We start from the raw sequence: 57,671 nt of genomic DNA, 5'->3' as shown, positions 1-57,671 counted from the left end.
TAGAAATGACTTTATAGTCATTTTTTAAATAATCATAAAGTCCAATTTGCTGATTTAAACTGTTGTAAACCCATAATTGGTTTTGAGAAGCTATTCCTATAGCGTTCACAACTATTGGAATTGGGTTTTCTGAGAAGTTTATTTTTTGAGTCTCGTTCAGTTGGTTGTCAAGTAAAATAGCGGTATTAAAATTTTCGTAGAACAAAACAATTTTTAAAGAATTTAGTAAATCTATTTTCGTGATTTTCCCCAAAGTAATGTTTTTGTATTCTAAAGATTCTTTGTCTTTTATTTTAGAAAAGACATTGTTCTTAATCGTATAATAGTAGCCAAATTGATCGTATCCTAAAAATTGATCGGCGTCAATAATTATGTGATTTATCTTCGAAGAAAGTAGTTTTTGGTTTTGTCCGAATGCAATCGAGATTGTAGTGAAGAAGAAGAATAGAATCAGGTTTCTCATAATTCAAGCAAATTACAAAAAAAGCGCAAAACTATTAATTTTTGACTGTTAAGTTAAATTTTTTTTCTGCTTACTATGTTTTTGGATAGTTATTATTACTAAAATTAAAAACCAGCTCAATTGAGCTGGTTTTTAGTATAAATAGAATTATAATTCTTACAATCCGAAAGCCGTTTTTACTTGGTCAACAAAGTCTAATTTTTCCCAAGTAAATAATTCAACAGTAACTGTTTTTTCGTTTCCACCTGGAGCAGAAAAAGTTTTAGTTACCGTTTCTGGAGTACGTCCCATGTGTCCGTAAGCAGCAGTTTCACTGTAAATAGGATTTCTTAATTTCAAACGTTGCTCAATAAAGTAAGGACGCATATCAAAAATGGCTTCTACTTTTTTGGCAATTTCACCATTGGTTAAATTCACTTTTGATGTTCCGTAAGTATCGATAAAAATACCCATCGGTTTTGCAACACCAATTGCATAAGAAACCTGTACTAAAATCTCGTCAGCAACACCTGCTGCAACTAAATTTTTAGCAATATGACGGGTTGCATACGCAGCACTTCTGTCCACTTTACTCGGATCTTTTCCAGAGAATGCACCACCACCGTGAGCACCTTTTCCACCGTAAGTATCTACAATAATTTTTCTTCCTGTAAGCCCAGTATCTCCGTGTGGTCCTCCAATTACGAATTTCCCGGTTGGATTGATATGGTATTGGATTTTATCATTGAATAAATGAGCATGTGCAGGATTTTCAGCAATAATCCTTGGAATTAAAATTTCAACGATGTCTTTTTTGATTTTTGTTAACATTGTAGCTTCTTCGTCAAAATCATCGTGTTGTGTTGAGATTACAATAGCGTCAATACGAGTTGGCTTATTGTCATCGCTATATTCTAAAGTTACTTGAGATTTTGCATCAGGACGCAAATAAGTAATTTCGTTATTTTCACGTCTTAAAATAGCTAATTCCTGCAATAATTTATGAGATAAATCAAGAGCCAATGGCATATAATTTTCTGTTTCATTCGTAGCATAACCAAACATCATTCCTTGGTCACCAGCACCTTGTTCTTCAGGATTTTTTCTGTCAACCCCTTGATTGATATCGGCAGATTGTTCGTGAATGGCAGAAAGGATTCCACAAGAATTGGCTTCAAACATGTATTCGCTTTTAGTGTAACCAATTTTTCTGATTACATCACGAGCGATTTGTTGTACGTCTAAATAGGTGTTTGATTTTACTTCACCAGCCAAAATTACTTGACCAGTAGTTACTAAAGTTTCGCAAGCTACTTTTGAGTCAGCATCAAATGCTAAAAAGTTATCGATTAACGCATCCGAAATTTGATCTGCAATTTTGTCTGGATGTCCTTCGCTTACAGATTCTGACGTAAATAAATAGGCCATAATAATTATTAGTTTAAAATTAAGCGAGAAAAAATAATTGCTGAAAAGGACTAAAGAAGAGTTTCTGCTTTAGCATTTTTCTGCTGAAAAATTTTCAGCATCCATAATGAATTCGTTTCATTATGAAGAGGTTGCAATCAGTTCAAATTTTTCCTCTTGTATTCGGGTGCAAATGTATGAAACCATTTTGAATTGCAAATTAATCTTAACTTTTTTTTGCTGTTAAAATAGTTCCTGCTTTTTTGATCCATAAAAAAGAAAAAAGGGTTCTTCGCCAAAATTAGTGGAAAACCAAATTAGGTTGATTAGAGATGGAAATTAAAGTTTAAATAAGCACCTGTTTTTAAAGGATATTTTGCGACAATTACGAAATCTATTCATTGATTAATAGATGTCTTTTTTTTGAATTCCACTAATTTAGGCGAAGAACCAAGAAAAGATTTGATTGAATTTTTTTAAATTTTATTTGGAAAATTCAAAAACAATTAGCATATTTGCTATAAGAAAAAAACAAAGATGAAATTTAATGTGTGCAATATGTCAAAAGCCATTCAGGAAGTATCCTGCGGGTCGCTTGTTGCTTAAATTTAAATTAAAAATTTATATAGCAAAAGCCTCCCGGATAACGGGAGGCTTTTTTTTTGAAATGCATCGGTTGTAATTTTTTAAACATAAAAAAACAAGAATAAAATGAATACGTTAAATCAACAGAAAACAAATAATTCCAAGGTCAAAAATAGGTTTTGCGCCAATGCCATTATGTGTATTCATGTCTGTTGATTCCAAAAGTATAAGTTTATAACACAACTTAAAACCCTTTTGGATACCTATCTAAAAGGGTTTTTTCATTTATTCTGAATTTGTTTCAGAACCTAATTCACAAAAAGAAAAATAATAATAGCTAATATCTTAAAATTATGAGAGCATTAAAATATTTCCCAAGGACCTTTCGGTTGCTAAAAAACTTTAGTTTCAGGAACAAAACAGAAAACAGTAACGATTCAAAAAACGAATTGATTCATCCAAGATTTGAAGTGTCAAAAAACGATCCTTTAGCGCAAAAGATGGTGCCAAATTCTTTGCTTTTTCTAATGTATTCAAAGGAAAATGAAGAACTTTTTATTTAAAAAATCGAATTGTAATATCGGTTTTGATTCCGTGAGACTGTTGGTCGACGTTGTTATTTCGGCGAAGGATAAAATCCACATAATGGGGGCATTCCTTCGTCGTAAAAACAATTGCGAGTTGTTTTTTAGATTGTTTTTCAATGAAACAATTAGAATCAATTCTCATAAAATTTGGTTGTTAAAAAAAATAGTAGTTAATTTGTGCCTTTAAGTTCAAAAACGTATTGAAATGTTATAAAGAAAGGCAGAGGGATTAGACCCGATGAAGCCTTAGCAACCCTTCGGTAAATCGAAGAAGGTGCTGCATTCTACCTTTGTTCTGAATTTGTTTCAGAAACTAAAGGAAAGATAACACTAAGAATTCTTCTAGTTTACTTCTAGCTTTCTTTCTAATATTTCCAGACACAAATCAAAAATCATAAAAGATTTGAAATTGGAAAATAAACCAACACCTATTACATTACAAAATTTCACCACCGAAAGTGGGGCTTTTTATGCTGCCTTAAACTTAAGTTTTCAAGTTTTTGGACCAGCTTTACATACGGCTCCAATAGTTTTGGTAAATCACGCATTGACCGGAAATTCCCAAGTTATTGGTGAAAATGGGTGGTGGAATAGTCTAATTGGCGAAAACAAAACAATCGACACCAATAAATACAGCATATTGGCTTTCAACGTTCCTGGAAATGGTTACGATGAAATCATAATAGAAAATTACTTGGATTTTAATGCAAGAGATATTGCCAGAATTTTTATTCAAGGCATTCATTTCCTTAAAATCAAACAACTGTACGCTATTATTGGCGGTTCAGTAGGTGGCGGAATTGCTTGGGAAATAGCGGCTTTGGAGCCCAAAATCACACAACATTTAATCCCTATCGCAACGGATTGGAAATCGACAGATTGGTTGATTGCCAATTGCTTTTTGCAGGAGCAAATTCTGAATAATTCTTCGAAACCTATTGAAGATGCAAGAATTCATGCGATGCTTTGTTATCGAACTCCAGAATCGTTGAAGGCAAAATTTCAGAGAACCACGAATGAGGAATTAGCTATTTTTAATATAGAAAGCTGGTTGTGTCATCACGGTGAAAAACTCCAAAAACGATTCCAACTTTCATCTTATAAAATGATGAATCAGTTGTTGAAAACCATAGATATTACCAGAAATAGTGGTTCATTTGAAGAAATTGCATCCAAAATTGAAGCCGATATTCACATCATTGGAATCGATTCAGACTTGTTTTTTACGGTAAATGAAAATAGAGCAACCTATCAGGAATTAAAAAAACATAAAAATAATGTCACCTATCAAGAAATTGTTTCCATTCACGGACACGATGCTTTTTTGATAGAATACAAACAATTAGACAATTTGCTTGCCTCCATTTTTTAGGGGCAACACCATATAAAAACATACACAATGAAAATATTAAAATTTGGAGGTAAATCTTTATCGAATGGCGAGGGAATAAACAAAGTAGTCGCTATTATTACGGATAAAGTAAATCAAGGAGAAAAAATTGCTATAGTAGTTTCGGCAAGAGGAAATGCTACAGATGAACTAGAAGAAATTTTAGGAGTTGCTTCTAAAAACGGGAATTATAAACCGCTATTTGATGACTTCAAAAAATACCAACAAGACGATTATCAGGACGTAGACTTGTCGGAAGAATTTAATGTTTTGGAAAAACTTTTTGAAGGCGTAAGTTTAATAGGTGATTACAGTAATAAAATTAAAGATCAAGTGCTGTCAAAAGGAGAGTTGCTTTCTGCAAAATTACTGACGGCTATTTTAATCAAAAATGGAGTAAATGCACGTTTTGCAGATACCAGAGAATTGATTAAAACCGATTCTAAATTTGGAGATGCACAACCTTTGGAACAAATTTCGAAGAAAAATGTCATCAATTATTTTAAACAAAATAACGGAACTACAGTAAATATTGTTACTGGTTTCATAGGTTCAAACAGTAAGAACGACACCACAACTTTAGGAAGAAACGGTAGTAATTACACCGCTTCATTGATTGCCAATTATATTGATGCGGAAGAGCTTCAGAATTATACGCATGTTGACGGAATTTATACCGCTAACCCGGATTTAGTTCCTGATGCTAAAAAAATAGACCATTTGACTTTTAATGAGGCGAATGAATTGGCTAATTTTGGAGCAACAATACTTCACGCCAAAACGATTATTCCTTTATTGGAAAAAAACATTCCGCTTCGTATTTTAAATACATTCAATCACGAAAATAAAGGGACATTAATCACTTCAAATTCAAATGCAGCTGGGATTAAAACGCTTTCAGTTCTTGAAAATGTGTCGTTGGTAAATCTGGAAGGAAGAGGATTACTTGGAAAAACTGGCGTTGATGCCCGTATTTTTAGAGTGATGGGTGATAATGATATTAGTGTTAGTATCATTTCTCAAGGTTCGTCAGAAAGAGGAATTGGATTGGTTGTTGATGCTGATAAAGCGACCAAAGCAATGATTGAATTAGAGAAAGAATTCGAGAATGATTTCTATTCAAAAGATGTGAATAAAATCACGGTAACTGATAATGTTTCGGTGATTTCTATCATTGGTCAGGATTTGAGTACGTTCCATAAGCCATACACGGCATTGATAAAAAATAAAATTGTCCCTATACTTTTCAATAATACCGTTACGGGTAAAAACGTGAGTTTGGTTGTGAAAAAATCGCAACTTCACAAAGCATTAAATGTGATTCACGGAGAGATTTTTGGAGTTTCTAAGAAAATTAATATTGCCATTTTTGGACATGGGTTAGTAGGTGGAACTTTGATTAACCAAATACTGGAATCAGCAGCAACTATTGAGAAAAGAAAAGATATAAAACTGAATGTTTTTGCCATCGCAAATTCTAAAAATGTGCTTTTAAATAAAAATAGCGTCACTCCAAATTGGAAAAATGAAATCCAGAATAATGGGTTTTCGTACAAAATTGATGATGTTATCGCTTACGCAAATGAGCATCACTTAGAGAATTTAATTGCTATTGATAACACGGCAAGTGCTGCATTTGTAGAAAATTATATTCCTTTGATAGAGAATGGTTTCGATTTGATTTCTTCTAATAAAGTAGCGAATACATTAAGCTATAGCTTTTATAAAAAATTGAGAAAAATATTGGCGGATAATCAAAAGAGTTATTTGTATGAAACCAATGTTGGAGCGGGATTACCACTGATTGATACGATAAAATTATTGCATCTTTCAGGAGAAAATATCACGAAGATTAAAGGAGTTTTTTCGGGGACATTGAGTTATTTGTTCAATAATTTTTCTGCAAAACAGGCTCCATTTAGTGAAATATTGAAAGAAGCAATTGATAATGGATATACCGAACCGGATCCAAGAGAAGATTTGTGTGGGAATGACGTCGGTAGAAAATTACTAATTTTGGCAAGAGAATTAGATTTACAAAATGAATTTGAAGAAATTAATATTCAGAATTTAATTCCGGAACATTTACGTGAAGGTGATGTTTCTGATTTTCTTAATAAATTGAAGGAATTTGATCCTATTTATGATAAAATCAAAAGCGAACAAAAACCAAATCACGTGTTGCGATACATAGGTGAATTATCAGGTGATTTGCAAAACGACAAAGGAAATCTAGAAGTGAAATTAGTTTCTGTACCTTCGGATACCGCTTTGGGTGGATTGAAAGGTTCGGATTCTTTCTTCGAAATTTACACCGAATCGTATGGTGACAGACCAATTGTAATTCAGGGTGCAGGTGCAGGTTCGGCAGTTACGGCGAGAGGTGTTTTTGGGGATATTTTGAGATTGTCGGATAAAGGGTAAAATAGTGTTTAGTATTCAGTCCCGACATTTCGGGATGAGTGTTCAGATAAAAAAATAAACAGTAACAATTCTCCAGTTTGGGCTCCCTCTCCTTTGGAGAGGGTCGGGGAGAGGAAAATAGATAACAATGAAAATAACATTAGAAAGAGTAAACGACAACTTCCACTTTGAATTAAAAAACGAGCGTGGTCACTTAGTAAATGTAGATAGCCGACCAGAATTTGGCGGAAATGATATGGGTGCTAGCCCAATGGAATTGGTATTGATGGGTGTTGCGGGTTGCAGCGCCATTGATATGATTTCGATACTTAAAAAACAAAGACAAGAAATAACATCTTTCAAAGCTGAGGTTGAAGGCGAGCGTCTACAAGTAGGAGAAGCAAAACCTTTCAAGGAAATTATGGTAGTTTTCTTTTTGGAAGGACCTATAAATGAAGAAAAAGCGGCAAGGGCGGCACAACTTTCTTTTGAAAAATACTGTTCGGTTTCAAAAACATTGGAACCAACAGCAACTGTACATTATAAAGTAGTTTTGAATGGTAATCAATTAGACAAATAGAATATTCTACTCTAACAGAAATAAAATAGAACACAGATTAGACAGATTAAACAGATCCACACGGATTGTTTAGTTTGTTTGTGAAATTTAAAACAATATGAATTCGTGTAAATTCGTGCAATTCGTGTTAAACTTTAGAAAATATGAACGAACAAGATTTTGGTTTTGAAACCCAAGCCATCCGTACGCAAATAGAAAGATCACAATATTTAGAGCATTCTGTGCCTTTGTATTTATCATCCAGTTTTGTATTTGAAGATGCCGAAGACATGCGTGCCTCTTTTACAGAAGAAAAAGAACGCAATATTTACAGTCGTTTCAGCAATCCTAACACAACTGAGTTTGTAGAGAAAATTTGTAAAATGGAAGGTGCCGAAGCCGGTTATGCTTTTGCAACAGGAATGGCTGCGGTATATTCTACTTTTGCAGCTTTGTTGAATTCAGGGGATCATATTGTTTCTGCAGGTAGCGTTTTTGGTTCTACACACGCTTTGTTTATGACTTATTTTCCAAAATGGAATATCGAAACCTCGTATTTTGATATTAATAAACCAGAAACTATTGAGAGTTTCATTAAACCAAATACAAAAATATTGTATGCCGAATCGCCTACGAATCCTGCGGTAGATATTATTGACTTGGAATTATTGGGAGCAATTGCCAAGAAATACAATTTGATTTTAATCATCGACAATTGTTTTGCAACACCTTATATTCAACAACCTATAAAATGGGGAGCGCATTTAGTGGTGCATTCAGCTACCAAATTAATTGATGGACAAGGAAGAGTTTTGGGCGGAGTTACAGTAGGAAGCGAAGATTTGATTCGTCAAATTTATTTATTCTCCAGAAATACCGGACCTGCGTTATCTCCATTTAACGCTTGGGTATTGTCTAAAAGTTTGGAAACATTGGCAGTTCGTGTCGAAAAACACTGCGAAAATGCCTTGAAAGTGGCTGAGTTTTTAGAAAGCCATCCAAATGTGAATAGTGTGAAATATCCATTCTTGAAATCCCATCCGAAATACGACATTGCCAAAAAACAAATGAGTTTGGGAGGTAATATTATTGCGTTTGAAATCAAAGGCGGTATAGATGCAGGGCGACAATTTTTGGATAAAATAAAACTCTGTTCGTTATCGGCAAACATTGGAGATACCAGGACCATCGTGACGCATCCGGCATCTACAACGCACAGTAAATTATCAGTTGATGAAAAATTATCAGTTGGAATCACTGAAGGATTGGTACGTGTTTCTGTTGGATTGGAAACTGTGAAAGATGTTATTGCTGATTTAGAGCAAGCGCTTTCGTAAATTTTTTGAATGAAGATTAACGATTTTAGATTGCAGATTTAAGATGCATCAAAAATCGTTAATCTCCATTCACTATTCTTAAATCAAAAAGTATATTTTTGTTGTTGTAAAAAAAGGTGTGATGATTTCAGATTTGTAAACCATCAAAAATCAACAATCGTTAATCAACAATCTTAAATCACTTCAACATGCTTTCAAAAAAGACTAAATACGGAATAAAAGCTTTATCATTTTTGGCGCGCCAGGAGAACCAAACCCCGGTTCCAATTGCGGATATAGCAAAAAGTGAAAATATTTCGATAAAATTTTTAGAAAGTATTTTACTGTTATTACGCTATTCTGGTTTTTTGGGGGCCAAAAAAGGAAAAGGTGGTGGTTATTATCTGATTAAAGAGCCAAAAGATATAAATATGGCTCATGTGTATCGCATTCTTGAAGGACCTATAGCGCTATTGCCTTGTGTGAGTCATAACTTTTATGAAAAATGTGATGACTGTATTGATGAGGCAAATTGTTCGGTTCATAAGCTAATGACTGAGGTACGGGACAATACACTCATGATATTGGAAAACAATTCATTAGCAGATATTACATTTTAACAAACATTTTTTTAAAATAAGTTTTGTAGTTAAACAAAATGTATTATTTTTGCACTTTAATCTACCATTCCGATAGGGTAATGGATTTAAAATAAATTAATAGTTGAATTATAAAAGACATGAGTAAACTGAAAGAAAATAATGTGGCTGTAAAAACCGAAGTAACATTCAAAGAACGTTTGTGGGTTGTTATTCCAGTTACTTTATTGATAGGATTGATATCTACATTAGTGTATAACCACCACGCTGAATTTTCCTGGAATGGTTTTGTGGGTGGGTTTAATCAGGAATTTTTAATCTTTTTCTCTATTGGAATCTTTGCACAATTGGTGGATGGAACTTTAGGAATGGGTTATGGAGCGACATCAACTTCTTTTTTATTGGCTTATGGAATTCCTCCTGCAATCAGTAGTACAGGGGTTCACGTTGCCGAAATGTTTACGACGGGAGCCTCTGCGATTTCTCATCATAGATTTGGAAATATTAATAAAAAACTGGTTAAACATCTATTAATTCCTGGTGTATTAGGTTCTATAGCTGGAGCTTATTTGTTGTCGGATGTGATTGATGGGGATGCGATAAAACCTTTTATTGCGGTTTATATGATCGCTTTGGCTGTTATAATTATCAGAAAAGCAATGCAAAAAAACATCATTAAAAAGAAAACGAAACGCCTCGGTATTTTGGCTTCTTTTGGAGGTTTTATGGATGCTGTTGGTGGTGGTGGCTGGGGGCCAATTGTCACTTCTACATTATTAGGACGTGGTCGAAATCCTAGATATACTATCGGTTCTGTGAACGCTGCCGAGTTTGCGGTTTCTTTTGCAAGTGGAATAACATTTATGATTTTTGGAGGAATACAAGGATGGCAAGTGATTATAGGTTTGATTTTAGGTGGTGTTATTGCTGCGCCAATTGCTGCTTTATTAGTCAATAAAATCAAAAGAAAACCCATGATGATTTTGGTAGGTGTCTTAATTATCATTTTGAGTTTAAGAACCTTGTCGAAATTATTATAAAAGATAAAAGGAATTATGAGCACAGAAATAGTACACGCTTTATTAGATAAAACAAAAGATTTTTCCATTGAGGAAACGCTTGCATTTTTAGCTAATGAATACAAGGATAAAGTTGTTTTTTCTACTTCTTTCGGTCAGGAAGATCAAGTGATAACGGCTTTAATTGCAAAAAATGATTTGCCGATTACCATTTTTACTTTGGACACCGGAAGATTGTTTCAGGAAACGTATGATGTTTTTCATAAGACATTGAAAAAGTATAAAATAGACATTAAAACCTATTTTCCTGAAGCTAGTGCGGTGGAAGAATTAGTAAATAAAAAAGGTCCAAACAGTTTCTACGAATCGGTTGAGAATAGAAAAGAATGTTGTTTTATTCGAAAAGTGGCGCCGTTGACTAAAGCATTAAAAGGAAATGAAATTTGGATTACCGGTTTACGTGCTGAGCAATCAGAAAATAGAAATGATTTGGCAGCCTTTGAATACGATGCCCATTTTAATATCATCAAATTTAATCCATTGTTGAAATGGACTTTGGCCGAAGTTCAAAAATATATTGATGATAATAATGTGCCACAAAATGCATTGCACAAAAAAGGATTTGTAAGCATTGGTTGCGCACCTTGTACGAGAGCCATAGCCGAAGGAGAAGATATCAGGGCGGGAAGATGGTCATGGGAATCGAGTCATAAAGAATGTGGTTTGCATCAGAAATAGAAGAAAGAGGTTAGAATAAAGAGAATAGAAAATAATAATAATAGTTGCAAGATTTTAGTTTAGGTCACAACAACCTTAAACTTTAAACTTTAAACTTTTAAACTAAAAAGATGAGTACGATATTAAAAACAAACGCTTTAGAAAGCGAAGCGATATACATTTTTAGAGAAGTAATTTCTCAATTTGACAAACCAGTTTTGCTTTTCTCTGGTGGAAAAGATTCAATTACATTGGTACGTTTAGCACAGAAAGCATTTTTTCCTGCAAAAATTCCTTTTCCATTGTTACACGTAGATACAGGACATAACTTTCCTGAAACTATTGAGTTTAGAGATAGATTGGTGGCTGAATTAGGATTGGAATTAATCGTTCGTAATGTTCAGGATGCTATTGACGAAGGGAAAGTGGTGGAAGAAACGGGTAAATATTCAAGCAGAAACAGTTTGCAAACGATAACGCTTCTAGATGCTATTGAAGAATTCAAATTTGATGCTTGTATTGGTGGTGCCCGTCGTGATGAAGAAAAAGCAAGAGCCAAAGAACGTATTTTCTCGGTTCGTGATGATTTTGGTCAATGGGACGAAAAAAATCAGCGTCCTGAATTATTTGATCTTCTTAATGGAAAAATTGAAAACGGTCAAAACGTTCGTGTTTTTCCAATTTCGAACTGGACCGAATTAGATGTTTGGAGTTATATTGAAGAAGAGCAAATCGAAATCCCATCTATTTACTTTTCACACAAGCGTAAAGTGTTCTTGAGAGATGGTATGATTTGGTCACATTCTCCATTTGTGTTTCAAGAAGAAGACGAAGAAATCGAAGAGAGAATTGTTCGTTTTAGAACTGTTGGGGATATGAGTTGTACTGCTGCTGTTGATTCTTATGCAGCAACTATTCAAGAAGTGGTTGGTGAAATTAGATCTTCAACTATTTCTGAAAGAGGAGCCAGAATTGATGACAAACGTTCTGAAGCTGCGATGGAAAAAAGAAAACAACAAGGATACTTTTAGGAGATTGTATAATGTAAAAATTGTATAATGTAAAAACTGTATTTTGTGATTGAATTTACAAAGTACATTATACAAAATGCAATTTTACAACAGCATACAGTTTACAAAATACAATTTTACAATATACATTATACAATTTCAGAATATGGAAGTTTTAAAAATAGCAACAGCAGGAAGTGTAGATGACGGAAAAAGTACGTTAATCGGGAGATTATTATACGATACAAAATCGTTGACTACAGATAAGATTGAAGCAATAGAAAAAAGCAGCAAACAAAAAGGATACGATTACTTAGATTTTTCATTGGCTACCGATGGTTTGGTTGCCGAAAGAGAACAAGGAATCACGATTGATGTGGCTCATATTTATTTTTCGACTGCAAAGAAAAGTTACATTATTGCCGATACTCCAGGTCACGTAGAATATACACGTAACATGGTTACCGGAGCTTCAACTTCACAAGTTTCAATTATATTAATTGATGCTCGTAAAGGAGTTATTGAGCAAACCTACCGTCACTTTTTTATCAATAATTTATTGAGAGTAAAAGATGTAATTGTTGCGGTAAACAAAATGGATTTAGTTGATTATTCAGAAGAAGTATACAACAAAATCAAAGCAGACTTTCAGGCATTAAATGCAAAAAGTGCTTTCAAAGAACAAAATGTAAGCTACATTCCGCTAAGTGCAATCAATGGTGGTAATGTTGCCGATAAATCGGAGAATATGCCTTGGTACACTGGACAGACGGTTTTGGAGCATTTGGAATCTTTGGAACCAAATGATATCTACGAAAACGGGATCGCACGTTTCCCTGTTCAAACAGTAATCCGACCAAAAACCGAGGAGTATCACGACTTTAGAGGATATGCCGGGAAATTATACGGGAACAATATTAAAGTAGGAGATGCCGTAACGGTACTTCCTTCTTTAACAGAATCTACAGTAACGAATATTCACTTTTTTGACAAGCAATTTGATGAAGCTACTGCAGGTTCGTCTATTACTATCGAATTAGATAATGACATCAATGTAACCAGAGGTGATATGATTGTAAAATCTAATGAACTTCCTAAAATTGAAAAAGACATCACAACAACTGTTTGTTGGATGGACAGTAAAAAATTAGTGGCAGGTGCAAAATATTATGTACAACACAATAGCAATAGAGTTTTGGCGAAAATTGATAGTGTAAAAAACGTAATCGCAACCGATTATTCTGGAACAACTCCAGCGACTCAATTAGCGATAAATGAAATTGGAGAAGTAACCATTAAATTGAGCAAAGCCATTTATTTTGATGCTTACACTGATAATAAATCTAACGGAGCTTTCATCTTAATAGATGCTGCAACCAACACAACAGCAGGAGTTGGTTTTATAAAATAATCCCCACCCCTCCCGAAGTTTCGGGACTCCCCGAAGGGGAGGGAGACATACAGGATAAAAAGTTTTCCAGTAGTAAGGGTTTTGCTTTTACAGTAAGAATATAATAATAATTGAGTTAATATAAAATGTAATAATATTTCCAGTTTCGGCTCCCCCTCCTTCGGAGGGGGCTGGGGGGAGGATAAACATAACTACAGATGCAAAGTTTTAGAAACGAAATAGAAGATCCGATTGTCCAAAAAGACATTATCGATTTAGAAAGAAAAATTGCTTTATTCCGTGATGGAAAAATTGACGACGAGCGTTTCCGCAGCCTTCGTTTGGCCAGAGGAGTTTACGGTCAGCGTCAGGAAGGCGTTCAAATGATTCGTATCAAATTACCTTTCGGGAAAGTGACAAGCGAACAATTGTTGCGTATTACCAAAGTTTCTGATGAATATTCAACAGGACGTTTACACATTACAACCCGTCAGGACATCCAAATTCACTATGTAAGTTTGGACAGAACTCCACAACTTTGGGCAGAATTGGAGAAAGATGATGTTACTTTGAGAGAAGCTTGTGGAAACACCGTGAGAAATATTACGGCTAGTGAAACAGCAGGAATCGATGCAGACGAACCTTTTGATGTGTCGCCTTATGCACACGCGTTGTTTCAATTTTTCTTGAGAAACCCAGTTTGTCAGGAAATGGGACGTAAATTCAAAATATCATTTTCATCTTCGGATAAAGATACCGCTTTGAGTTATTTACACGATTTAGGTTTTATTCCAAAAATTGTAAATGGAGAAAGAGGATTTAAAGTAATGCTAGGTGGTGGATTAGGTTCTCAACCAAGTCATGCTGAATTATTGTCTGAATTTATTCCGGTAAACCAAATTATCCCAACAACCGAAGGGGTTTTGAGAATATTTGACCGTTACGGGGAAAGAGCCAAACGATTGAAAGCACGTATGAAATTCTTAATCAAAGATTTAGGAAGAGACGCGTTTTTACGATTGGTTGAAGAAGAGAAAAAAGCATTGTCATACCAAACCGTTGAAATTGACACGACTGCTTTTGACGGTGGAATTCCAGCTCCTTTATTGGTAGCGCCAAAAGTGGTTATCGAAGACACAGCTGCTTTTGAAGCTTGGAAAAAATCGAATGTGATTCCTCAAAAACAAGCAGGATATGTAGCCATTGGTATCAAAGTGCTTTTAGGGGATTTTTATACGGACAAAGCAAGATTATTGGCGGATTTGATTAAAAATTATGCCGCTAATGAATTGCGTTTTTCTTTAAGACAAAACATTGTTATCCGTCACGTAAAGGAAGAAGATTTAGCATTTTTCTACCAGGAATTAGCTAAACTTGATTTTGTAGCCTTAGGATACGATAGCACTGCAGATATTACCGCCTGTCCGGGAACAGATACTTGTAATTTAGGAATTGCAAGCAGCACTGGAATTGCAGTAGAATTAGAAAGAGTTTTAGAAATAGAATATCCACAATACAGCAACAATCAGGAAATCACAATTAAAATTAGTGGTTGTATGAATGCTTGTGGACAACACAATATGGCTCAAATTGGTTTTCAGGGAATGTCAATCAATTCTGGAAAATTAGTGGCGCCAGCACTTCAAGTGTTATTGGGTGGGGGAAATTTAGGAAACGGAGCAGGAAGATTTTCTGATAAAGTAATCAAAATTCCAAGTAGAAGAGGACCAGATGCGCTGCGTTTTATCTTAAATGATTTTGATGCGAATGCCAACGGACAATCATTCTTGGATTATTATGATGCCAAAGGAGAGAAATATTTCTATGAATTCTTGAAGCCATTAGCAGATTTAACAAACCTTACCGAAGCTGATTTTGTCGATTGGGGAAATGCCGATAACTATGTGAAAGCAGTTGGAGTAGGTGAATGTGCCGGTGTAGTTATTGATTTAGTGGCTACATTACTATTGGAAGCCAAAGATAAATTAACTTTCGCGCAAGAAGCTTTTGAAGATAAAAAATGGGCAGATGCAATTTATTTAGCGTATGCGGGTTTTGTTAACGGTGCTAAAGCGTTATTGCTTGCTGAAAACCAAAAAACGAATCACCACGCTGGAATTATCGATTTATTTGATACTGTTTTTATCGAAAGCAATAAAATCAATTTGAATGCATCTTTCAAAGATTTAGTATATCAAATCAAAGGGAACGAACCTTCTGAAGGATTTGCAAAAAAATACATTCAAGAAGCAGTTTCGTTTTTTGCAAATATTGAGCACTATAGAGCAAAGGATTTAGCTGATGCATAATACAATAGAACCAAAGGTAACTTTAGTAGGTGCGGGTTCCGGCGACCCAGATTTGCTTACTCTGAAAGGAGTAAAAGCACTTGCTGAAGCGAATGTGGTTTTGTATGATGCTTTGGCCAATGAAGAAATAATGAATCACGCCCCAAAAAATGCCCTAAAAATATTTGTGGGTAAAAGAATTGGAGCCCATGAATATTCGCAAGACCAAATCAATCAGTTGATTGTAGATAATGCGCTTACGTATGGAAATGTGGTTCGATTAAAAGGGGGAGATCCATTTATTTTTGGTCGTGGAAGCGAAGAAATAGATTACGCAGAAAGTTTTGGAATCCCTACATTTGTGGTTCCCGGAATTTCATCGGCAATTGCAGTTCCCGCGTATCAAGGAATTTCTTTGACAAAAAGAGGAGTTTCCGAAAGTTTTTGGGTCATAACAGGCACAACATCAGACAGGAATTTGTCGAATGATGTGGCGCTTGCAGCACAATCCTCGGCAACAGTTGTGATTTTGATGGGAATGAGTAAATTATCGCAAATTGTGTCTTTGTTTCAAAAAGAGTCTAAAGGAAAAACTCCGGTTGCGATTATTCAAAACGGGACTACTCCACAAGAAAAAGTGGGAGTTGGAACAATAAATACTATCCAACAAGTTGTGGCGGAGAACAAGTTAAGTTCACCAGCGATTATTGTCATTGGAGAAGTGGTAAAAGAAAGCAATAAATTGAATGGATTTTACGAAGAGTTCTTATCAAAAGAAAGTGTTTAACATAGGACAGTTCCGTAGGAACGACCGATATTGTAAAATCGGATTTTAATCCGATGAAAATAAAAATAAAATGGGAAATAGTAACGAAAGAAGCTCCGCAAAGTCTCCCCTTCCTTTGGAGGGGGCTGGGGGGAGGAACGAATTATATCCAGTATTTTTAAAATTACACAACCTCAATGTGCTTATTGTAGGCGGAGGAAATGTGGGTTTGGAAAAGTTATCGTTTATGCTAAAATCCAGTCCAAATGCAAATGTTGAGGTGGTTGCACCAAAGTTTTTGCCTGAACTGGAAGCGTTGGTTGAAAAGCATCCTTCGGTGAAATTGACTAAAGCCAAGTTCAAGAAAAAAATGTTGAAGAAACGGCACATGGTCATTGCCTGTACTGGTGATTTGAAAGTAAATAAAAGGGTGTATGATTTGTCCAGAAAAAGGTATTTGATATGCAATATTGCAGACACACCGGATTTATGCGATTATTATTTGGGTGGCATTGTAACCAAAGGAAATGTAAAAATAGCCATTTCAACAAACGGTAAATCGCCAACAACAGCCAAAAGATTACGCGAATTTTTTGAAGAAATTATTCCGGACGATATCAATAAAATGGTCGAAAACCTAAATGAATATCGCAAAACGCTGAAAGGAAATTTCGAGGAAAAAGTTAAAAAAATGAATGAAATCACCGAAGCATTGAAGAAGTGATCAGTGTTCGGATAGGGAAAAGTGAATAAAGAGCATAGAATAAAGAGCATAAATAAACAGAAATAACGAACGAAACTCTATCCAGTCTCCCCCTCCTTCGGAGGGGGCTGGGGGGAGGAAAAAATTAAACACAATGGTTAAAACAGACATATTAATTATAGGAGCCGGACCAACAGGTTTATTTGCAGTTTTTGAAGCAGGATTGTTAAAGCTAAAATGTCATATTTTAGATGCGCTGCCACAAGCAGGCGGACAACTTTCAGAATTGTATCCAAAAAAACCTATTTATGATATTCCAGGATTTCCTGAAGTATTAGCGGGTGATTTAGTTGATAATTTGATGGAACAAATCAAACAATTTGAGCCTGGTTTTACGCTGGGCGAACGTGCAGAAACTATAGCAAAACAAGAAGACGGAAGTTTTATCGTAACCTCAAATAAAGGAAAGAAATTTCATGCTTCAGTTGTTGCGATTGCTGGTGGATTAGGAAGTTTTGAACCAAGAAAACCACTTATCGAAGACATCGAATTTTATGAAAATAAAGGAATTAAATACTTTATCAAGAACCCCGAAAAATTCAGGGACAAAAGAGTTGTAATTGCCGGAGGTGGCGATTCTGCTTTAGACTGGAGTATTTTCTTGTCTAATGTAGCTTCTGAAGTAACTTTGATTCACCGTAGAAATGAATTTAGAGGCGCGTTGGATTCTGTAGAAAAAGTGCAGGAATTGAAGAATTTAGGAAAAATAAAAATGATCACGCCAGCAGAAGTAGTAGGATTAAACGGTTACGAACATTTGGAATCTATAGATATTGAGGAGGATGGTGCACACAGAACGATTCCTACTGATTACTTCATTCCGCTTTTTGGATTAACTCCAAAATTAGGTCCTATTGGACATTGGGGATTGGAAATTGAAAAAAATGCAATTAAAGTAAATAATGCATTGGATTATCAAACGAACATTCCGGGAATTTTTGCCATTGGAGACGTAAATACATACCCAGGAAAATTAAAATTGATTCTTTGTGGATTCCACGAAGCGACTTTAATGTGTCAGGCAGCGTACCAAATCATCAATCCAGGAAAGAAATATGTATTGAAATATACTACAGTTTCCGGTGTTGACGGATTTGACGGAAGCCGTAAAGAGGCTCCAAAAGCAGTGGTAAAAGCCATTGTTTAATAATTTAAGATTGTAGATTAACGATTTTTGATTTCAGAATTTGAAAAAAAGACGAAACTATTTTATTTGTCGAGAAAATTGATTTTTAGAATTTATGATGTCATATAAATCTGAAATCAAAAATCGTTAATCATCATTCAAAAATCCTTTTTCAAAAAAACAGCGTTAATACTTGCAATTATTAACGCTATGTCTTTACTTTGCAGTGTTCATATATTTATTGAAAGTTATCACGAAAGGCGGAGGGAAAGACCCGATGAAACCTTAGCAACCCTTTATCTTTAAAGAAGGTGCTACATTCTACTTTATACTGAAATTATTCAGTATTTAAGATAGATAACACAAGAATACTTCTATAGTATTTCTCAAACCTTTTCTTGACAACATTTTAATATTTTTTAGAGCGGATAATTTGGCGCATTTTTTGTGGTTAATGTTCCCGCTTTCCGTTGCAATCTTTTATTTTTTTAAATAAAAAGTAAAAGGATTTATACTGCAATCGGGGCTATAAATTAAAAAATAGTGAACTTTTGTAAATATTAATCAGAAGAACAAATCCCGATAAGTATCGCGATTTTCAAGAAAAAAAAGATATGTCAAGCATTTCAAAAGATATTTTAGGAGTTCCCCCTTCGGGGGTTAGGGGGACAATTCAAGAAGCCATTAAAAAAAACATACTCATACTCGATGGAGCTATGGGAACCATGTTACAACGTTACAATTTTTCGGAAGAAGATTTTCGTGGAGAACGTTTCAAAGATTTTCCACATTCCTTAAAAGGAAACAACGATTTATTATCACTCACGCAGCCACAAGCTATTCGTGCTGTTCACGCAGCCTATTTTGAAGCGGGAGCTGATATCGTAGAAACCAATACTTTTTCTGGAACCACCATCGGAATGGCGGATTACCACCTCGAAGATTTGGTTTACGAATTAAACTATGAATCGGCAAGAATCGCCCGTGAAGTAGCCGATGAGTTTACAGCAAAAAATCCGGATAAACCCCGTTTTGTAGCGGGTTCAATAGGACCAACAAACAGAACGGCGAGTATGTCACCAGATGTAAATGATCCAGGTTACAGAGCCGTAACTTTTGATGATTTACGTATTGCTTACAAACAACAAGTCGAAGCCTTGATGGATGGTGGTTGCGACTTGCTTTTGGTAGAAACGATATTCGATACTTTAAATGCTAAAGCCGCGCTTTTCGCCATCGAAGAAGTCAAAGACGAACGGAATATCGATATTCCAATCATGGTTTCCGGAACAATTACGGATGCATCAGGAAGAACACTTTCGGGTCAAACCGTTGAAGCTTTTTTGGTTTCGGTTTCGCATATTCCTTTGTTGAGTGTTGGTTTTAATTGTGCTTTAGGAGCTGATTTGCTTAAACCCTATCTACAAACGTTAGCGCATAATACTTCGTTCAATGTTTCGGCACATCCTAATGCGGGATTGCCTAACGCATTTGGAGAGTACGATGAGACCCCAGAACAGATGCAAGCATTCATCAAAGAATATTTAGACGATAATTTAGTAAATATAATAGGCGGTTGTTGTGGAACAACCCCGGAACACATCAAGTTGATTGCTGATATTGCGAAGGATTATAAACCTAGGGTATCAACAGCGACGATGTAACGTAGAGATGCGATTTATCGCGTCTAAATTATAACCAACAATTCACAAATTGAACATTTGATTTGAAAAAATTAGTGAATTAGCGGTAAAAATAAACAAAAATGGCACACGTAGAAAAGAGAAGAAACCTTGTATTATCGGGATTAGAGCCTTTAATCATTACGCCGGAAAGCGTTTTTGTGAATATTGGTGAACGAACCAATGTTACAGGTTCTAGAAAATTCCTTCGATTAATCAAGGAAGAAAAATACGAAGAAGCACTCAGTATTGCTAAAGAACAAGTTGAGGGTGGCGCGCAAATCATCGATATTAATATGGATGAAGGAATGCTCGATGGGGAATATGCCATGACAAAATTCCTGAATTTGATCGCTGCCGAACCTGATATTTCCAGAGTGCCGATCATGATTGACAGTTCCAAATGGCATATTATTGAGGCCGGTTTGAAAGTGGTGCAAGGAAAGAGTGTCGTAAATTCTATTTCATTAAAAGAAGGGGAAGAACAATTCATTCATCATGCTAAATTGATTAAGCGTTATGGTGCTGCGGCAATTATCATGGCTTTTGATGAGGTGGGACAAGCAGATAATTACGAGCGTCGAGTAGAAATTTGCCAACGTTCGTACGATATATTAGTTAACAAAGTTGGTTTTCCTCCGCAGGATATTATTTTCGATTTGAATATATTTCCCGTAGCCACTGGTATGGAAGAACACCGCTTGAACGCATTGGATTTCTTTAGGGGAACTAAATGGGTTAGAGAGAATCTTCCACATGCGCACATTAGTGGTGGTGTGAGTAATGTTTCGTTTTCGTTTAGAGGAAATGATACTGTTCGGGAAGCGATGCACTCTGTTTTCTTGTACCATGCTATTCAAAACGGAATGACGATGGGAATTGTAAACCCAGAGATGCTTTCTATTTACGACGAAATTCCAAAGGATTTATTAGAACATGTTGAAGATGTAATTCTAAACCGTCGTGATGATGCCACTGAAAGATTATTGGATTTTGCAGAGAATGTAAAAGGTGATGTAAAGAGTAATGAAAAAGCAGTTCAAGAATGGCGTTCGGGAACAGTTCAAGAACGTATTACGCACTCACTTGTAAAAGGGGTCGATGCCTTTATAGAACTAGATGTTGAAGAAGCTCGATTGGCTGCTACAAAACCTATTGAAGTTATCGAAATTAACTTGATGACAGGAATGAATGTTGTGGGTGATTTGTTTGGTTCTGGTAAAATGTTTTTGCCACAAGTAGTAAAATCGGCGCGGGTAATGAAAAAAGCCGTGGCCTATTTGTTGCCTTACATTGAAGCTAGCAAACAAGCGGGTGACAAGCAAGGAAATGGAAAAATCCTGATGGCAACCGTAAAAGGCGATGTGCACGATATTGGTAAAAACATTGTTAGCGTGGTGCTGGCGTGTAATAATTATGAGATTGTAGATTTGGGCGTAATGGTACCACCTGAAAAAATTATTGCAGCTGCCATTGAGCACAACGTAGATATTATTGGATTAAGCGGATTAATTACGCCATCACTGGACGAAATGGTATATCTCGCCAAAGAATTAGATAAAAGAGGGCTGAAAATCCCAGTAATGATTGGTGGAGCAACGACTTCTAGAGCACATACTGCCGTGAAAATTGCACCTCAATATAGAGAAACGGTAATTCACGTAAACGATGCTTCGAGAGCTGTGACGGTGGCTGGAAGTTTATTAAACAAGGATAGAAAGATATACGCAAGCGACATTAGAGCCGAATATGATGCGTTTAGAGAAACATTTTTGAATCGCTCCCGTGATAAAAATTTCCTAACTATTGAGCAAGCCCGTAAAAATAAATTGCAGTTGGATTGGGAGAATTTTACTCCTGTAAAACCAAATGTAATTGGAGAGCAAACTATAGAAGTCGATTTGGATGTTTTAGTTCCTTATATCGATTGGACACCGTTTTTTAGAACATGGGAATTGTTCGGAAAATACCCCGCGATTTTAACGGATGAGGTAGTAGGAGAACAAGCAACGTCTGTTTTTGCAGATGCACAAGAAATGTTGGAAGTTATTTTGAGAGAAAAGAAACTAACCGCTAAAGGAATTTACGGAATTTTTCCTGCCAATCAAGTCGATGATGATGATATTGAATTGCGTGATGAAAACGGGAAAGTATTGGAGAAATTCTTGACTTTACGTCAGCAATCGCAAAAAACAAAAGGAGCTCCCAATATTGCATTGGCCGATTTTATTGCTCCAAAAGAAAGCGGTAAAACCGATTATATGGGTGCATTTTGCGTAACCACCGGTTTCGGTGTCGATGAATGGGCGGCTGAATTCGAAAGAGATTTAGACGATTACAATTCGATTATGGTGAAAGCATTGGCAGACCGTTTTGCGGAAGCTTTCGCCGAATATTTGCATGAAAAAGTACGAAAAGAAATTTGGGGTTACTCATCAGACGAAGCGTTAAGTACCGAGGCAATGATTGCCGAAGATTACAAAGGAATTCGTCCCGCGCCGGGTTATCCGGCTTGTCCTGACCATTTAGAAAAACTAACCATTTGGAAATTGCTTAATGTAGCAGAAGAAATAGGAGTGACTTTGACGGAAAGCATGGCGATGTGGCCGGCTTCTTCGGTATCAGGCTATTATTTTGGGAATCCGGAAAGCAAGTATTTTGGACTCGGGAAAATAAAAGAAGACCAAGTAATTGATTATGCCAAACGAAGAAGTATTCCAACTGAAGTAGCGATGAAATGGTTGAATCCGAATATAGCAGATTAAAATCCCCACCCAGCCTCCCCGAAGGGGAGGAGCCGAAAAGAGTATAAAAAATATTGTTCAATTAAAATTACCCGAGTTCTCCCCTCCTTTGGAGGGGTCGGGGGAGGATCATGAAAGTAACACAACATATAGAAGACGCAAAAGGAGAAACATTATTTTCTTTTGAAATTATTCCGCCTCAAAAAGGCAAAAGCATTCAGGAATTATACGATAATATTGATCCATTGATGGAGTTTAAACCGCCATTTATAGATGTAACCACTTCTCGCGAGGAGTATATTTATATCGATAAAGGCAATGGTTTATTAGACAAAAAACTAACCAGAATGCGTCCTGGAACACTAGGGATTTGTGCTTCCATTAAGCATAAATACAATGTTGACACCGTGCCACACTTGCTTTGCGGTGGTTTTACCAAGGAAGAAACCGAGTATATGTTAGTGGATTGTCATTATTTAGGAATTGATAATGTGATGGCATTGCGTGGTGATGCGATGAAACACGAGCAGTCTTTTGTGCCGAAAGAAGGAGGGAATGATTTTGCTGTTGATTTGGTCAAACAAATTAACCAATTGAATTGCGGAAAGTACTTGCATGATGTGATGGATATTGATAACAAAGCCAATTTTTGCATTGGAGTTGCAGGTTATCCGGAAAAACATTTGGAATCTCCTTCATTAATCTCAGATTTAAAAAGACTGAAAGAAAAGGTAGATGCAGGTGCTGATTATGTAGTTACCCAAATGTTTTTTGATAATGCAAAATATTTCGAGTTTGTTGCCAAAGCCAGAGAAATTGGGATTACAGTTCCTATTATTCCGGGTATCAAACCTATTGCTGTGCAAAGGCACTTACAAGTATTGCCGCAAATTTTCAGAATTGATTTGCCTGAAGATTTGATTCATGCAATAGATCAATGCAAAAATAATGCTGACATCAGACAAGTTGGAATCGAATGGGCAATTCAGCAATCATTAGAATTGAAAGCTGCCGGTGTTCCCGTGTTGCACTATTATTCTATGGGGAAATCAGAAAATATTCGACAAATAGCGAGTAAGGTTTTTTAGGATTTATCCTGATGATTTTCAGGAGCTATTTCCAGCTATTCGTTACAATCTTTTCTTGTCTCAAAAACGAGACAAGAAAAGGATTTTCACTGCAAACGAAGTTCACTGAACTCCAATGAAAATAAAAGTAAAGTGAAGTGAAGTAATCTGGGCTAGGGATTTAGTGGTTATTACGCTATTTATAGTTTAAGTTACCGCTAATTTGTCAATTCCGACGAAGGAGGAATCTCAACACGATAGAGGTTTCTCCTTCGTCGTATATAAGGGCTATGTTCTAATTCAAGAAGCAATAATCAATAAGAAGGATAAAAATTGTTAATTGTTTTAATAACTAACCAAAATGAACCCAACCCTCCAACAAGACTTAAACGATATTGAAAAGATCCTTGAAAAAGTAAAACGACAAGGAATTGATTTTCTACATTCAATTGATACTATTCCCACTTCAACCAAAAACTCGATAACTACAGATAGAAATCTAAACGATTCCGGTTTGGGAGCATTATCTACTTTGGAAGAGTTCAATAAACGGTTAGCACCTTTAATGGTTTCGCAAGCGGGACCGCGATATTGGGGTTTTGTAACTGGCGGAGCAACTCCAGCATCGATTGTTGGGGATTGGCTGACTACCATTTACGATCCAAATGCACAAGCCACAAAAGCACAAGGTGGCGTTTCGGCTTTAATAGAAATTGAAACGATTAATCTGTTGTTGCAATTGTTAGATTTACCAAAATCATTTTTAGGAGGATTTGTGACTGGAGCTACGATGTCTAATTTTACCTGTTTGGCGGTGGCGAGACAATGGTTCGGAAATCAATTGGGAAAAGATTTTGCTAAAAATGGAATTTCAGAACCAATCCATATTCTAACCGCTACGCCACATTCATCGTCGGTAAAATGTTTGGCGATGTTAGGGATTGGAAGCCAGAATTTTATCAAGATAAAAACTAACGAAGGAAACCGTGAAGCGATAGACATTGCAGATTTAGAAAAAAATATTGAAAGCCTAAACGGAAAGCCATTCATTTTAATTTCCAGCGCAGGAACAGTCAATACTGCCGATTTTGATGATTTCAATGCAATTACCAAACTAAAAGAAAAGTATAATTTCTGGTGGCATATTGACGCTGCATTTGGTGGCTTTGCCGCTTGTTCGCCAAAATACAACCATTTAGTTGATGGTTGGAAAAACGCCGACAGCATTACTATTGATTGTCATAAATGGCTAAATGTGCCTTATGAAAGCGCTTTTTATTTGGTAAAAGAACAACATAAAAACTTGCAAATTGAAACCTTTCAAAATTCGAATGCGCCGTATTTAGGAAATCCATTGGAAAATTTTAGTTATCTCAATTTTCTACCTGAAAACTCTCGACGTTTAAAGGCTTTACCGGTTTGGTTTTCGTTATTAGCGTATGGCAAACAAGGTTTTCAGGATATTATAGAAAATAGTGTTGCGATGGCGTTGCAATTTGACGATTTCATTACTCAAAATGAAGACTTCGAATTGTTGGCTCCAACTCGTTTGAATAATGTTTGTTTTACTTTGGTGGGAGACCACAATCAGGATAAAGTAAATTTATTTTTAACGCATCTCAACGATAAAGGCAAAGTATTCATGACCCCAACAGTTTACGAGAACCGAAAAGGAATTCGGGCTTCGTTTGTCAATTGGAGAACTAATGAAAAGGATATTCAAATTGCTATTGAGGAAATGAAAGCGAGTGTTTTAGAGTTGGGAATAGAGTAAATTTTAAATGTCCGTGTCAATTTCCCGACCAACTTGTCATTCCGACGAAGGAGGAATCCCACATGCTGAGATTCCTCCTTCGTCGGAATGACAAAAGAGCGTTGAAAAAGTTAAGGGTTTTGTATTTAAACGAGTTCTCTTTTTTATCTGAAAACTGCACTGAAAACTAAAAACTGAACACTGATCACTTATTTAGTAATCTCCCTAAAAACAGCCTCCAAATTTTTATTCTTCTGATTGAGTTGAAGGGTTTTCAAACCGTTTGCATTCGCAAAATCAAAAACGGCTGGGCGCATGTCTTTATCGGTTGTAAAGGTTAATTCCCAAATCATGTCGTGGGTGTTTTTATAAGAAGTAAGATTTTCAATTTTGGCAATTAGTTGTTCTTCTATTTTATAGTCAAATTCCACTTCGATAACTTGTTCCTTATCTTCGGAAATTAAGTGGTCCAGTTTTTTATCGGCAACGATTTTACCATTATTGATGATGATGACACGGTCACAAATGGCTTCAACTTCCTGCATAATGTGCGTAGATAGGAAAACGGTTTTGTCTTTTCCTACGTTTTTAATCACATTACGAATTTCGATTAATTGATTCGGGTCTAAACCTGTTGTTGGTTCATCAAGAATCAAAACATCGGGATTATGTAACAAAGCATTAGCCAATCCTACACGTTGGCGGTATCCTTTGGATAATTGCCCTATTATTTTATGACTTTCGGTGCTTAAACCAGTCAGTTGAATTACTTCTTCGATTCGGGATTTGGCTACTTTATAGACATCTGCATTAAAAGCTAAATATTCTCTCACATACAAATCCAAATACAACGGATTGTGTTCCGGTAAATAGCCAATGGAAAGTTGCACCGCTTTTTGTTGGGTGTTTACATCGTGTCCATTTACCAGTGCTGAACCTTCATCGGCATTGATGTACGTTGTCAATATCTTCATTAAAGTCGATTTTCCGGCACCATTTGGACCTAAAAAACCAACGATTTCTCCTTTATTTACAGAAAATGAAATGTTATCCAGTGCTTTTTGGGCACCATAACTTTTGGATATATTATTTACTTCTATTGACATGGAATTTTATTTGTTGCAAAAGTAAACAGAATAATCTTTGATTTATTGTTTTTTGTAGTTCAATAGGTAAAAAGACCTTTGTCAAAGTTTTACAAAGCGGGATGATATTCTCTTTTAGATTTATATATTTACCATAAACTATATGGATATGAATTTAAAAAATACACAATCGGGCAGTTTCTTGAAAAACTACAAAAGTATTTTATTACTACTTGGCGGAATTCTGGCAGGAAGTATATTGGGTTTAGTTTTTGGAAAAGGAGTAGAAGTGATTAAACCTTTGGGCGATATATTTCTGAATTTATTGTTTACGGCAATTATTCCGTTGATATTTTTTACCATTTCATCCTCAATTGCCAGTTTAGAAAAGTCAGAGAAACTCGGAAAATTGTTTGGGATTGTTATAGGTGTATTTTTAAGTACCGTATTGATTTCGGCTATTTTGATGATTGTTGGCGTATTATTATTCCCCATTCAGCAAGATATTATCATTTCAAAAATTCCATTAGAATCTATTCAGGCAAGTTCTGCAGGTTCTCAAATTACACAATTGCTTACCGCTAATGATTTTTTCGAATTATTATCTCGAAAAAATATGTTGGCGCTTATCATATTCTCTTTTTTAATAGGATTTGCCAGTTTGCATTCGGGTGAGAAAGGGAAAGATTTCAGTCGGTTCTTAAATTCAGGAAACGAAGTGATGAAGCAATTGCTACACATGATTATGAAAACGGCTCCAATAGGTTTGGGTGCTTATTTTGCGTATCAGGTTGGGATTTTTGGACCGCAATTATTTGGTGCTTACGCAAAACCTTTGGGACTTTATTATGCGGTTTGTGCTTTTTACTTTGCAGTGTTTTTCAGTTTGTATGCTTTTATTGCTGGAGGAAGAAAAGGATTGAATGTGTTTTGGAAAAATAATATTACTCCATCATTAACCGCATTGGGAACCTGCAGCAGTATTGCGACAATACCTGCCAATCTGGAAGGAGCGGAACACATGAATATTCCAAGTCATATCAGAAATGTAGTTATTCCATTGGGTGCGCCTTTGCATAAAGATGGTTCGAGTATGTCGTCAATTATAAAAATCGCAGTTATTTTTGCTATGTTTGGCAAAGATTTTACGGATCCTTATACATTGCTTACGGCTATTGGAATCACGGTAATTGTTTCGGTAGTTGAAGGCGGAATTCCAAATGGTGGTTATATAGGAGAAATTTTGGCGATAACCGTTTATGGATTTCCAATGGAACAGGCTTTGCCGGCGGCGATGATTGTCGGGACCCTGGTAGATCCAATGGCGACCTTATTGAATGCCAATGGTGACTTAGTTTCGGCGATGCTGGTAACCCGAATCGCGGAGGGAAAAAAATGGCTTTCGGTGAAAATAGCTGCTTAAATTGTTTTTCGTACTGGAATTGATTGAAAAGGTATTTTGAAATCGGTAAAAAGCAGTCGTTTTTTTATGTATTTTGCAATATAAAGTTGTTTTAACAAAGAATTCTTTTTTTGTTATATAAAATGAAATATTTTTTTTGGTTGACTTGAAATAATTTATACATTTGCATAGAAAATATTAAAAAACAGAGCATACAATGTCTAATAACCGTTTTTACTTTAGCAACACTTATTATTTCTTCTTTAGGAAGTGAGGGATTGTGCTATGGTTATTTGAAAAAACAAAAACAAATAAAACTAATATACAATCCTGATGAAAATCAGGATTTTTTTTTGAGTATATGAGAACAAAAATTGCAATACAAGGTATAAAAGGCTGTTTCCATCATCAGGTAGCACAAGAATATTACTGTCAGAATGTTGAGGTAGATGAGTGTTTGTCTTTTGAAGAATTGGTGGATAGTTTATTGTCCGGGAAATCAGACCAAGCGGTTATGGCTATAGAAAATTCTATTGCGGGACCAATTATTCCGAATTATGCCTTGATTGACAAAAATAATTTGCACATCATAGGAGAACATTATTTGGATATTCACCAAAATTTAATGGCGTTGAGAGGTCAAAAAATTGAAGATATTCAGGAAGTACATTCGCATCCAATGGCATTATTGCAATGTATGGAGTTCTTGAAAAAATATCCAAACATAAAATTGGTTGAAGATAAAGACACCGCTGAAACAGCCAGAAGAATTCATCAAAATCAGTTGAAAGGAATTGCGGCGATTGCGAGTAAAACGGCTTCTGAAATGTATGATTTAGAAATTTTAGCTCCAGAAATTCAGACGATAAATAATAATATGACTCGTTTTGTGATTATTAAAAAGGAGAATTCATTTGTTGAAGAGAACGAAATAAACAGAGCTTCTATCAAATTTGAATTGGATCACAAACGCGGAAGTTTAGCAGCAGTTCTGAATGTAATGAGCGATTGTAAATTGAATTTAACCAAAATACAATCGTTGCCAAAAATAGAAACACCTTGGAAATATTCTTTTTTTGTGGATGTTACTTTCGAAAAATACGAAGATTATGCCAAGGCAAAAGCATTACTGACCATTATGGCAGAATACTTTAAAGTTTTAGGCGAATATAAAAATACAAAACCGTAAGCTCCGAAAAAGGAAAAAACAAATTTCAAATTCCAAAAAAGGAAAAAATATTAAGTCCCCTAGTTCGGTATCGGCTCCCCCTCCTTCGGAGGGGGTTGGGGGGAGGAAAAAACACAAAACCATGATTACTACAGCGAAACGTCTGGATATAATTGAAGAATACTATTTCTCCTCAAAATTGAGAGAAGTAAGACAACTGGCTTCTGAAGGGAAACCAATTATCAATATGGGAATTGGAAGTCCGGATTTGCAGCCTTCACAAGCGGTGATTGATGCAGTAGTTCTAGCAATGCAAGAAGAAAATGCACACCAGTATCAAAGTTACCAAGGGTTGCCGGAATTAAGAAAAGGCATGGCCGATTTTTATCAAAACAACTTCAATGTTGAGTTGAATCCAAATACTGAGATTTTGCCTTTGATGGGTTCGAAAGAAGGGATTATGCATATTTCGCTGGCTTTCTTGAATGAAGGTGATCACGTTTTGATTCCAAATCCAGGATATCCAACGTATACTTCGGTGACGAATTTAGTAGGGGCTGTACCCGTTTATTATGACTTAAAAGAAGCGAATAATTGGGAGCCGGATTTTGAAGCTTTGGAAAAATTAGATTTAGCGAAAGTAAAAATCATGTGGATCGGTTATCCGCACATGCCAACAGGAGCGAGAGGAAGTTTGCAGTTATTTGAAAAATTGGTGGCTTTCGCCAAAAAACATCAGCTATTATTAGTCAATGACAATCCGTATAGTTTTGTTTTGAATGACAATCCGATGAGTTTGTTGCAAGTAGAAGGCGCAAAAGACGTGGCTTTAGAATTGAATTCTTTGAGCAAGACTTTTAACATGGCGGGCTGGAGAGTTGGAATGGTTTTAGGAAATGCAGCTTGTATTGATGCAGTACTAAAAGTAAAAAGCAACATGGACAGCGGTATGTTTTACGGGATTCAAAAAGGAGCAATTGAAGCTTTGAAAAGTGACAAGACTTGGTTTGAATCGATGAATGCGATTTATAGAAAACGCAGAATTCTTACTGAACAACTGGCTGAGAAATTAGGATGTAAAGTATATAAGGAAGGTGTTGGATTATTTGTTTGGGCAAAATTGCCTGATGGAATTATATCGGCGGAGAAATTTATTGATGAAATTTTATATGATAAATCTATTTTCATTACGCCGGGAACAATTTTTGGTAGTAATGGTGAAGGTTACATACGGTTTGCACTTTGTGTAAAAGAAGAAAAAGTACAAGAAGCGATTGACAGATTTGCATAGCATAGCGTAACGTAGAGACGCGATTTATCGCGTCTAACTAATAGATTCGTTTAAAGAAAAATTCTAAAAAACGAGATGCCCTAGCCCTGATAGCAGTGAAAATCCTTTTACTTTTTTCTTTAAAAAGTAAAAGATTGAAACGGATAGCAGGATTAGCTACAAAAAAATAAGAAATGAAAGTATTTGTAATAGGAATAGGATTGATAGGCGGTTCGATGGTATTTGACATTAAATCACTGCATCCGGAAGCCAAAATTTATGGAATTGACACTAACGAAAGTCATTTGCAGGAAGCAATTGCTTTAGGAGTTGTTGATGCGGGCGCTACTTTTGAAGATTTAATACATGCCGATTTTGTAATCGTTTCTGTTCCTGTTGATGTAGCGCTGACTGTATTGCCAAAAGTATTGGATGTTATTGGTGACAATACGATTGTTTTTGAAGTGGGTTCTACGAAAACACCTATTTGCGAAGCGGTTGCCAATCATCCTAAAAGAAGGAATTTTATAGCAACGCATCCTATTGCAGGAACGGAGTTTTCAGGACCTTCGGCAGCGATAAAAGGACTGTTTCAAGGAAAGACGAATATTATTTGTGAGGTGGAAAAAACGACTTTCAAATTACAGGAAAAAGCATTGCAACTTTTTACCGACATGGGAATGAGAATTCGTTATATGGATCCGAAATCGCATGACAAGCACATTGCTTATGTATCGCATTTGTCCCATATAAGTGCATTCATGTTGGGAAAAACGGTAATCAATAAAGAGAAAGATGAACAGGATATTTTTGATATGGCTGGTTCTGGTTTTGAAAGTACGGTTCGATTGGCCAAAAGTTCTCCGGCAATGTGGACGCCTATTTTTAAACAAAATAGAAAACAGGTAGTAAAAACATTGGATGAATACATTTCTAATTTATCAAAATTCAAGGAATTATTGGAAAATGAAGATTACGAGGCGATTTACAATGAAATGCAAAGTGTGAATAAAATAAAAGAAATATTAAACGGAATGAAAAAGTAAGCAGTGGTCAGTATTTAGTGTTCAGTCGCAGTTTGCAGTTAAAAATAATAATAAGAAAAAATAAATAAATAATTAACAACAATCATCCATTTACGGCTCCCTCCCCTTCGGGGAGGGCTGGGGTGGGGAAAAAATTAGAAAAAATGGAAAACAAGAAAGAAATGAGAAATTGGTTGAATGAATTCAATTTGACTCATCCATTTGTGATCGCAGGGCCTTGTAGTGCTGAAACAGAAGAACAAGTATTGAAAATTGCACATGAATTGAAAGATTCAGATGTGAGTGTTTTTAGAGCAGGAATCTGGAAACCAAGAACGCGTCCGGGAGGATTTGAAGGAGTAGGAGAAATAGGTTTGAAATGGTTGAAAAAAGCCAAAGAAGAAACTGGATTGCTAATGGGAACGGAAGTGGCCAATGCTGCTCACGTAAAATTGGCTTTGGAATATGATATCGATGTATTGTGGATTGGTGCGAGAACTACCGTAAACCCATTTGCAATGCAAGAAATTGCAGATGCTTTAGCAGGAACTAAAAAAATCGTATTGGTAAAAAATCCGGTAAACCCAGATTTGTCTTTATGGTTAGGTGGTGTTGAGCGTTTGTACATGGCTGGTATCGAAAAATTAGGTGTGATTCACAGAGGTTTTTCTACTTACGAAAAAACAAAATACAGAAACATTCCAGAATGGCAAATTGCGATCGATTTGCAAAATAAATTCCCTGATTTACCTTTAATCATCGATCCATCCCATATTACAGGAGATCGTAACATGATTCTTGAAGTGACTCAAGAAGCTTTGGACTTGAATTATGATGGTATGATCATCGAAACGCATTTTGATCCAGATAATGCATGGAGTGATGCTGCACAACAAGTTACTCCAGATGCTTTGAAGCAAATCTTTATTGATTTGAAAGTAAGAAAACAAAACGATGTTTCTGATGAGTTTACACAAAAAATGTCTAAATTAAGAGCGAATATCGATATTCTAGATGCTAGTTTGTTGGATTTATTAGGGAAACGTATGAAAGTAGCTGACGAAATTGGTCAAGTGAAAAAAGAGGCTAACGTTGCTGTATTGCAAAACAATCGTTGGAACGAAATTCTAGGGAAAATGATTTTGGAAGGGGAGAAAAAAGGATTGACTGAAGAGTTTGTTCTTAAAATGTTCAAAGCAATCCACCAAGAAAGTATTGGTCACCAAGAAAAAGTATTAAACGCTTAATTAACCAAGCAAATAATTATTTTTTATTTATTAAACCTACAACTTGTTTGTAGGTTTTTTTTGTAATATTGTGTTCTTAATTAATTAACCTTTAAATTCGATTTATGAAAAAATCTTTATTTTGCAACAACAAAATTATCATGAGAAACCTTTTCTTTTTATTTTGTCTTTTCTTGTCTTTTTTAGGCCATTCTCAATCTAAACAAATATTTGAGAATCCTCAGTTAAAAACTATTATTAGTCAACACAAAGTAGTAGCTATTTTGCCTTATAAAGTAAGTATTACTTATAAAAAACAACCGAAAAATTTTAATGCTGAAGCAAATCATGATCAAGAAAAAAGCATGTCTAATTCGATCCAGTCGAGTATGTATACTTTTTTGTTGAGAAAGCGTGAAAATTATAATGTAAGTTTTCAAGATGTGGATAAAACAAATATTCTATTGAAAAAGGCAGGTATGCTTGATAAACTTGATGAATACACAAAAGATGAGATTGCAAAGGTTCTTGGTGTAGATGGTATTATAGGAGGAACGTTTGAAACTGAACAAACAAAATCAGAAGCGGGTGCTATAGCTTCTGCAATATTGTTTGGAGGATTTGGAGGAAAAACAGGAACAGGAACTTTAACTATGACATTAAATAATGGTACAGATGGAGATTTGTTGTGGCGTTTCTTTAAAACCATGGATCAAGGTTTAGCCTCTTCAACGGATGATTTGGTTGAAAGTATGATGCGTAAAGTGTCAAGAAATTTTCCTTATGCAATTTAAAAATAAGGAGTCTATTATTTGATAGTATTTTAAAAATAAATCCCCATAATTTTTTAAAGTTGTGGGGATTTTCTATTTGTAGTTAGGAGTAATGTTATTCAAAGTGAAAAACTTTAAACTTTGAACTTCAAACCTAAAACAAAGAATTACCTTTGCAAAGTCTAAGGTTTATCCCGAGGCTTCGGGACTAAAACCGAATTCATAAATTGTAAATTAAAAAATGACAGGACTAGTATACAAATCTACAGGAAGTTGGTACACGGTAAAATCCGAACAAGGTGATTTTATCGAATGCCGTATGAAAGGTAAATTCCGAATTAAAGGAATCAAAAGTACCAATCCTATTGCTGTAGGCGATGTTGTGGATTATGAACTCGAAGAAACATCGGACACCGTTACCGGAACGATTCATAAAATTCACGACAGGAAGAATTATATCGTTCGAAAATCAGTGAACTTATCGCACCAGATGCATATTATTGCTTCAAATATCGATAGAGTTTTCTTGTTAGTTACCATAAATAATCCGCCAACTACCTTTAATTTCATTGACCGTTTTCTGGTTACTGCCGAAGCCTACGGAATTGAAACGATATTGGTTTTTAATAAAATTGATACTTTTGACGAAGCTACGCTTGACGAACAATTGTACATGCAGCATGTGTACCAGGAAATTGGATACAAATGTTTGCGCGTTTCTTCTACCGAAATGAAAGGAGTCGAGGAGTTGAAAGAAATGATGATTGGTAAAGTAAGTATGTTTTCCGGACATTCAGGTGTGGGAAAATCAACCTTGGTGAATGCTATGGAACCTTCTTTACATTTAAAAACAAAGACGATTTCCGAAGCAAGTAAGCAAGGACAACATACGACGACTTTTGCTGAAATGTATGATTTGTCTTTTGATGCCAGAATTATTGATACACCCGGTATCAAAGGTTTTGGAATCGTGGATATGGAAAAAGAAGAAGTGAGCGGTTATTTTCCTGAGTTTTTTAAATTAAAAGACCAGTGTAAATTCAATAATTGTTTACATAAAGACGAGCCGCATTGCGCTATTAAAGCTGCATTAGAAAAAGACGAAATCGCTTGGTCACGTTATAGAAGTTATCTTAAAATTCTGGAAGGAGACGATGAAAATTACCGTACTGATATTCATAATGAAGATAGAATAATCAGTGATAAAACGAGGGAGTAACAATAACAATTTCAAAAATCAATTTCAATTTTAAAAATGAAAATCGTCCTTCAAAGAGTTTCCTCAGCCTCCGTAATCATCGATAATAAAATTGTAGCCGATATCCAAAAAGGTTTATTGATCTTAGTGGGAATAGAAGATGCCGATACGCAAGAAGACAGTAATTGGTTAGTTGGTAAAATTGTAAATCTTCGCATTTTTGACGATGCAAATCATGTCATGAATTTATCGGTTAAAGATATTGACGGAGATATTATTGTAGTAAGTCAATTTACATTGCATGCTTCTACCAAAAAAGGCAATCGTCCTTCCTATATAAAAGCTTCAAAACCAGAAGTAGCCATTCCATTATACGAGAATTTTGTAATTCAAATGGAGAAGGAAATTGGTAAAAAAGTGCAAACTGGCATTTTTGGTGCGGATATGAAAGTACTTTTATTAAATGATGGTCCAGTAACAATAGTAATTGACAGTAAAAATAGAGAATAATGAACCTAAAAAATTCCCAACTAGACGTAGATACTTGGATTAAAGAACACGGTGTTCGTTATTTTAATGAACTCACAAATATGGCACAACTTACTGAAGAAGTAGGTGAAGTAGCCCGCATCATTGCCCGTCGTTACGGAGAACAATCCGAAAAAGAATCTGATAAAAACAAAGACCTTGGCGAAGAATTAGCCGATGTGGTTTTCGTAGTCTTATGTTTGGCAAACCAAACAGGAATCGATTTACAAGCCGCTTTCGACAAGAAAATGGATCTGAAATCCATTCGCGACAAAGACCGTCACAAAAACAACGAGAAACTTAAATAATTATGAGTTATGAATTATGAATTGTGAATGAGGAGTGGTAAATTGCGTCCCTAAATTATTTGAGTTGAAAGCTAAAAGCGATAACTCATAATTCATTAACTCATAATTACAAAAATGAATTTACTGTTACAAACTTCCCATTCCAATTTACAAGCTCAAATTGCGGTTACTGGCTCAAAAAGCGAAACCAACCGATTGTTATTATTGCAAGCGTTGTTTCCTAATATTAGTTTGGCCAATACTTCAAACTCAGATGACAGTGAAGTAATGCAAAAAGCATTGAAAGGAAGCGAAGAAATAGTAGATATTCATCATGCGGGAACGGCGATGCGTTTTCTAACGGCTTATTTTGCAGTAAACGAAGGTCGTGAAGTGGTCTTGACTGGTTCGCAAAGAATGACAGAGCGTCCAATAAAAGTTTTGGTTGAAGTATTGCAACAATTGGGTGCGCAAATCTCTTATGAAAATGAAGTAGGTTATCCGCCTATTCGAATCAAAGGACAAAAAATCACTGCTTCTAAGGTTAATATTCCTGCTAATGTAAGCAGTCAATACATATCAGCATTGTCATTAGTGGCACCAAAACTACAAAACGGTATCGAAATCACCTTAGTAGGAGAAATAACTTCGGTTCCTTACATTAAAATGACATTGGCTTTGTTGAATGATTTAGACATCAAAACCAGTTTCGAAGGAAATGTGATTACTGTTTATCCGAAACAAGAAGTGGAATCTAAAGTAATGACCGTGGAATCCGATTGGAGTTCTGCTTCGTACTTTTTTAGTTTGGCTGCTTTAGCTGAAAATGCTACCATTTCATTGACCAGTTATAAAGAAACCAGTTTGCAGGGCGATTCCGCTTTGGTTGAAATCTACAAAGAGATGGGAGTTGAAACGCATTTTGAAGGAAACAAAATGACGCTTATTAAACAAGCTGGCTTTGTTCCTCATACTGTAAATTTTGAACTTAATAATACACCTGATATTGCCCAAACGATAGTAGTTACTTGTCTTGGGTTAGGAATTGGTTGCCATCTTACAGGACTTCATACCTTAAAAATTAAAGAAACGGATAGACTGGAAGCGCTAAGAATAGAATTAACAAAACTAGGAGCTAATATTTCTGTAACCAATGATAGCTTGACGCTTGTGGCTTCAAGCGACATCAATCATAATATACCAATCGCTACGTATAACGATCATCGAATGGCGATGGCATTTGCACCGTTGGCTTTAAAAGTGCCAATAATCATCGAAAATGCAGAGGTAGTTTCAAAATCATATCCTGATTTTTGGAATGATTTAAAAAGTTTAGGCTTCGAAATTTCAGAAAAATAAGAGTTGTAAAGGGTAGTCAATCAGCCGCTTTTGAAAATAAACAGCAAAACACTTGACAACGCCTATCTCACAATCGTATATTTGCACACGATTTAAAATTATGACCTCAAAACTCATACTTCATAATCCATAACTCATAACTTTATCAAATGAAATTATCACATTTTCAATTCGATTTACCAAAAGAACTTCTTGCCGAATATCCAGCTGAAAACAGAGACGAATCACGTCTAATGGTTATTGATCGTAAGAAGCAAACCATAGAACACAAAATGTTCAAAGATGTTATCGATTATTTTGATGACGGAGATGTTTTAATTCTGAATAACACCAAGGTTTTTCCAGCACGTTTGTATGGAAACAAGGAAAAAACAGGAGCAAGAATCGAAGTTTTTTTACTTAGAGAATTAAACTCTGAGCAAAGACTTTGGGATGTTTTGGTTGATCCGGCCCGTAAAATCAGAATTGGTAACAAATTATATTTTGGAGATGACGACTCATTAGTAGCTGAGGTTATCGACAATACTACTTCTCGTGGTAGAACATTGCGTTTTCTTTACGACGGTTCTTATGAAGAATTCAGAAATAAATTAACGGAACTTGGAGAAACTCCAATTCCAAAATATATTTCTAGAGACGTAACTCCGGAAGATGCGGAACGTTACCAAACCATTTATGCTAAAGAAGAAGGGTCAGTTGCGGCACCAACTGCAGGATTGCACTTCTCGAAGCATTTATTAAAAAAATTGGAAATCAAAGGAATTAAATTTGCCGAAGTAACACTTCACGTAGGTTTGGGAACCTTCAATCCAGTTGAGGTGGAGGATTTATCAAAACATAAAATGGATTCTGAAGAATTAAAAATTACTCAAGAAGCGTGTGATATTGTGAATGAAGCCAAAGCTAAAAAGAAACGTATTTGTACCGTAGGAACTACTTCTATGCGTGCCGTTGAAAGTTCAGTGTCGTCACAAAACACCTTGAATCCTTTTGATGGATGGACAAATAAATTCGTTTTTCCTCCACATGATTTCACGATTCCAACGTGTATGATTACTAATTTCCACACGCCAAAATCAACTTTATTAATGATGGTTTCAGCATTTTGCGGACATGATTTAATGAAAAAAGCCTATGCCGAAGCAATCAAAGAAGGATATAAATTCTATTCTTACGGTGACGCGATGTTGATCATATAATCTGAATTTATTTCAGATTCTAAATAATAAATCTCGTCAGTAATGGCGAGATTTTTTGTTTGTCCTGAGCGCAGTCGAAGGAGGGTGTGTCCCGCTGAAAAAGCGGGTCGGGCTATTCGCTACAAATGAAATTCACCGAATTCCAATTAACATAAAAGTAAAATGAGGTAATCTTTTTTCCGCTAAAGGAGCGGAAAAAAAGGATTTTCGCTACTATCCCTCACACAGTGAGTTTTTCAATATTCAACGCCCGTTATTTTGAGCATATTCTAATTGATCAGAAGAAAATCATGTTCTTAGCCATTTTATCTTTCTTCTTTTTTCTCTACTTTTACCAAACAAAATACAAACAATGACTTTCGAAAATACCCTTGAATTTGCAAAACAACTCGATTCGCAAGATCAATTAAATAAGTACCAAAATGAATTTATTTTCCCCAAGGTAAATGGAGAAAAAGTAATTTATTTTACAGGAAATTCACTAGGATTGCAACCCAAACGAACCAAAACTTATGTAGATGAGGTGATGAATGACTGGGCAAATTTGGCTGTAGAAGGTCATTTTTATGCAGAAAAACCTTGGTGGGATTACCAAGAGCGATTTGCGAATCCTTTGAGTAAAATTGTTGGCGCTTTGCCAAGCGAGGTAACGGTAATGAATACGCTAACGGTCAATCTTCATTTGTTGATGGTTTCTTTTTACCGGCCTACAAAAACCCGATATAAAATCATTTGTGAGGAAAAAGCATTTCCGTCGGATCAATATATGTTTCAAAGTCAAGTGCATTTTCATTCCCGAAACATCGGGATAAAACCAGAAGATACAATTATTGAAATCAAGCGTCGCGAGGGGGAACACAACATACGTTTAGAAGACGTTTTGTCCAAAATTGAAGAAGTGGGTGAGGAATTGGCTTTGGTTTTAATTGGCGGTGTCAACTATTACACGGGACAAGTTTTTGACATGAAAACTATAACTGCCGCAGGTCATAAAGCGGGAGCTTATGTAGGTTGGGATTTAGCCCACGCTGCAGGAAATGTAAAATTGGAATTACACGATTGGGATGTGGATTTTGCTGCTTGGTGCAGTTATAAATACATGAATTCAGGACCGGGAAATGCTTCGGGATGTTTCATTCATGAAAAACACCACAATAATCCGGAGTTGCCAAGATTCGCCGGTTGGTGGGGACACAATAAAGAGCGTCGTTTCAAGATGGAACAAACTTTCAATCCCATTCATGGTGCAGATGGTTGGCAAATCAGTAATTTACCGGTACTTTCTTTAGCGCCTTATTTGGCTTCAGTAGAAATGTTTGACGAAATAGGAATGGAGGCGTTAATCCAAAAAAGAGATAAAATCACTTCGTATTTAGAATTTATTCTGCACGAAATAGACAAAGAAGTGGATAGCAGCTTCGAAATCATTACACCATCGAATCCATCTGAAAGAGCGTCACAATTATCAGTATTGCTTCATGGAGAAGGACGCAGTTTGTTTGACTATCTTATGGAAAATGGAGTAATAACGGATTGGCGGGAACCAAATGTTATTCGTTTGGCCCCAGTTCCATTATATACTTCTTTTGAGGACATGTATCACTTTGGACAAATCTTGAAATCGGGGATAGTTGGATAACCAATGCTTTTGTTTAATCTTTCAAATTATTTGGGTTTATAAATGTAATTTATTTTAAATGAAAAAACTTAAAAAACTCCTTCTGGTTTTACTTTCGTTAGTAGTGATTATAACAATAGCTTTAATTGGTTACGGATTTTATCTAAAACCAAAATATGATGGCGAAGTACAACTAAAAAATATCCAGAAAGAAACTACGGTTTATTTTGATGAATTTGGAGTGCCTCATATTTATGCCAATAATTCAAAGGACGCGATGGAAGCTTTGGGTTATGTGCATGCGCAAGACCGATTGTGGCAAATGGAATTGATGCGACGTATTGCTCCGGGACGATTATCGGAGATTTTTGGTTCGGTCGCATTGAAAAATGATACCTTTTTTGCGGGACTCGGAATCGAAGAAGCTTCTGCTAAAGCGATTGCTGCTTTGGATGAAAACAGTTCAAGTTACCAATTGACAATGGCTTATTTGGATGGAATTAATCAATATTTAGAAGAAGGAAAAACTCCTATAGAGTTCAGTTTAGTTGGGGTTAAGAAAGAGAAATTCACCATAAAAGACGTTTATAATATTTTTGGATATATGTCTTTTAGTTTTGCGATGGCTCAAAAATCAGATCCATTATTGACTGATATTCGAAACAAATACGGAATGGAGTATCTTAAAGATTTTGGAATTGATGGCTCTTTCAATACTACCCGAATTAAAAATGCCAAAGAAACTCCGCAGGAATATATTGATATTGCAAAATCAATAGCTTCACTTTTAGATCAATCGCCAATTCCTCCATTTGTAGGAAGCAACAGTTGGGTTATAGCTCCAAAGAAAACCAAAAACGGTAAAGTTATTTTTGCCAATGATCCTCATATTGGGTTTTCACAACCCGGAACTTGGTACGAAGCACATTTAGTAACGCCAGATTTCGAATTGTACGGCTGTTATTTGGCTGGAACTCCCTATCCTTTGTTGGGACACAACCGCGAATATGCATATGGTTTGACCATGTTTGAAAATGATGATATTGATTTGTACCAAGAAGAGAATAACCCAACTGATACCAATGCATACAAAACACCAAACGGTTTCAGTGCGTATGAAATTAGCAAAAAAATCATAAAAGTAAAAGATACTGCTGATGTGGTTCTGAATTTAAAAGTGAGTCGTCACGGTCCTATTATGAATGACTTGATTGATGGTTTAAATAAAAACAAGCCCGTTGCGATGTCATGGATTTATACGCAACAACCGATTCAGATTCTCGATGCCGTTTACATGCTTTCACACGCTAAAAGCAAAGCGGATTTTCACAAAGGAGTGGCTTTAATTGCTGCCCCAGGATTGAATGTGATGTATGGTGATGCCAAAGGAAATGTGGCTTGGTGGGCAACAGGGAAATTATACAAACACAATGAGGGCGTGAACACTAATTTTATTCTTGATGGAGCCAGCGGTAAAGACGATATTACCGAATATTTGGATTTCTCCAAAAACCCTTCGGCGGAGAATCCAAATTGGAATTACGTTTATTCTGCCAATAACCAGCCAGAACCAATAGACGGGTTTTTATATCCTGGATACTATCTTCCCGAAGACAGAGCCAAAAGAATCACGCAATTATTAAATCCAAAATCCAATTGGGACAAAGAAGCAGTAAGTAAAATGATTTTCGATAATACTTCATCAGTTGCTCCAGAAGTGGTTGCGACTTTAATTTCGAGTGTCAATTATAATGTGCTTTCTCAAAATGAAAAAGAAGCTATAGACATTCTGAAAGTTTGGAGTGGATCCAATAATCTTGGAGATGTAGCGCCAACGATTTATAACAAATGGGTTTATTTGTATTTAAAAAATACTTTTGAAGACGAACTCGGAGAAGTTAATTTCAAACAATTTCTGGGAACGCATATTATGAAGCAGATAATTGCAAAACAAATGGCAAATGCAGCGTCGCTTTGGTGGGACAATATTGCCAGTAAAAATAGAAAAGAAACCAGAAGTCAAATTCTATCAAAATCTTTTAAAGAGGCTATTACAGCCTTAGAAAAACAATTGGGGAATTCTGTTCCGGCTTGGACTTGGAATAAAGTACATACATTAGAACACCAGCATCCATTAGGGAAAGTGGCGGCGCTAAGAAAAATTTTCAATGTGGGGCCTTTCGAAGTTTCAGGTTCTATAGAAGTCATTAATAACTTGTTTTTTGATTTTACGGATGATGGAAATTATCTTGTAAAAGGTGGTCCGTCAACTAGAAGAATTATTGATTTTTCTGACATAGAAAACAGTTGGAGTATCTTGCCAACGGGACAATCCGGAAATCCATTAAGTTCGCATTATAGCGATCAAGCTGAGCTTTACAACGCAGGGAAATTTAGAAGAATGAAACTGAACAAGGAGGAGATTGTTAGAACTTCAACAAAATTGGTCTTTATTCCGTATAAAAAGTAATGGTTTTTAAAGTCCTTAAAATAATAAATCAGTAATTTTGCCTAACTTTTTATGAAAAATTAATGCAAACTCCCAAAAAAATAGCGGTTGTAGGTTCCGGATTAGTCGGATCTTTATTAGCTATTTACCTTCGAAAAGCAGGCCATGCGGTTCATGTTTATGATAGAAGCCCAGATATTAGACAAATTCAGTTTTCCGGTCGTTCTATCAATTTAGCCATGTCTAACCGAGGCTGGAAAGCGCTTGATGGTGTTGGAGTGGGAGATGCGGTACGTGAGATTGCAATTCCTATGGACAAACGTGCCATTCATCTTGTAGACAAACTTAATTTTCAAAATTACGGACAAGAAGGGGAATCTATTTATTCGATTTCGAGAGGAACTTTAAATAGAAAAATGATTGATTTGGCGGAAGCCGCAGGAGCAGAATTCTTTTTTGAACATAAAATTTGGGATGTAACCTTAGACGATGCGACGCTACATATTGGTGAAACCGAAAGAGGTGCTTGGCAGGACAAAAAATACGATATGGTTTTTGGTGCCGATGGTGCTTTTTCTAGAATTCGCCACCGCATGCAACGTCAAAGCATGTTTGATTATTCACAAGAATTTTTACCCATTGGATATAAGGAATTGAATATTCCTGCAAATCCCGATGCAACACATAAATTAGACAAGAATTCGTTTCATATTTGGCCAAGAGGCGAATATATGTTGATTGCATTACCTAATTTAGACGGTAGTTTTACATGTACTTTGTTCATGCCATTTGAAGGAAAAAATTCTTTTGCATCATTGAAAAATCAAAAAGAGGTGGAAGCTTTTTTTGAAAAGAATTTACCGGATACTATCGATGTAATTCCAAAATTGACTGAAGATTTTTTCAAAAATCCAACGAGTACGTTGGTAACAATGAAATGTTATCCTTGGACTTATGAAGATAAAATTGCCTTAATTGGCGATGCCTGTCATGCGATTGTTCCTTTCTATGGACAAGGAATGAATGCAGGCTTTGAAGATATTTCTATACTTTATGAAATGATTGAAAAGTACGGTGACGACTGGAAAACCATTTTTTCTGAATATCAAAAATCTCGTAAACCAAATGCGGATGCAATTGCGGAACTTTCCTATCGCAATTTTATGGAAATGAGTTCCAAAACAGCTGACGAAAAATTCCTATTACAAAAGAAAATTGAAAAATCATTTTCTGATAAACATCCTGATAAATGGATTCCGCTTTATAGCAGAGTAACTTTTAGTGATCGTCCTTACGCTGAAGCTTTAGCGATTGGGGATTATCAAAATGCCATTATGGAGCAAGTTTTAAGAATGGAAAACATTGAAAATATTTGGAATAGCGAAGCGGTAGAGAATAAAATATTGGAGTTGTTACAATAATTCTTTTGGAGCTTTTCCAGCTATTCGCTTCAATCCATCTCGTTAAAAAAACGGGATGGATTTCCGCAGTTATCCCGGCTATTTATTCCTCACGGTGTACTTTTGTAAAATTGAAAGCGGGTTTACAAATGGCAATATATTCACAAGGTTCATCAAAAGGATTAGAATATTGCACTCGAGTGTTTTTCTCAATTTTTATGGATTGGCCAGCTTCAAGAATCACAATTTCATCGGCAATGATAAATTGCTTTTTTCCTTTTATGATATAAGTATATTCTTCAAATTCTGGCGTTTGATAGGGTTCGCTCCATTTGGGTGGCGCAATCATGTGTGCAATCGAAATTTCAGGATTGTTTGTGGTTGCAATTCCGTGGTGCTCTTCAATCAATTTACCGTCGGTTGTTGGAATTACGAATGGTGTTTTTTGAATAAAATATTTTTTCATTTTTCGAATTAATTTTTGAAATACCCTTAAAGAAATTTAATTCTAAAAGGGTGTGGAGAATTTATTTTTTGAATATTTTTGTTAAAATGCCAAAAGCGCCTCTTATAAAAGTTGCACTAGTCAATACTTTTAAAACCGATTTCCCTACAACACTTGCCGTACTTGGTTCACTGTTTTGTTCTTTCTCAGTTGCTTTTTCTTGTTCTTGTGCTGCAACTTCTTGTTCAATAGCAGTAATTTTTTTATTAAGCATTTCGTAAGCACTTTCACGGTCAATAAGTTCACTATATTTTTTTACCAGTTTTGATTTGTTATTGATTTCCTGAATTTCACTTTCAGTTAAAATATCCATTCTGCTCATTGGTGCGCGCATCATGGTTGCTGCAAGGGGTGTTGGTATTCCTTTTTCATTCAGTGCGGTGACCAATGCTTCTCCAATTCCAAGGCTGGTCAAAACTTCATCGGTTTTGTAATACTCAGATGTAGGATAATTATCGGCCGTTTGTTTGATAGCTTTTCGATCATTAGCAGTAAAAGCTCTCAAAGCATGTTGGATTTTTAAACCCAATTGCGCCAAAACACCACTAGGAATATCCATTGGATTTTGGGTTATAAAGTAAATTCCAATCCCCTTAGAACGAATTAGTTTTACAATAGTTTCTATTTGTTCCAATAAGGTTTTGCTGGCTTCATTAAAAATTAAATGGGCTTCGTCAATAAAAATAACTAATTCTGGTTGGTCTGAATCTCCTTTTTCAGGCATTTGTTGGTAGATTTCGGCTAATAAACTCAACATAAATGTCGAAAATAATTTTGGTTTATCTTGAATATCAGTCAATCTTAAGATGTTGATATATCCTTTACCATTTTCGTCAATGCGCATTAAATCCTCTACATCAAAAGACATTTCTCCAAAAAACAGATCAGCTCCTTGCTGTTCCAATTCAATTATTTTTCTGAGAATAGTACCAGTTGTTGAAGTAGAGATTTGACCATAGTGTTCCTCGATTTCGTCTTTTCCCTCTTCTGTAATGTAATTGATTACTTTTTTTATGTCTTTAAGATCTAACAGAGGTATTTTATTATCATCGCAGTATTTGAAAATCACTGATACTACGCCGGCTTGCGTATCATTCAAGCCTAATATTCTAGAGAATAACACTGGGCCAAACTCTGATATTGTTGCACGAAGGCGTACTCCATTCTGTTCGGATAAGGTCAATAGCTCAACTGGAAAACTTGATACGCTATACGGAATTTTTATTTTAGCATGACGTTCGGTAATAAAGGGTTTTTCTTCCCCCTCTTTGGCGATGCCACTAAAATCTCCTTTTATATCCATCATGAGTACTGGGATTCCAAAAGTAGATAATTGTTCCGAAAGTACTTGAATGGTTTTGGTTTTTCCAGTCCCGGTTGCTCCTGCAATCAACCCATGTCGATTCAAGGTTTTTAATGGTATTTTTACATGTGCGTCAGCCAAAGCCTCGCCGTCTAATATCGCTCCACCTAAAATAATGCTTTCTCCTTTTGAAATATAACCGTTAGTAATATCCTGTATGAAATCGTTTTTTCTGCTCATAAAATGTTTGAATTAAAGTCGTTTTTTAAGGGATTATTTTTTTTAATACGTGTAATTAAAGTGTTAACTGCAGTTTTCTTGCTTTTTTATTGTTAATAATGGAAAAAAATATTTTTAACTATTTCGATCTAGTTGTTGAAATATTGTATCAATAAATCATAAAAAGGCATATTTTTTTTTGTAAAATAACTGATTTGCTTAGGAATTTTGACATAAATGCAAATTAAAAATTAACGAATATTTTTTTTCGAATAAAATTAATTAGAATAAAATTAAAAAAAATTTTTTTATTTAAACTAAAAATATAAATTTGCTCCACTACAAGTTTATTATAACTAAAGAATAAATTATTTAAAACTATTAAAATTAAAAAAAAATGGCAAACGTTAAAAAAGAAAACGGTTCAAAAGGAGGAGGAATGATTTCAGGAATCATTATTGTGGCATGTGTTTTTGTTGGATGGATAATATGGAATTTTATAATGGGTAATGGTGCTAACTTCGAAGGTGGTGTTAATACAGGCCACCCAATCCCTGGAAATTACTTAGCAATGGTATATAAAGGAGGTCCTATTGTACCTATTTTATTAGGATGTTTATTAATGGTTATTGTGTTTTCATTTGAGCGTTTTGCAGTAATTTCAAAAGCAGCTGGTAAAGGAAATCTTGATCAATTTATGAAAAATGTACAAACAAGTATCACTACTGGTGATATCGAAGGAGCAATAAATACTTGTGATAAACAAAAAGGTTCTGTTGCTAATGCAATAAAATCAGCTTTGTTGAAATACCAAGATGTTAAAAAAGAAGGATTAGATAGCGAAGCAGCTGCTGAAACTATCCATAAAGAAATTGAAGAAGCTACTTCATTAGAAATGCCAATGTTAGAAAAACATATGACTATTCTTTCCACATTAGTATCATTAGGAACTCTTGCAGGTTTGTTAGGGACAGTTACGGGTATGATTAAAGCATTTGGTGCTTTGGCTGCTGCTGGTACTCCAGATCAAGCTGCACTTGCAAACGGTATCTCTGAAGCACTTATCAATACTGCTACAGGAATCGCGACTTCAGCGTTAGCTATTGTAGCTTATAACTTTTTTACTTCTAAAATTGATACTCTGACTTATTCTATTGATGAGGCAGGTAATACAATTGTAAATACTTACAGACACTACAGAAGTACAAAAAAATAATTAATAATTTAGTTTATAAGAAAATAGTACTCTTGTAAAAAGAGCTATTTTCTTGTAAATATTAAAAAATATATTAATGGCTATAAAAATGTCCAAAAAAGCAGCGTCTATTGATATGACGGCTATGTGTGATGTGGCTTTTCTTTTGCTTACTTTCTTTATTTTAACTGCTACAGCTAAGATTCCAGAAGCATTGCCAGTAGATACGCCTGCATCAACAGTTCAAACGAAGTTGCCGGAAACTGATTTAGCTACTATTACTGTTGGAGGAGGAAAAGTATTCTTTGACTTAAAAGGTAGAGAGGTTAGAAAAAGAACCCTTGAGTTAATGGGTCAAAAGTATGGCGTAACTTTTACTGAAGATGATTCGAATAAATTTGCATTAATGGATGGTTTTGGTGTACCAATACAAAGTCTAAAGCAAATTATAGATATGAAAGCTGCTGATAGAGCTAAAGCGGGTCAACCGGGTGTTCCTAAAGATTCACTTGACAATCAACTGAAAGAGTGGATTTACAATGCTCGTATTGCAAATATTGAAGTGGCTGACAAAGAATTGCAAATTGCCATAAAAGGTGATGCAAAAGAAGAATATCCAGCTATTAAGCAAGTAATGGATATTTTACAAGATCAAAAAATCAATAGCTTCAATCTAGTTACTGGTTTGAGAGCAAAAGATAAATAACTAAAAAAAATACACTAAAATGGCTGAATTAAATACCGGCGACGGTGGTGGCAAAAAAGGTGGAAAAGTAAGAAGTAAAAAATCGAACGCAAAAGTAGATTTAACTGCTATGGTGGATTTAGCTTTCTTATTAATCACGTTCTTTATGCTTACTACTACGTTGTCTAAACCGCAATCGATGAGTTTGGGTTTGCCAGATAAGGAAGATGATAAAAATAAGGATAAGCCAATAAAAGTTGATGAAAACCGAACTATGACAATATTATTAGGAGATAATAATAAAATGACATATTATATGGGTTTATTAGCAACTCCAATTGCTGGTCCTAAGGAGATTTCTTATGGTAAAGAAGGTATTCGTAAAGAATTATTGAAGAGAAAAAAATCAGTTTTAGAATACACAGGTAAGAAAGATAAAGGGATGATTGTAATTATCAAACCAAGTAAAAAATCAAATTACCGCAATTTAGTGGATATTCTAGATGAAATGGCAATTGTTGACGTTCCAACGTATGCGATTGTAAATGATTTTACTCCTGAGGAACAAAAATTGTTAGAAGGTAAATAAGGTTTATCTTATTACTCAATAACCTAATAACTAAGAAAAATGAAATTAGATATATTCACAAACCAATGGCTTGATATTGTATTCGAAGGTCGTAATAAGGCTTATGGCGCTTATGAACTTAGAAAAACAAATACGAAGACTACGGTTAAAGCTCTTGTGCTTGGCGCAATTGTTTTCGCTCTTGCTGTTAGTACCCCACTTATCGTAAGTCTTATTCCTAATTCTTCGGATGAATCTGAAACATTAGACACTAAAATTACTACGGTAAAGTTGCCACCCAAGAAAGAAGAAGTTAAAAAAGATCTTCCACCACCTCCTCCTCCTCCTCCAAAAGTAGATCAGGTAAAATTTGTTAAGCCAGTTGTGGCTAAAGCAGAAGAGGTTACAGAAGAACCGCCAAAAATTGTTGAAATAAAAGACAAAAAATTAGGTGCAGAAACTATAAAAGGAGATCCTGATGCTGAATTAACTGTTGAACCAGTTGGTAGCGGACCTAGTGCAGTTGTAGAAGAGGATACTCAAATTTATAACACAGCAGGTATCGAGGTAAAGCCTGATTTTCCTGGAGGAATGGAGAAATTTTATAAATTTGTTGGTAGTAATTATCAAACTCCTGAAGAAGAAGGATTAAAAGGTAAAGTTTATGTTACTTTTGTAGTAGAAAAAGACGGTTCTTTAACTGATATTAAAGTAATTAGAGATATCGGTTATGGTACTGGAAAAGAAGCTATTCGTGTTTTAAAAAAATGTCCTAAATGGACACCTGGTGAACAAAATGGTAAAAAAGTAAGGGTTCTTTATTCTTTGCCTATTACTATCCAATCAGCAGAATAATGTTAAAGCGCATACTTATTAATATTCAGAAGAAATCGCTCAAAGAGCGATTTCTTCTCGTTTTGGGGATTTTGTTTTTTCTAGTTTATCTTGTCTTAGGTTTATTGATTATCTTTATGAAGAATTTTCCTCTTGCAATTCATCCTAATTATAGAATTGCTTTTGGGGTATTGCTTATTGTGTATTCTTCTTTTAGGTTTTTTCGAATTATTAATGATAACAAACACTAGATTATGAAAAATTATGCTAAACTTCCGTATTTTATTTTTATTTCAGTAATTGTAATGTTCTTTGCTTGTAATCAATCTAAAAGTCCAAAGAACAAAGAAACTATTCTAAAAGGTTCTGCATCTATTTATGTGGATGAAACCTTAACCCCTATTATTGAGGATCAAGTGGCAGTATTTGAAAGTAAATATGAGGCTAAGATTAAACTTATTCCAAAATCAGAATCCGAAACTGTTAATTCTTTGTTCAAGGAAGAATCAGCAATTGCTATTTTGTCTAGAAATTTAACAATGCAGGAATTGAAAATTTTTGAACAAAGAAAAATTACCCCTAAAATAACAGTTTTTGCTACAGATGCAGTTGCTTTTATCTCTAATAAAAATAATAATGATACTATTGTAGCGTTAAAAGATGTGATTAGTTTTATGCAAGGAAAGCCAGTTGCATCCATTAAAGGATTAGTCTTTGACAACCCAAACTCGAGTACAGTAAGATACATGAATTCTCTGGCAGGTATAAAAGCTATACCTGAGAAAGGCGTTTTTTCATTTAAAACTAATGATGAGGTTATAAAATATGTATCAGAAAATGATGGGATGATTGGAGTAGTAGGAGTTAATTGGCTTTCTCAGCCGTTACCGGCCATGCAAAAGTATGTTGATAGTGTGAATACTTTAAGTGTAAAAGGACTTACAGGTGATAATTCCTTTACGCCATCACAAAATAATATAGCGGAAAGGAAATATCCTTTGGCACGTGATTTGTATATAATAAATTGTCAAGGATATTCTGGCTTGGGAATGGGCTTTGCTTCATTCGTTGCGGGAGATATAGGACAAAGAATAATTTTAAAATCGGGATTACTTCCTATTCGTATTCCAGGAAGGAATATTACAATAAGAAATAAAAGTGGAAATGATAAAAAATAAATTAACTATAATAAAGATGAATAAATTTAAAATTTTTAGTGTTGCTTTATTGGCTTCGGTAACCGTAAGTCAGGCTCAAGATTTAAATCAGGCAAAAAAAGCAATTGACGCAGAGCAATTTGAAAATGCAAAGTCGATTTTAAAATCGATTATAAATACAAAACCATCAGGAAGAGCCTCGTTTCTTTTGGGTAACGTGTATCTTACACAAAATATAGCGGATAGTGCTAAAATCTATTTTCAAAAAGGATTAAGCGCTGGCGAAGGAGCTAAACTTAATTATATTGGTTTAGGACAATTAGAATTAGACAACGGGAATATTGCAGCGGCACAAACTAATTTTGCATTGGCTTCAAAAGATGTGAAAAAGAAAGATGTTGAGGAATTTGTTTATATAGGTAAAGCTTATATGGCTGCTAATAAACCTGATTATAAAAGTGCTCTTGCTATTTTAAGCAGAGCCAAAATTAACAATCCTCAAGATGCTCAAGTTTTACTTGAATTGGGTAATGCTTTTTATGGAGATAAAAACCAAAATGAGGCTTACGTGGCATATCGTGGTGCTTTTCAAGCTGATCCTACTTTGATAAGAGCTAAAATGCAATTGGGTGTTTTGCTTAAAGGAGCTAAATCATATGATGAAGCAATCAAAGCATTTAATGAAGTAATTGCTGTAAACCCAAATTACGGGCCTGTATACAGAGAGCTTGCCGAAACCTATTATAATATTGGTAGAAACAAACCTTCAAAATCTGTGGAGAGTATGAAATCTGCCATTAATTTTTATGATAAATACATGAGTTTAACGGATTATTCTATTACTTCTCGTATGCGTCATGCTGATTTTCTTGTTCTTGTGGGCGATTACAAAGCACTAGAAATAGAAGCTAATAAAATGAAACAATTGGATAATGTTAACCCAAGAATTTTACGCTATTTAGGATATGCAGCATATGAAAATGGGAATCTTGATTTAGCAAAGACATCTTTAGAAAGTTTTATATCAAATCCAGCAAACAAGATTATTGCTAAAGATTATATTACCTTAGGTTTGGTAAAAATTAAAAAAGGAACTAGCGCTGACGGACTATCTGTAGATCCAATTGCTTTTAAGGAAGGGTTGGCTATCATCAAAAAGGGAATTGAACTTTTACCTATAGCAGCAGAAGAATTGAATGAAGTGGGTAAAAAATTCTTTACTCAAAAATTATTCAAAGAAGCCGCTTCGATTTTTGAGCTTAGTTCTTCTAATAAAGATTCTAGAAATTATTTAGATGATAATGTTTATTATGGCTTATCGTTATATTATGATAACAACAGAAAAGACGTAAAAGCAGATCCTATTGCTCTACAAAAAGCCGATGCCGCTTTTGCTAATGTAATTGCCGCATCTCCAGGATATCAAGAAGCATATTTGTATAGAGCCAGAACAAATAGATTGCTTGAAAATGATGATGTAATGGTTAAATCATATCAAGATTATATAGATAAAACAACAGAAAAAGGGGCTGAAGAAGTAGCTAAACCAGCAGTAAAAACTAAATTTATAGAAGCCTATAATAATATTGCCGTAATCTATTCTAAAACGGATAAAGTAAAAGCAAAAGAATATTTAAATAAAACACTTGCTATTGACCCTGCTAATCAATATGCATTAGACGCATTGAAATCATTGAAATAACTTTAAATATTTCTACATTTATAAAAAACGATAGTTCTACTGAACTATCGTTTTTTTTTTTTGGACCATAAACATTAGAATTTATTTTATGCTCAGTCCTGTTATTCGCAGTATTCATTTTATCTCGTTTTGAGAACCAGACGGAATGGGGCATCAATTTAAACACCGTTTCATTGACCCCAAATGAAAATGAAAAATAATGATGTAATCGGAACAGCGATTAAGTTTAGTAGTTTTCAAAAAGCATTTTCAAAATTTCAAATTAACTCCCTTTCTAATTAACTATCTTTGCACTTTAAAATTAAATAATGTTATCAAAAGAAATACAATTAGAAGTTAATAAAGGCGCCATGCTTCCGTTGATGGAAGAATTCTACACTATTCAAGGTGAAGGATTTCATACAGGAACAGCCGCATACTTTATTAGAATTGGCGGATGTGATGTGGGGTGTCATTGGTGTGATGTTAAAGAGAGCTGGAATGCCGAATTACATCCTCCAACAGGTATTGATTTAATAGTTACAAATGCCAGTAAATATTCAGAAACCGTTGTAGTCACTGGTGGCGAACCTTTAATGTGGGACATGAGTTTACTTACGCAAAAACTAAAAGAAAATAACAGAAAAGTTCATATAGAAACTTCGGGGGCATATCCATTAACGGGAATTTGGGATTGGATTTGTTTATCTCCAAAGAAAAATAAATTACCAACTCAAACCGTTTATGATAATGCACATGAGTTGAAAGTAATCATTTACAATAAACACGATTTTATTTTTGCCGAAGAGCAAGCTGAAAAGGTTAATGATAATGCCATTTTATTTCTTCAGCCAGAATGGAGTAAAAAAGAAGAAATGACTCCGTTAATTGTAGATTATGTTATGAATAATCCAAAATGGCGTGTCTCTCTACAAACACACAAATATTTGAATATTCCTTAAAACTTTAAAACCCCAAACAACAATTGCTGTTTGGGGTTTTAAATTGATAATATAATTTGCTAACTAATTTTCGGAACGCTTACTTCTTGCAATCCGATTGCCTAGCCCAGATTACTTCACATAATTCTTATTTTTATATGAGTTCAGTGAATTTCATTTGCCCTTTTTTGTCTCTTTTCTTTAATGAGACAAAAAAGATATAGCAAATAGCTGGACACGAACGAAGTGAACTGACGAAGTAAATAGCTCCTAAAATTACCAACCTTTTTGTTTTTTCAATTGGGTGATATGTGCTAAGTGATGGTTTCCATGCCAAGCATAAGTTCCGATTATTTCCTTCAATTGAAATGCGACGTTATGCTCCGGATGAATAAAGGATTTTTCTAAATCAGTTTCAGAAAGACTGTTCATTAAATAAGCTAAACGAAAGTGCAAACCTTCCAGAAAAGAAAGAGTAGGCTGGATGGGCATAGTTAAATTATCATGTAATTCTGCCCAACGATCTTCGTGATAAAATTTTATTACAGGTTTGTCTTCGGTCAGTGTCCATTTGATTCTAATGAAACAATTCATGTGACTGTCGGCGCAATGGTGAATCACTTGACGAATCGTCCAGCCGTCCTGACGGTATGGTGTTTCGAGTTGCTCCTCGGTTAAACGAATCACTTCTTTTTTCAATCGTTCTGGGAAACTTGCTATTTCTGCTATTTTATTAGTGAGATACTCGCTTGAATAGATTTCAGGGGCGATAAATTTCCCGATAGGATAACGTAATTTTTCCAATGCTAAATTTTCCATAATATAATTAGTCTTTATATGTTTTCTAAATTGAAAGCTTCGCCAAATAATCAAAATGTTCGCCTTCAAGAATCAATTCACATTGAAATCCATTATCTAAAGCGGCATTTTGTAAAGTATTATAATCTATAAACATCCAATCGAATGGTTTTTCCTTCTCGCCTTTGTATGAAATATTAAAAACGATTTCTCCATAATATTCATTTTGGGTAGGAATCCACTTTCCACCGTCTTCATCGTCATCAAACATATAAATAATATCAGAACTGTCTAGGAGAATTTGTCCGCCAGGATTCAATAATGATTTTAGTTTCAAAAGGAAATTTGGAATGTTTTTCAGTTTTCCGCACATTCCGGCACCATTCATTAAAAGTAATATTGTGTCGTATTTTTCATTTTCTGATGTCATCACATCCTGAACTTTTGCTTTTTTAAGTCCGCGAAGTATACACGCTTGAATAGCATTTGGAGAAATGTCAATAGAAGTAACGTCTAAATTGCGTTCGTTTTGCAAAGACAAACTATGACTTCCTGCCCCGCAACCCACATCTAGGATTTTACCTTTGGAAAGTTGTAATGCTTTTTGTTCCATTTGTGGCATTTCATCATAAGAACGAAATAAATAGGCGACGCTCATTTCGTCTTCTTCAGAAATAGTGGTTTCTGTAATTAAATCTTCTGGCGAATTATTGGTTTGAAAATCAAGTATGGCTTTGCCGAAAAGGTCTTTCATTATAGTTGATGTGTTAATTTAGCTATTTGTTGATTTGTTTTAAGTAATTTCGCGGAATGTTTTATCGAATAACCGAATAAACTAATCTACGAATGAACAATATTTTAAACAATCTTCCTAAAGAAGCCAAAGATAAGCATATCGAAAACAAAAAGTATTTCGACAAGCTGAAAAAGAAGACGCCGAAGAATTTAGATTACGTGATGCAGGATTTGCATGATGCTGAATTCAAGAAAACGGATTGTTTGAAATGTGCCAATTGTTGTAAAACAACAGGGCCTTTGTTTACGGATGCCGATATTGAGCGTGTTTCAAAATACCTACGCCAAAAGCCACAACAGTTTATTGAGCAATACCTTCGCATCGATGAAGACAGGGATTATGTGTTGCAAAGTGTGCCATGTACTTTTCTGGATAATGAAAATGCTTGTATGATATATGATGTTCGTCCCAAAGCGTGCAGAGAATTCCCGCATACGGATAGAAAAAAGTTTCAGCAAATCACGGGCTTAACGTTGAAAAATGTTGCTATATGTCCGGCTGCTTTTAATATTGTAGAGGAAATGAAGAAGAAATTGCCATTGTAGATTTCGTTTTATGGCTCAATTTTCAAATCAGTGATCCAAAATAGGGTTTTAAATTTTTTATGAAATAAGGCTTTGGCTCTATGCGAATCGTTTAATATTTTAAGTTTTAGCTCCCTCTCCTTTGGAGAGTCCCGAGGCTTCGGGAGGGGAGAGGATTAATAAATCAAATATTTAGATCTCATTTCCTTAAACTCAATTAGTCCTTTTTTCCAGCTTTCTCTGATCACCTCTTCCAAAGTTCCAGCTTCAATTTGCTGTTGCAATTTTTTAGTTCCTGCTAATTTTGTAAAAAAAGGATTGAAGAATTTTGATTTGTCGGTTGTGGTTTGATAGGCTTTAATTAACCATTTCAATTCTAGTCTGTTTACTCTTGTATGCGTTGATAAATCTTCTCCATAACATTCGATACCATTATAAACTGGATTTTGGGCGCCGAAATTTGGTTTCGGAATAAAACTGAAGCCACTTTTCGGTAAATAAGGAGAGCCATAAATTTGGAATTGTTTTTCAGTTCCTCGCCCCACACTTACATTTGTGCCTTCAAAAAGACACAAACTCGCATATAAATTCACGGCTTGATCATTCGGAAGATTCGGTGAAGGTTTTACTGGTAAACTGTAATTCATTTCTCGGTTGTAATAAAGACATGGTATTACGGTCAATTTACATTCTATTCTATTATTTAACCATTTTTCACCATTTATCATTTGTGCATATTCGCCAATTGTCATTCCGTGAAGTAAAGGAATTGGGTGCATGCCCACAAAGCTTGAGAATGCGGTTTCTAAAATGGGGCCGTCAATAATGCCACAGTTTGGATTTGGTCTGTCAAGAATTAGAAGTGGAACATTATTTTCGGCACAAGCTTCCATTATATAATGTAAAGAGGAAATATAAGTGTAAAATCGAGCGCCCACATCTTGTAAATCAAAAACGAGTACATCAATTCCAACTAATTGCTCTGGTTTTGGTTTTTTGTTTTCGCCATAAAGAGAAATAATTGAAAGTCCAGTTTTAGAATCTTTTCCGTCAACCACATGTTCGCCTGCATCAGCCGTTCCGCGAAAACCGTGTTCCGGTGCAAATATTTTTTTTACAGAAACATTTCTCTCTAATAGAAAATCAACTAAATGAGTTTTATTGGAGAGAATTCCAGTCTGGTTGGTTACAATTCCAATTTTCTGGTCCTTTAATAAGGGTAGATAGTTGTCGTAATTATCGGCTCCAGTCTTTATCTCTACGGATGAATTATTTTTAACTTTTTCTAAATTCGATTTTACATTTTCTCTTACATCTGTTTTTCTTGCTGAACAAGAAGTCGAAATGATTATTAAAAATATAAAGCAAAGCAATATCTTGAAAAATGGTATCATATATAGGTTCAAATAAAATTAATGCCAATTAGTGTAATTCGTGTTTTAGCTGTATTTTTGGCACAAGCGACGCGAACTGGCGAAGCAAATCCAAATTAGAAACGCAATCAAATTGAATTTAGAATATTTCATCGCCAAACGACTCATAACTGCTAAAGATTATAAAAGTAGCATATCTGCACCAATTATAAAAATTGCTATTTCGGCAATTGCCATTGGTATGATTATGATGATTGTTTCGGTTGCCACTGGAATTGGATTGCAACAAAAAATCAGAGAAAAGGTTTCTGCTTTCAACGGACATATCATTATTTCGAATTATGACAACAATCAATCCGAAGTTACATTAGTTCCAATTTCTAAAAAACAAAATTTTTATCCAAAATTCACGGCTGTTCCTGGAGTGAGTCATATTCAAGCTATCGCTAGTAAAGCTGGAATTATCAGAACCGAAACCGCTTTTGAAGGAATCATCTTCAAAGGAGTGGGTAACGATTATAAATGGGATAATATAAAGGAGTATCTGGTTTCAGGAAAACTTCCTGATTTTTCAAAAAATGTCAATCAAGAAGTATTGATATCGCAATTCCTTGCAAATAGATTGAATCTAAAAGTAGATGATTCCTTCAATACATTCTTTATAAAAGAAAGTCAAAATCAATTACCCAACATCCGAAGATTTAAAATCACAGGAATTTTTAACTCCGGTTTTCAAGAATTCGATGCTACCTATATAATAGGAGATATTCGCCACATGCAACGCATCAACAAATGGGTTCCAGAGCAAATAGGCGCTTTCGAAGTTTTTGTTGACGACTTCAACAATATAGAATTTACAGGAGAACAAGTTTATGAACAAACATCGTCAACACTGGACACTAAAACCATAATCGAAAAATACAGTTATATATTCGAATGGCTTCAACTATTCGATTTCAATATCATCGTTATATTAGTAGTGATGATACTTGTTGCTACCATCAATATGGTAGTGGCACTATTGGTACTTATCCTCGAACGAACCCAAATGATAGGAATACTAAAAGCTTTAGGAGCCAATAATTGGTCAGTTCGAAAAATATTTCTCTACAATGCCTTTTACCTTATAGTAAGAGGACTGTTCTGGGGAAATCTAATTGGGATCTCATTATTGCTAATCCAGCAACAGTTCGGTATAATTCAATTGAATCCCGAAAACTACTATGTCAATCAAGCACCGGTCTACCTAAATTGGGGATACATACTCTTGTTAAATATGCTTACCGTGACCGTTTGTTTCTTGGTATTATTAATTCCTTCCTATATAATAACTAAAATTTCCCCAGTCAAAGCCATACGTTTCGATTAAAATATCATTTTGGCGTTCCCCCTTATAAAAAAGAGGCAATTATCTTAGTGGGTAGTTGCCTCTTTTTGTATAATGGGTCGGGCTATACGCTGCAAGTCCTCGAAAAACTCCATTTCATTCCAT

General features: G+C 35.1%; 48 protein-coding genes and 2 riboswitches (1 of these 50 running past the window's edge). Of the genes, 40 read left to right on the top strand and 8 right to left on the bottom strand.

All coding sequences use genetic code 11. The features are described 5' to 3' along the window. Both ACNO7W_RS08120 and metK read right to left on the bottom strand, forming a co-directional pair. Positions 1 to 463 carry the 5' portion of a hypothetical protein gene (locus ACNO7W_RS08120; RefSeq protein WP_417937735.1) on the bottom strand. 329 nt of this gene lie to the left of the window's left edge, so 463 of the gene's 792 nt are visible here — the first part of the coding sequence; the start codon lies at positions 461 to 463; its stop codon lies off the left edge, out of view. A gap of 156 nt (positions 464 to 619) precedes the next feature. Beyond that, on the bottom strand, positions 620 to 1,870 hold the full coding sequence (metK, locus tag ACNO7W_RS08115; RefSeq protein WP_417937734.1) for a methionine adenosyltransferase: 1,251 nt from the start codon (positions 1,868 to 1,870) through the stop codon (positions 620 to 622). Positions 1,871 to 3,226: 1,356 nt separating this feature from the next. Then, positions 3,227 to 3,352, top strand: a riboswitch (SAM riboswitch). 78 nt (positions 3,353 to 3,430) lie between these two features. On the opposite strand from metK, the gene ACNO7W_RS08110 reads away from it, so the two are divergent. The 17 genes from ACNO7W_RS08110 (at position 3,431) to ACNO7W_RS08030 (ending at position 25,634) form a co-directional block, all read left to right on the top strand. Further along, positions 3,431 to 4,393: an alpha/beta fold hydrolase gene (locus ACNO7W_RS08110; RefSeq protein ID WP_417937733.1), complete on the top strand. Its 963-nt coding sequence runs from the start codon at positions 3,431 to 3,433 to the stop codon at positions 4,391 to 4,393. A 27-nt stretch (positions 4,394 to 4,420) separates the two neighbouring features. Next, positions 4,421 to 6,835, top strand: coding sequence for a bifunctional aspartate kinase/homoserine dehydrogenase I (gene thrA / locus ACNO7W_RS08105; protein WP_417937732.1), 2,415 nt, complete (start codon positions 4,421 to 4,423; stop codon positions 6,833 to 6,835). Between the two features lie 127 nt (positions 6,836 to 6,962). Then, positions 6,963 to 7,394, top strand: a complete 432-nt coding sequence (locus ACNO7W_RS08100; protein ID WP_417937731.1) for an OsmC family protein — start codon at positions 6,963 to 6,965, stop codon at positions 7,392 to 7,394. Positions 7,395 to 7,537: 143 nt separating this feature from the next. After that, entirely contained in the window at positions 7,538 to 8,710 is a 1,173-nt protein-coding gene (locus tag ACNO7W_RS08095; RefSeq protein ID WP_417937730.1) for a trans-sulfuration enzyme family protein, read from the top strand. A gap of 188 nt (positions 8,711 to 8,898) precedes the next feature. Then, the gene (locus ACNO7W_RS08090) at positions 8,899 to 9,309 is read left to right on the top strand and encodes an RrF2 family transcriptional regulator (protein ID WP_417937729.1); all 411 of its coding nucleotides are present in this window, start codon (positions 8,899 to 8,901) and stop codon (positions 9,307 to 9,309) included. Between the two features lie 119 nt (positions 9,310 to 9,428). Beyond that, on the top strand, positions 9,429 to 10,328 hold the full coding sequence (locus ACNO7W_RS08085) for a sulfite exporter TauE/SafE family protein (protein WP_417937728.1): 900 nt from the start codon (positions 9,429 to 9,431) through the stop codon (positions 10,326 to 10,328). A gap of 15 nt (positions 10,329 to 10,343) precedes the next feature. After that, on the top strand, positions 10,344 to 11,045 hold the full coding sequence (locus ACNO7W_RS08080) for a phosphoadenylyl-sulfate reductase (RefSeq protein ID WP_417937727.1): 702 nt from the start codon (positions 10,344 to 10,346) through the stop codon (positions 11,043 to 11,045). A gap of 110 nt (positions 11,046 to 11,155) precedes the next feature. Then, on the top strand, positions 11,156 to 12,055 hold the full coding sequence (gene cysD, locus ACNO7W_RS08075) for a sulfate adenylyltransferase subunit CysD (RefSeq protein WP_417937726.1): 900 nt from the start codon (positions 11,156 to 11,158) through the stop codon (positions 12,053 to 12,055). Positions 12,056 to 12,200: 145 nt separating this feature from the next. Next, positions 12,201 to 13,445, top strand: a complete 1,245-nt coding sequence (locus ACNO7W_RS08070; RefSeq protein WP_035668363.1) for a sulfate adenylyltransferase subunit 1 — start codon at positions 12,201 to 12,203, stop codon at positions 13,443 to 13,445. A gap of 197 nt (positions 13,446 to 13,642) precedes the next feature. Beyond that, positions 13,643 to 15,733, top strand: coding sequence for a nitrite reductase (locus tag ACNO7W_RS08065; RefSeq protein WP_417937725.1), 2,091 nt, complete (start codon positions 13,643 to 13,645; stop codon positions 15,731 to 15,733). Continuing rightward, positions 15,726 to 16,499, top strand: coding sequence for a uroporphyrinogen-III C-methyltransferase (cobA, locus tag ACNO7W_RS08060; protein WP_417937724.1), 774 nt, complete (start codon positions 15,726 to 15,728; stop codon positions 16,497 to 16,499). The genes ACNO7W_RS08065 and cobA overlap by 8 nt, the downstream gene beginning before the upstream one ends. 70 nt (positions 16,500 to 16,569) lie before the next feature. Further along, entirely contained in the window at positions 16,570 to 17,202 is a 633-nt protein-coding gene (locus ACNO7W_RS08055) for a precorrin-2 dehydrogenase/sirohydrochlorin ferrochelatase family protein (RefSeq protein WP_417937723.1), read from the top strand. Between the two features lie 133 nt (positions 17,203 to 17,335). Continuing rightward, on the top strand, positions 17,336 to 18,388 hold the full coding sequence (locus ACNO7W_RS08050; protein WP_417937722.1) for an NAD(P)/FAD-dependent oxidoreductase: 1,053 nt from the start codon (positions 17,336 to 17,338) through the stop codon (positions 18,386 to 18,388). A 224-nt stretch (positions 18,389 to 18,612) separates the two neighbouring features. Beyond that, positions 18,613 to 18,731: riboswitch (SAM riboswitch) on the top strand. A 250-nt stretch (positions 18,732 to 18,981) separates the two neighbouring features. Next, a complete protein-coding gene (locus tag ACNO7W_RS08045; protein ID WP_417937721.1) occupies positions 18,982 to 20,031 on the top strand; it encodes a homocysteine S-methyltransferase family protein in 1,050 nt (349 codons plus the stop codon). Between the two features lie 101 nt (positions 20,032 to 20,132). Further along, positions 20,133 to 22,814, top strand: coding sequence for a methionine synthase (metH, locus tag ACNO7W_RS08040; protein ID WP_417937720.1), 2,682 nt, complete (start codon positions 20,133 to 20,135; stop codon positions 22,812 to 22,814). Between the two features lie 110 nt (positions 22,815 to 22,924). Next, the gene (gene metF / locus ACNO7W_RS08035) at positions 22,925 to 23,881 is read left to right on the top strand and encodes a methylenetetrahydrofolate reductase [NAD(P)H] (RefSeq protein WP_417937719.1); all 957 of its coding nucleotides are present in this window, start codon (positions 22,925 to 22,927) and stop codon (positions 23,879 to 23,881) included. A 340-nt stretch (positions 23,882 to 24,221) separates the two neighbouring features. Continuing rightward, positions 24,222 to 25,634, top strand: a complete 1,413-nt coding sequence (locus tag ACNO7W_RS08030) for a pyridoxal phosphate-dependent decarboxylase family protein (protein WP_417937718.1) — start codon at positions 24,222 to 24,224, stop codon at positions 25,632 to 25,634. A gap of 188 nt (positions 25,635 to 25,822) precedes the next feature. Here the strand turns inward: ACNO7W_RS08030 and gldA are convergent, their stop codons facing one another. Next, positions 25,823 to 26,719, bottom strand: coding sequence for a gliding motility-associated ABC transporter ATP-binding subunit GldA (gene gldA, locus ACNO7W_RS08025; protein WP_417937717.1), 897 nt, complete (start codon positions 26,717 to 26,719; stop codon positions 25,823 to 25,825). A gap of 148 nt (positions 26,720 to 26,867) precedes the next feature. Between gldA and ACNO7W_RS08020 the strand changes: the two genes are divergently transcribed. The 14 genes from ACNO7W_RS08020 (at position 26,868) to ACNO7W_RS07955 (ending at position 43,621) form a co-directional block, all read left to right on the top strand. Beyond that, complete coding sequence (locus ACNO7W_RS08020; protein ID WP_417937716.1) at positions 26,868 to 28,121, top strand: dicarboxylate/amino acid:cation symporter; 1,254 nt, start codon at positions 26,868 to 26,870, stop codon at positions 28,119 to 28,121. A 340-nt stretch (positions 28,122 to 28,461) separates the two neighbouring features. Beyond that, the gene (locus tag ACNO7W_RS08015) at positions 28,462 to 29,289 is read left to right on the top strand and encodes a prephenate dehydratase (protein WP_417937715.1); all 828 of its coding nucleotides are present in this window, start codon (positions 28,462 to 28,464) and stop codon (positions 29,287 to 29,289) included. Between the two features lie 121 nt (positions 29,290 to 29,410). Beyond that, complete coding sequence (locus tag ACNO7W_RS08010; RefSeq protein WP_417937714.1) at positions 29,411 to 30,559, top strand: aminotransferase class I/II-fold pyridoxal phosphate-dependent enzyme; 1,149 nt, start codon at positions 29,411 to 29,413, stop codon at positions 30,557 to 30,559. 173 nt (positions 30,560 to 30,732) lie between these two features. Then, entirely contained in the window at positions 30,733 to 31,584 is an 852-nt protein-coding gene (locus ACNO7W_RS08005) for a prephenate dehydrogenase (protein WP_417937713.1), read from the top strand. 143 nt (positions 31,585 to 31,727) lie between these two features. Beyond that, complete coding sequence (locus tag ACNO7W_RS08000; RefSeq protein ID WP_143386811.1) at positions 31,728 to 32,810, top strand: bifunctional 3-deoxy-7-phosphoheptulonate synthase/chorismate mutase type II; 1,083 nt, start codon at positions 31,728 to 31,730, stop codon at positions 32,808 to 32,810. Positions 32,811 to 32,914: 104 nt separating this feature from the next. Continuing rightward, positions 32,915 to 33,583 (top strand): hypothetical protein, encoded by a 669-nt coding sequence (locus ACNO7W_RS07995; protein ID WP_417937712.1) that lies wholly within the window; start codon positions 32,915 to 32,917, stop codon positions 33,581 to 33,583. A 220-nt stretch (positions 33,584 to 33,803) separates the two neighbouring features. Then, positions 33,804 to 34,781 (top strand): ribosome small subunit-dependent GTPase A, encoded by a 978-nt coding sequence (gene rsgA, locus ACNO7W_RS07990; RefSeq protein WP_417937711.1) that lies wholly within the window; start codon positions 33,804 to 33,806, stop codon positions 34,779 to 34,781. 36 nt (positions 34,782 to 34,817) lie between these two features. Beyond that, on the top strand, positions 34,818 to 35,270 hold the full coding sequence (gene dtd, locus ACNO7W_RS07985) for a D-aminoacyl-tRNA deacylase (RefSeq protein ID WP_417937710.1): 453 nt from the start codon (positions 34,818 to 34,820) through the stop codon (positions 35,268 to 35,270). Beyond that, positions 35,270 to 35,596 (top strand): nucleotide pyrophosphohydrolase, encoded by a 327-nt coding sequence (locus ACNO7W_RS07980; RefSeq protein ID WP_035668323.1) that lies wholly within the window; start codon positions 35,270 to 35,272, stop codon positions 35,594 to 35,596. The genes dtd and ACNO7W_RS07980 overlap by 1 nt, the downstream gene beginning before the upstream one ends. A gap of 114 nt (positions 35,597 to 35,710) precedes the next feature. Next, positions 35,711 to 36,934, top strand: coding sequence for a 3-phosphoshikimate 1-carboxyvinyltransferase (gene aroA / locus ACNO7W_RS07975; RefSeq protein WP_417937709.1), 1,224 nt, complete (start codon positions 35,711 to 35,713; stop codon positions 36,932 to 36,934). A gap of 149 nt (positions 36,935 to 37,083) precedes the next feature. Continuing rightward, positions 37,084 to 38,133, top strand: a complete 1,050-nt coding sequence (queA, locus tag ACNO7W_RS07970; protein WP_417937708.1) for a tRNA preQ1(34) S-adenosylmethionine ribosyltransferase-isomerase QueA — start codon at positions 37,084 to 37,086, stop codon at positions 38,131 to 38,133. Positions 38,134 to 38,485: 352 nt separating this feature from the next. Continuing rightward, positions 38,486 to 39,772 carry a kynureninase gene (kynU, locus tag ACNO7W_RS07965; protein ID WP_417937707.1) on the top strand — a complete coding sequence of 429 codons (1,287 nt, stop codon included), beginning with the start codon at positions 38,486 to 38,488 and terminating at the stop codon, positions 39,770 to 39,772. Positions 39,773 to 39,830: 58 nt separating this feature from the next. Further along, positions 39,831 to 42,221: a penicillin acylase family protein gene (locus ACNO7W_RS07960; protein WP_417937706.1), complete on the top strand. Its 2,391-nt coding sequence runs from the start codon at positions 39,831 to 39,833 to the stop codon at positions 42,219 to 42,221. Between the two features lie 62 nt (positions 42,222 to 42,283). Continuing rightward, on the top strand, positions 42,284 to 43,621 hold the full coding sequence (locus tag ACNO7W_RS07955; protein WP_417937705.1) for an FAD-dependent oxidoreductase: 1,338 nt from the start codon (positions 42,284 to 42,286) through the stop codon (positions 43,619 to 43,621). An 82-nt stretch (positions 43,622 to 43,703) separates the two neighbouring features. Here ACNO7W_RS07955 and ACNO7W_RS07950 read toward each other — a convergent pair whose 3' ends face one another. Together ACNO7W_RS07950 and ACNO7W_RS07945 are read right to left on the bottom strand one after the other, a co-directional pair. Continuing rightward, on the bottom strand, positions 43,704 to 44,066 hold the full coding sequence (locus ACNO7W_RS07950) for a cupin domain-containing protein (RefSeq protein WP_143386797.1): 363 nt from the start codon (positions 44,064 to 44,066) through the stop codon (positions 43,704 to 43,706). 61 nt (positions 44,067 to 44,127) lie between these two features. Beyond that, the gene (locus ACNO7W_RS07945) at positions 44,128 to 45,648 is read right to left on the bottom strand and encodes a helicase HerA-like domain-containing protein (RefSeq protein WP_417937704.1); all 1,521 of its coding nucleotides are present in this window, start codon (positions 45,646 to 45,648) and stop codon (positions 44,128 to 44,130) included. Positions 45,649 to 46,024: 376 nt separating this feature from the next. Here ACNO7W_RS07945 and ACNO7W_RS07940 point away from each other — a divergent pair, with 376 nt between their 5' ends. The 7 genes from ACNO7W_RS07940 (at position 46,025) to ACNO7W_RS07910 (ending at position 52,709) form a co-directional block, all read left to right on the top strand. Then, the gene (locus ACNO7W_RS07940; protein WP_417937703.1) at positions 46,025 to 46,843 is read left to right on the top strand and encodes a MotA/TolQ/ExbB proton channel family protein; all 819 of its coding nucleotides are present in this window, start codon (positions 46,025 to 46,027) and stop codon (positions 46,841 to 46,843) included. 88 nt (positions 46,844 to 46,931) lie between these two features. Beyond that, positions 46,932 to 47,528, top strand: a complete 597-nt coding sequence (locus ACNO7W_RS07935) for an ExbD/TolR family protein (protein WP_417937702.1) — start codon at positions 46,932 to 46,934, stop codon at positions 47,526 to 47,528. Positions 47,529 to 47,547: 19 nt separating this feature from the next. After that, on the top strand, positions 47,548 to 48,096 hold the full coding sequence (locus ACNO7W_RS07930) for an ExbD/TolR family protein (RefSeq protein ID WP_143386793.1): 549 nt from the start codon (positions 47,548 to 47,550) through the stop codon (positions 48,094 to 48,096). 39 nt (positions 48,097 to 48,135) lie between these two features. Next, positions 48,136 to 48,930, top strand: coding sequence for an energy transducer TonB (locus ACNO7W_RS07925; protein ID WP_417937701.1), 795 nt, complete (start codon positions 48,136 to 48,138; stop codon positions 48,928 to 48,930). Positions 48,931 to 49,163: 233 nt separating this feature from the next. Continuing rightward, positions 49,164 to 50,087, top strand: coding sequence for a PstS family phosphate ABC transporter substrate-binding protein (locus ACNO7W_RS07920; protein WP_417937700.1), 924 nt, complete (start codon positions 49,164 to 49,166; stop codon positions 50,085 to 50,087). A gap of 16 nt (positions 50,088 to 50,103) precedes the next feature. Then, positions 50,104 to 51,768: a hypothetical protein gene (locus tag ACNO7W_RS07915; RefSeq protein ID WP_417937699.1), complete on the top strand. Its 1,665-nt coding sequence runs from the start codon at positions 50,104 to 50,106 to the stop codon at positions 51,766 to 51,768. A gap of 308 nt (positions 51,769 to 52,076) precedes the next feature. Continuing rightward, positions 52,077 to 52,709 (top strand): 7-carboxy-7-deazaguanine synthase QueE, encoded by a 633-nt coding sequence (locus tag ACNO7W_RS07910; RefSeq protein ID WP_143386788.1) that lies wholly within the window; start codon positions 52,077 to 52,079, stop codon positions 52,707 to 52,709. Between the two features lie 255 nt (positions 52,710 to 52,964). On the opposite strand, the gene ACNO7W_RS07905 is transcribed toward ACNO7W_RS07910, so the two are convergent. Next, the gene (locus tag ACNO7W_RS07905; RefSeq protein WP_417937698.1) at positions 52,965 to 53,507 is read right to left on the bottom strand and encodes a YfiT family bacillithiol transferase; all 543 of its coding nucleotides are present in this window, start codon (positions 53,505 to 53,507) and stop codon (positions 52,965 to 52,967) included. Between the two features lie 25 nt (positions 53,508 to 53,532). Continuing rightward, positions 53,533 to 54,240, bottom strand: a complete 708-nt coding sequence (locus tag ACNO7W_RS07900; RefSeq protein ID WP_417937697.1) for a class I SAM-dependent methyltransferase — start codon at positions 54,238 to 54,240, stop codon at positions 53,533 to 53,535. Positions 54,241 to 54,332: 92 nt separating this feature from the next. On the opposite strand from ACNO7W_RS07900, the gene ACNO7W_RS07895 reads away from it, so the two are divergent. Beyond that, entirely contained in the window at positions 54,333 to 54,827 is a 495-nt protein-coding gene (locus ACNO7W_RS07895) for a YkgJ family cysteine cluster protein (protein ID WP_417937696.1), read from the top strand. 155 nt (positions 54,828 to 54,982) lie between these two features. Here ACNO7W_RS07895 and ACNO7W_RS07890 read toward each other — a convergent pair whose 3' ends face one another. Then, positions 54,983 to 56,200, bottom strand: coding sequence for an exo-beta-N-acetylmuramidase NamZ domain-containing protein (locus ACNO7W_RS07890; RefSeq protein ID WP_417937695.1), 1,218 nt, complete (start codon positions 56,198 to 56,200; stop codon positions 54,983 to 54,985). 112 nt (positions 56,201 to 56,312) lie between these two features. Between ACNO7W_RS07890 and ACNO7W_RS07885 the strand changes: the two genes are divergently transcribed. Then, complete coding sequence (locus ACNO7W_RS07885; RefSeq protein WP_417937694.1) at positions 56,313 to 57,548, top strand: ABC transporter permease; 1,236 nt, start codon at positions 56,313 to 56,315, stop codon at positions 57,546 to 57,548. Positions 57,549 to 57,671: the final 123 nt, after the last annotated feature.

This window comes from Flavobacterium sp. ZB4R12, assembly GCF_048276375.1.
Taxonomy (GTDB): Bacteria; Bacteroidota; Bacteroidia; order Flavobacteriales; family Flavobacteriaceae; genus Flavobacterium; species Flavobacterium gawalongense.
Note: the sequence above shows the minus strand (reverse complement) of the source record. Positions and strands in the feature narration are given on the sequence as shown.

Coding starts and splice junctions, on each gene's coding strand:
- metK (WP_417937734.1), bottom strand. CDS start 1,870: ATGGCCTATTTATTTACGTCAGAATCTGTAAGCGAAGGACATCCAGAC.
- thrA (WP_417937732.1), top strand. CDS start 4,421: ATGAAAATATTAAAATTTGGAGGTAAATCTTTATCGAATGGCGAGGGA.
- ACNO7W_RS08100 (WP_417937731.1), top strand. CDS start 6,963: ATGAAAATAACATTAGAAAGAGTAAACGACAACTTCCACTTTGAATTA.
- ACNO7W_RS08095 (WP_417937730.1), top strand. CDS start 7,538: ATGAACGAACAAGATTTTGGTTTTGAAACCCAAGCCATCCGTACGCAA.
- ACNO7W_RS08090 (WP_417937729.1), top strand. CDS start 8,899: ATGCTTTCAAAAAAGACTAAATACGGAATAAAAGCTTTATCATTTTTG.
- ACNO7W_RS08085 (WP_417937728.1), top strand. CDS start 9,429: ATGAGTAAACTGAAAGAAAATAATGTGGCTGTAAAAACCGAAGTAACA.
- ACNO7W_RS08080 (WP_417937727.1), top strand. CDS start 10,344: ATGAGCACAGAAATAGTACACGCTTTATTAGATAAAACAAAAGATTTT.
- cysD (WP_417937726.1), top strand. CDS start 11,156: ATGAGTACGATATTAAAAACAAACGCTTTAGAAAGCGAAGCGATATAC.
- ACNO7W_RS08070 (WP_035668363.1), top strand. CDS start 12,201: ATGGAAGTTTTAAAAATAGCAACAGCAGGAAGTGTAGATGACGGAAAA.
- ACNO7W_RS08065 (WP_417937725.1), top strand. CDS start 13,643: ATGCAAAGTTTTAGAAACGAAATAGAAGATCCGATTGTCCAAAAAGAC.
- cobA (WP_417937724.1), top strand. CDS start 15,726: ATGCATAATACAATAGAACCAAAGGTAACTTTAGTAGGTGCGGGTTCC.
- ACNO7W_RS08055 (WP_417937723.1), top strand. CDS start 16,570: ATGGGAAATAGTAACGAAAGAAGCTCCGCAAAGTCTCCCCTTCCTTTG.
- ACNO7W_RS08050 (WP_417937722.1), top strand. CDS start 17,336: ATGGTTAAAACAGACATATTAATTATAGGAGCCGGACCAACAGGTTTA.
- ACNO7W_RS08045 (WP_417937721.1), top strand. CDS start 18,982: ATGTCAAGCATTTCAAAAGATATTTTAGGAGTTCCCCCTTCGGGGGTT.
- metH (WP_417937720.1), top strand. CDS start 20,133: ATGGCACACGTAGAAAAGAGAAGAAACCTTGTATTATCGGGATTAGAG.
- metF (WP_417937719.1), top strand. CDS start 22,925: ATGAAAGTAACACAACATATAGAAGACGCAAAAGGAGAAACATTATTT.
- ACNO7W_RS08030 (WP_417937718.1), top strand. CDS start 24,222: ATGAACCCAACCCTCCAACAAGACTTAAACGATATTGAAAAGATCCTT.
- gldA (WP_417937717.1), bottom strand. CDS start 26,719: ATGTCAATAGAAGTAAATAATATATCCAAAAGTTATGGTGCCCAAAAA.
- ACNO7W_RS08020 (WP_417937716.1), top strand. CDS start 26,868: ATGAATTTAAAAAATACACAATCGGGCAGTTTCTTGAAAAACTACAAA.
- ACNO7W_RS08015 (WP_417937715.1), top strand. CDS start 28,462: ATGAGAACAAAAATTGCAATACAAGGTATAAAAGGCTGTTTCCATCAT.
- ACNO7W_RS08010 (WP_417937714.1), top strand. CDS start 29,411: ATGATTACTACAGCGAAACGTCTGGATATAATTGAAGAATACTATTTC.
- ACNO7W_RS08005 (WP_417937713.1), top strand. CDS start 30,733: ATGAAAGTATTTGTAATAGGAATAGGATTGATAGGCGGTTCGATGGTA.
- ACNO7W_RS08000 (WP_143386811.1), top strand. CDS start 31,728: ATGGAAAACAAGAAAGAAATGAGAAATTGGTTGAATGAATTCAATTTG.
- ACNO7W_RS07995 (WP_417937712.1), top strand. CDS start 32,915: ATGAAAAAATCTTTATTTTGCAACAACAAAATTATCATGAGAAACCTT.
- rsgA (WP_417937711.1), top strand. CDS start 33,804: ATGACAGGACTAGTATACAAATCTACAGGAAGTTGGTACACGGTAAAA.
- dtd (WP_417937710.1), top strand. CDS start 34,818: ATGAAAATCGTCCTTCAAAGAGTTTCCTCAGCCTCCGTAATCATCGAT.
- ACNO7W_RS07980 (WP_035668323.1), top strand. CDS start 35,270: ATGAACCTAAAAAATTCCCAACTAGACGTAGATACTTGGATTAAAGAA.
- aroA (WP_417937709.1), top strand. CDS start 35,711: ATGAATTTACTGTTACAAACTTCCCATTCCAATTTACAAGCTCAAATT.
- queA (WP_417937708.1), top strand. CDS start 37,084: ATGAAATTATCACATTTTCAATTCGATTTACCAAAAGAACTTCTTGCC.
- kynU (WP_417937707.1), top strand. CDS start 38,486: ATGACTTTCGAAAATACCCTTGAATTTGCAAAACAACTCGATTCGCAA.
- ACNO7W_RS07960 (WP_417937706.1), top strand. CDS start 39,831: ATGAAAAAACTTAAAAAACTCCTTCTGGTTTTACTTTCGTTAGTAGTG.
- ACNO7W_RS07955 (WP_417937705.1), top strand. CDS start 42,284: ATGCAAACTCCCAAAAAAATAGCGGTTGTAGGTTCCGGATTAGTCGGA.
- ACNO7W_RS07950 (WP_143386797.1), bottom strand. CDS start 44,066: ATGAAAAAATATTTTATTCAAAAAACACCATTCGTAATTCCAACAACC.
- ACNO7W_RS07945 (WP_417937704.1), bottom strand. CDS start 45,648: ATGAGCAGAAAAAACGATTTCATACAGGATATTACTAACGGTTATATT.
- ACNO7W_RS07940 (WP_417937703.1), top strand. CDS start 46,025: ATGGCAAACGTTAAAAAAGAAAACGGTTCAAAAGGAGGAGGAATGATT.
- ACNO7W_RS07935 (WP_417937702.1), top strand. CDS start 46,932: ATGTCCAAAAAAGCAGCGTCTATTGATATGACGGCTATGTGTGATGTG.
- ACNO7W_RS07930 (WP_143386793.1), top strand. CDS start 47,548: ATGGCTGAATTAAATACCGGCGACGGTGGTGGCAAAAAAGGTGGAAAA.
- ACNO7W_RS07925 (WP_417937701.1), top strand. CDS start 48,136: ATGAAATTAGATATATTCACAAACCAATGGCTTGATATTGTATTCGAA.
- ACNO7W_RS07920 (WP_417937700.1), top strand. CDS start 49,164: ATGAAAAATTATGCTAAACTTCCGTATTTTATTTTTATTTCAGTAATT.
- ACNO7W_RS07915 (WP_417937699.1), top strand. CDS start 50,104: ATGAATAAATTTAAAATTTTTAGTGTTGCTTTATTGGCTTCGGTAACC.
- ACNO7W_RS07910 (WP_143386788.1), top strand. CDS start 52,077: ATGTTATCAAAAGAAATACAATTAGAAGTTAATAAAGGCGCCATGCTT.
- ACNO7W_RS07905 (WP_417937698.1), bottom strand. CDS start 53,507: ATGGAAAATTTAGCATTGGAAAAATTACGTTATCCTATCGGGAAATTT.
- ACNO7W_RS07900 (WP_417937697.1), bottom strand. CDS start 54,240: ATGAAAGACCTTTTCGGCAAAGCCATACTTGATTTTCAAACCAATAAT.
- ACNO7W_RS07895 (WP_417937696.1), top strand. CDS start 54,333: ATGAACAATATTTTAAACAATCTTCCTAAAGAAGCCAAAGATAAGCAT.
- ACNO7W_RS07890 (WP_417937695.1), bottom strand. CDS start 56,200: ATGATACCATTTTTCAAGATATTGCTTTGCTTTATATTTTTAATAATC.